Annotated in this window: 37 protein-coding genes (1 of these 37 cut by a window edge); 10 read left to right on the top strand and 27 right to left on the bottom strand. The window is 60.2% G+C overall.

The window, feature by feature from the left end:
- The 3 genes from WG78_RS17085 to WG78_RS17075 all read right to left on the bottom strand — a co-directional run.
- The coding region (locus tag WG78_RS17085) for a beta strand repeat-containing protein (RefSeq protein WP_053939050.1) at positions 1–3,640 on the bottom strand (3,640 nt) is incomplete at its 3' end.
- A 380-nt stretch (positions 3,641–4,020) separates the two neighbouring features.
- A complete protein-coding gene (locus WG78_RS17080) occupies positions 4,021–5,178 on the bottom strand; it encodes a hypothetical protein (protein WP_053939049.1) in 1,158 nt (385 codons plus the stop codon).
- Positions 5,179–5,236: 58 nt separating this feature from the next.
- Entirely contained in the window at positions 5,237–8,224 is a 2,988-nt protein-coding gene (locus tag WG78_RS17075) for a hybrid sensor histidine kinase/response regulator (protein WP_053939048.1), read from the bottom strand.
- A gap of 343 nt (positions 8,225–8,567) precedes the next feature.
- Between WG78_RS17075 and WG78_RS17070 the strand changes: the two genes are divergently transcribed.
- Positions 8,568–9,443: a GNAT family N-acetyltransferase gene (locus WG78_RS17070; protein ID WP_053939047.1), complete on the top strand. Its 876-nt coding sequence runs from the start codon at positions 8,568–8,570 to the stop codon at positions 9,441–9,443.
- Here WG78_RS17070 and WG78_RS17065 read toward each other — a convergent pair.
- The 9 genes from WG78_RS17065 to WG78_RS17025 form a co-directional block, all read right to left on the bottom strand.
- Complete coding sequence (locus tag WG78_RS17065) at positions 9,413–9,658, bottom strand: hypothetical protein (RefSeq protein WP_053939046.1); 246 nt, start codon at positions 9,656–9,658, stop codon at positions 9,413–9,415. The two genes, WG78_RS17070 and WG78_RS17065, sit on opposite strands and share 31 nt — an antisense overlap.
- Before the next feature lie 149 nt (positions 9,659–9,807).
- Positions 9,808–12,138 carry an extracellular solute-binding protein gene (locus WG78_RS17060; protein ID WP_053939045.1) on the bottom strand — a complete coding sequence of 777 codons (2,331 nt, stop codon included), beginning with the start codon at positions 12,136–12,138 and terminating at the stop codon, positions 9,808–9,810.
- 221 nt (positions 12,139–12,359) lie between these two features.
- Positions 12,360–13,475, bottom strand: coding sequence for a HupE/UreJ family protein (locus WG78_RS17055; protein WP_053939044.1), 1,116 nt, complete (start codon positions 13,473–13,475; stop codon positions 12,360–12,362).
- Positions 13,472–14,620: a tetratricopeptide repeat protein gene (locus tag WG78_RS17050; RefSeq protein WP_053939043.1), complete on the bottom strand. Its 1,149-nt coding sequence runs from the start codon at positions 14,618–14,620 to the stop codon at positions 13,472–13,474. Before WG78_RS17050 ends, WG78_RS17055 begins: the two co-directional genes overlap by 4 nt.
- Complete coding sequence (locus tag WG78_RS17045) at positions 14,617–15,207, bottom strand: HupE/UreJ family protein (protein WP_053939042.1); 591 nt, start codon at positions 15,205–15,207, stop codon at positions 14,617–14,619. The genes WG78_RS17050 and WG78_RS17045 overlap by 4 nt, the downstream gene beginning before the upstream one ends.
- A gap of 2 nt (positions 15,208–15,209) precedes the next feature.
- Positions 15,210–15,803, bottom strand: a complete 594-nt coding sequence (locus tag WG78_RS17040; RefSeq protein ID WP_053939041.1) for a HupE/UreJ family protein — start codon at positions 15,801–15,803, stop codon at positions 15,210–15,212.
- A gap of 17 nt (positions 15,804–15,820) precedes the next feature.
- A complete protein-coding gene (locus tag WG78_RS17035) occupies positions 15,821–16,327 on the bottom strand; it encodes a hypothetical protein (protein ID WP_053939040.1) in 507 nt (168 codons plus the stop codon).
- Between the two features lie 64 nt (positions 16,328–16,391).
- Positions 16,392–16,658, bottom strand: a complete 267-nt coding sequence (locus WG78_RS17030) for a hypothetical protein (RefSeq protein WP_053939039.1) — start codon at positions 16,656–16,658, stop codon at positions 16,392–16,394.
- Positions 16,659–16,671: 13 nt separating this feature from the next.
- Entirely contained in the window at positions 16,672–18,156 is a 1,485-nt protein-coding gene (locus tag WG78_RS17025) for a DUF4331 domain-containing protein (RefSeq protein ID WP_053939038.1), read from the bottom strand.
- Positions 18,157–18,494: 338 nt separating this feature from the next.
- Here WG78_RS17025 and prfB point away from each other — a divergent pair, with 338 nt between their 5' ends.
- The 6 genes from prfB to WG78_RS16995 all read left to right on the top strand — a co-directional run bounded on the left by prfB (position 18,495) and on the right by WG78_RS16995 (position 25,452).
- Positions 18,495–19,598, top strand: a complete 1,104-nt coding sequence (prfB, locus tag WG78_RS17020; protein ID WP_053939037.1) for a peptide chain release factor 2 — start codon at positions 18,495–18,497, stop codon at positions 19,596–19,598.
- An 81-nt stretch (positions 19,599–19,679) separates the two neighbouring features.
- Positions 19,680–21,197 (top strand): lysine--tRNA ligase, encoded by a 1,518-nt coding sequence (gene lysS / locus WG78_RS17015; RefSeq protein ID WP_053939036.1) that lies wholly within the window; start codon positions 19,680–19,682, stop codon positions 21,195–21,197.
- 150 nt (positions 21,198–21,347) lie between these two features.
- Positions 21,348–22,571, top strand: a complete 1,224-nt coding sequence (locus tag WG78_RS17010) for an MFS transporter (protein ID WP_053939035.1) — start codon at positions 21,348–21,350, stop codon at positions 22,569–22,571.
- A 22-nt stretch (positions 22,572–22,593) separates the two neighbouring features.
- Positions 22,594–24,474: a bifunctional tRNA (5-methylaminomethyl-2-thiouridine)(34)-methyltransferase MnmC2/FAD-dependent 5-carboxymethylaminomethyl-2-thiouridine(34) oxidoreductase MnmC1 gene (gene mnmC, locus WG78_RS17005; RefSeq protein ID WP_053939034.1), complete on the top strand. Its 1,881-nt coding sequence runs from the start codon at positions 22,594–22,596 to the stop codon at positions 24,472–24,474.
- Positions 24,475–24,786: 312 nt separating this feature from the next.
- On the top strand, positions 24,787–25,056 hold the full coding sequence (locus tag WG78_RS17000; protein ID WP_053939033.1) for a DUF2917 domain-containing protein: 270 nt from the start codon (positions 24,787–24,789) through the stop codon (positions 25,054–25,056).
- Positions 25,057–25,188: 132 nt separating this feature from the next.
- Positions 25,189–25,452 carry a hypothetical protein gene (locus WG78_RS16995; RefSeq protein ID WP_053939032.1) on the top strand — a complete coding sequence of 88 codons (264 nt, stop codon included), beginning with the start codon at positions 25,189–25,191 and terminating at the stop codon, positions 25,450–25,452.
- A 35-nt stretch (positions 25,453–25,487) separates the two neighbouring features.
- Here WG78_RS16995 and WG78_RS16990 read toward each other — a convergent pair whose 3' ends face one another.
- The 5 genes from WG78_RS16990 to pyrG form a co-directional block, all read right to left on the bottom strand.
- Positions 25,488–26,987 (bottom strand): aminotransferase-like domain-containing protein, encoded by a 1,500-nt coding sequence (locus WG78_RS16990; protein WP_083459287.1) that lies wholly within the window; start codon positions 26,985–26,987, stop codon positions 25,488–25,490.
- A gap of 111 nt (positions 26,988–27,098) precedes the next feature.
- Positions 27,099–27,470: a cell division protein FtsB gene (ftsB, locus tag WG78_RS16985; RefSeq protein WP_053939031.1), complete on the bottom strand. Its 372-nt coding sequence runs from the start codon at positions 27,468–27,470 to the stop codon at positions 27,099–27,101.
- 114 nt (positions 27,471–27,584) lie between these two features.
- Positions 27,585–28,880: a phosphopyruvate hydratase gene (gene eno / locus WG78_RS16980; protein ID WP_053939030.1), complete on the bottom strand. Its 1,296-nt coding sequence runs from the start codon at positions 28,878–28,880 to the stop codon at positions 27,585–27,587.
- A 71-nt stretch (positions 28,881–28,951) separates the two neighbouring features.
- Complete coding sequence (kdsA, locus tag WG78_RS16975; RefSeq protein ID WP_053939029.1) at positions 28,952–29,803, bottom strand: 3-deoxy-8-phosphooctulonate synthase; 852 nt, start codon at positions 29,801–29,803, stop codon at positions 28,952–28,954.
- 71 nt (positions 29,804–29,874) lie between these two features.
- Complete coding sequence (pyrG, locus tag WG78_RS16970) at positions 29,875–31,527, bottom strand: CTP synthase (RefSeq protein ID WP_053939028.1); 1,653 nt, start codon at positions 31,525–31,527, stop codon at positions 29,875–29,877.
- Positions 31,528–31,865: 338 nt separating this feature from the next.
- On the opposite strand from pyrG, the gene phbB reads away from it, so the two are divergent.
- Positions 31,866–32,600 (top strand): acetoacetyl-CoA reductase, encoded by a 735-nt coding sequence (gene phbB / locus WG78_RS16965; protein ID WP_053939027.1) that lies wholly within the window; start codon positions 31,866–31,868, stop codon positions 32,598–32,600.
- A 25-nt stretch (positions 32,601–32,625) separates the two neighbouring features.
- On the opposite strand, the gene WG78_RS16960 is transcribed toward phbB, so the two are convergent.
- Positions 32,626–33,219: a TetR/AcrR family transcriptional regulator gene (locus tag WG78_RS16960; RefSeq protein ID WP_053939026.1), complete on the bottom strand. Its 594-nt coding sequence runs from the start codon at positions 33,217–33,219 to the stop codon at positions 32,626–32,628.
- Between the two features lie 96 nt (positions 33,220–33,315).
- Here WG78_RS16960 and WG78_RS16955 point away from each other — a divergent pair, with 96 nt between their 5' ends.
- Positions 33,316–34,611 carry a tetratricopeptide repeat protein gene (locus tag WG78_RS16955; protein ID WP_053939025.1) on the top strand — a complete coding sequence of 432 codons (1,296 nt, stop codon included), beginning with the start codon at positions 33,316–33,318 and terminating at the stop codon, positions 34,609–34,611.
- On the opposite strand, the gene WG78_RS16950 is transcribed toward WG78_RS16955, so the two are convergent.
- Together WG78_RS16950 and WG78_RS16945 are read right to left on the bottom strand one after the other, a co-directional pair.
- Entirely contained in the window at positions 34,583–36,376 is a 1,794-nt protein-coding gene (locus WG78_RS16950; protein ID WP_053939024.1) for an ABCB family ABC transporter ATP-binding protein/permease, read from the bottom strand. The genes WG78_RS16955 and WG78_RS16950 overlap by 29 nt on opposite strands.
- 128 nt (positions 36,377–36,504) lie before the next feature.
- Positions 36,505–36,930, bottom strand: coding sequence for a DUF4124 domain-containing protein (locus WG78_RS16945; protein ID WP_053939023.1), 426 nt, complete (start codon positions 36,928–36,930; stop codon positions 36,505–36,507).
- Positions 36,931–37,176: 246 nt separating this feature from the next.
- Between WG78_RS16945 and WG78_RS16940 the strand changes: the two genes are divergently transcribed.
- Positions 37,177–38,361: an AGE family epimerase/isomerase gene (locus WG78_RS16940; protein WP_152969267.1), complete on the top strand. Its 1,185-nt coding sequence runs from the start codon at positions 37,177–37,179 to the stop codon at positions 38,359–38,361.
- A gap of 70 nt (positions 38,362–38,431) precedes the next feature.
- On the opposite strand, the gene WG78_RS16935 is transcribed toward WG78_RS16940, so the two are convergent.
- The 7 genes from WG78_RS16935 to mutS all read right to left on the bottom strand — a co-directional run.
- A complete protein-coding gene (locus WG78_RS16935) occupies positions 38,432–39,457 on the bottom strand; it encodes an adenosine deaminase (protein WP_053939021.1) in 1,026 nt (341 codons plus the stop codon).
- Between the two features lie 132 nt (positions 39,458–39,589).
- Positions 39,590–40,576, bottom strand: a complete 987-nt coding sequence (locus tag WG78_RS16930) for a thymidylate synthase (RefSeq protein ID WP_053939020.1) — start codon at positions 40,574–40,576, stop codon at positions 39,590–39,592.
- Positions 40,577–40,679: 103 nt separating this feature from the next.
- On the bottom strand, positions 40,680–42,752 hold the full coding sequence (locus WG78_RS16925; protein WP_053939019.1) for an ATP-binding response regulator: 2,073 nt from the start codon (positions 42,750–42,752) through the stop codon (positions 40,680–40,682).
- Between the two features lie 45 nt (positions 42,753–42,797).
- Positions 42,798–43,379, bottom strand: a complete 582-nt coding sequence (gene greB / locus WG78_RS16920) for a transcription elongation factor GreB (protein WP_053939018.1) — start codon at positions 43,377–43,379, stop codon at positions 42,798–42,800.
- A gap of 29 nt (positions 43,380–43,408) precedes the next feature.
- Positions 43,409–44,710 (bottom strand): 23S rRNA pseudouridine(2605) synthase RluB, encoded by a 1,302-nt coding sequence (rluB, locus tag WG78_RS16915; RefSeq protein WP_152969266.1) that lies wholly within the window; start codon positions 44,708–44,710, stop codon positions 43,409–43,411.
- A 179-nt stretch (positions 44,711–44,889) separates the two neighbouring features.
- Positions 44,890–45,333, bottom strand: coding sequence for a hypothetical protein (locus WG78_RS16910; RefSeq protein WP_053939017.1), 444 nt, complete (start codon positions 45,331–45,333; stop codon positions 44,890–44,892).
- Between the two features lie 164 nt (positions 45,334–45,497).
- On the bottom strand, positions 45,498–46,173 hold the final stretch of the coding sequence (gene mutS / locus WG78_RS16905; protein WP_053939016.1) for a DNA mismatch repair protein MutS. Its footprint extends 1,844 nt past the window's final position; only the last 676 of its 2,520 coding nucleotides appear in the window; its start codon lies off the right edge, out of view; its stop codon occupies positions 45,498–45,500.

Raw genomic sequence — 46,173 nt, 5'->3', positions numbered from 1 at the left:
CCAGGCGGTTGAAGGTCTGGTTGCTGCTGCCCAGCGCCACCGTCGCGCCAGCGGCCACCGTCACTGCGCTGCTCTGCAGGATGCTGTCGGCCATGGCCAGTTGCAGCTCGCCCGCGTTGACGACGGTGGCGCCACTGTAGCTGTTGAGCGCCGACAAGGTCAGCGTGCCCGCCCCGGCCTTGGTCAGCGTCTGGCCATCCCAGCCGGTGTTGGGGTTGGCGGCCTGGTTGGCCAGCACCACGTCGACTTCAAACGCATCGGTGGGCTGGGTCAGGGTAAAACTGCCGTTGGCGGATGCGCCATTGGAGGTCCACGCCAGCGTGGTGCCCACGCTGTAGCTGTTGTTGTCAGTCGACTTCGCGCCTTCCACCACCAGATAATCGCCCCCGGCCGACGCACCACCCAGGTTGACGCTGGCAAAGTCGCCGCTGATGCCACCCGTGGTCTGCAGCACGGTGGTGCGGCTGTCGCCGAGGTCGCTGGCCTTGTTGGAGGTGTCGGCGGCAAAGCCCGCCACATTCAGCACCGAATTCGCGCCCAGGGTGGCCGTCGCGGCGGTGACCAAAGGCGCGCCGGTGGACACGCTCACGCCCAGCGTGCCGTCGATATTGACCGCGCCGGTGGCATTCAGAACCGCCGCGCCCCCGATCGTGGCGGTGGCGCCGGTGGCCACATTGAGGCTGGTGGCATTGAAGACGCCGGTCTGCCCGAACGTCAGCCCGCCCGCATTGACGTTGACCGCGCCCTGCGAACCGGCCTGCGCCAGCGTGGTGGTGCCGCTGCCGTTCTGGTTGAACACCCCCGTGCCGGACAACGCCCCGGCCAGCGTATAGGCATCGCTGCGGTTGAGGGCCAGCGTCGCGGCGTTGTTGATCGCCCCGGCCACGCTGCCCGACGTGCCGCCGTTGCCGATCTGCAAAGTGCCGGCGCTGACCGTGGTCTGGCCGCTGTAGGTATTGTTGCCGCTGAGCAATAGCGTGCCGGCACCCGCTTTGCTGAGGCCACCCGCGCCGCTGATTACCCCGCCAAATTCATCCGCCGCACCGTTATTGATGCTCAGCGTGGCATTGCCGAGCGTGACATTGCCGCTGCCGGTTAGCGCCTGCGCGCTCTGGTTAAAGCCGTTGAGATTAAAGCTCGCGCCACTGGCTACATTCACCGCGCTGCTGCTGGCGATACTGTTGGCGACGCCCGTGGTTAGCGTGCCTGCGTTGATCTGCGTCGCTCCGGTATAACTGTTGACCACCGATAAAGTCAGCGTGCCCGCACCGCCTTTGGTGAGCGTCTGACCATCCCAGCCGGTATTGGCGTTGGCGGACTGGTTGGCCAATGCGACATCGACTTCAAACGCATCGGTGGCGTCCGGCAAAGTAAATGTGCCGTAGCCGGACGGATCACCTGCGGTCCAGGCCAATGCCGTGCCGACGCTGTAGCTTTTGCTGTCGCTCGAAAGCTCGCCGCGCGCCACCAGGTAATCATGATTGGCGGTGGCCCCGTTGAAGTTGACCACGCCAAAGTTGCCGCTGATGCCGTTAGTGGTTTGCAGCACCACGATGCGGTCGTTCGACAGCTCGCTGGCCTTGGCGGGCGAACTGGCCGCAAAGCCGCTGATGTCCAGGATGGACGATGCACCCAACGTGGCGCTATCGGCCGTCACCAAGGGCAGCGTGTAATTGGTGCCCACGGTCAGTGTGCCTTGCAGATCAAGCGCGTCGCTCAACGCCAACTGCCCCGCGCTACCCAATACCGCGTGGCCCCCGGTCGCCACATTCAGACTGGCCCCACTGAAAACGCCGCTCTGGCCAAACACCAGCGTGCCGTTATTGACGTTGACTGCGCCGGCGCCGGCCGCGCGAGTGAGCGTGGTGGTGCCGCTGCCATTCTGGTTAAGCGTGCCAGTGCCGGTGAGCGTGCCTTCCAGCACAAAGGCGTCACTGCGATTGATTGCCAGCGTGCCGCCGTTGCGGATATTGCCGGCCACCGAGCCCGAAGTGCCGCCCGCCCCCAGTTGCAGTGTGCCTTGCAGGATGTTGGTCTGGCCGGTGAGCGTGTTGTCGCCGGTCAGAATCAAGGTGCGACTGCCGGTTTTGATCAGCCCGCCCGTCCCCGAAATCACGCCATCAAACGAGCCATTTACGCTGACGTTGTCGGTGAGCGTGCCCAGGCCCAGCGCCACGCTGCCCCCGCCCGACAGGTTATTGACGAGTTGCGCCTTGTTGGTCAGATCCAGCGCCGCCCCCGCGGCAACCTGCACCCCGCTGCTGCTGGAGATCGCGTTGAGCGCGTTGAGCGCCATGGTGCCCGCTGCCACAGTGGTCGCGCCGGTATAGTCTTGCGGATTGAGCAACACCAGCGTACCGGACCCGGACTGGATCAGGTCGCCGCTGCCATTGATCACGGTCTGCAAACCCAGCGCGATGCTGCGGTTGAAGTTGATGGTGCCGTTATTAACGATGCTGGCATGCAGGGTGCCGCCTGATCCGCCGTCGGCCAGGGTGAGCATCCCCCCTCCCGCGATGGTGACGCCGCCGCCGTTGGTTTGGGTGACCGCGCCACCCAAGGTGAGGTTACCTTGCACATCCAGACTATCGACGGCGGTGCCCGCCAGCGTGATATCGCCGGTCAGGGTCCAGTTGCTGCCCGCGGTCGAAATGAGACTGGTCAGACCATTGGCTGCGGTATCGCTGGTGAAGTTGCCCGCCTGAGTGTTGGTGCCGGTCAGCATGAGGGTGTTGCCCGTGCCCTGGCTAAGTATGTTGATGCCGGATGTGCTGACCAGCATCGATCCGCTGCCCAGGGTGACGCTGTTGTTGGAGCCGCGCAGCAAGATGACCGCGCTGCCGGAGCCCGATGTTGAAATCGTGCCGGAATTGTTGATCTGGCTACCGCTAACCACCGAGACCGCGCTGCGGTTAGTCGAGCTGATGCTGCCCGTTGCGCTGTTGGTCAGTTGCGTGATGCCCGCGCTGAGGTAGACCCCTTCGTTAAACGCCGTAATAACGCCGTCGTTCTGAATAATCGAGGTGCCCGCGCTCTGCTGGAACCCCGGCGCGTAATTGGGGCCCGCGCCAGACCGCGCCGATGCGCCCACATGGTTGTTAAAGGTGAAAAGTCCGGTTGACTGGTCCCATAGCGCATCGGCGCTTCCCCCGACACTGCTGGAGCCGTTTAACGTCCCGTAATTATCAAAGGTCCCGGTGGCGGAGGGACCATAAAGCACTGCGTGGGAAAAGCGCGCCGAGATATCGCCATAATTGACCAGATTGGCGTTGGCGCTTTGCATCGACACACCCTGCGTCGCGCCAATAATCGTGCCGGTTGATTGATTGGTAACCGTCCCGGCTGCGTTGATCAACAGGCCACTGGTAGAGCCGCCCGAAGCACTGATCGCGCCGGCATTGGAAAAAGTGAACGGCGCAATGCCGTTCACCACCACGGCATTGCCTGACACAACGATGGTGGTTCCTGCCAATACTTGATAGTCGTTGTCCGAGTTAACGGTCTGGTTGGTGGTGGCGCTGGGCAAGGTGGTCAACGCCAGCGCATGGCCACTGAAGGCGGCCAGCAAGGCGTTCGAAATAGCGCGTAATGCAAAACGACGCAGGGTATGGCGTGACGTGCGGCGGCTGGTTTGTTTCATGGTCGTCCCGGAGCGATGTGTCGCTGTCGATGTGCGAGCACGACTTTCGGCCCGCCAGTCATGATCCACTTACGATTGCTTTTGACTGCACGTAAGCTTTGTCGGATTGACTGCTTTATAGCGGCAAATCGATTGATTTCCAGCGCAATCGCCGGAACACCGGGCAGCAACTGCCGGGCCATTACGGACGCAATACTTACATTCGAAACGGCTGCAGCGCGATTGTTTTGCGGGCAATGGACGTAAAAAACGGGGCCAGTCGCAAAACTGGCCCCGTCTGATCAAATTGGGGATTTCCGGGCATCAACGGCCGTTTGCTGCCTTGCACAGCACGGCCGCCTGAATATCGAACCACCCTCAACCTGAATGCGCCCCTGCGCTTATTGGCAGGCCGCTTCGGCTTGCGCCTTGGTGTCGTTGCGGATCGACATAAAGAACGCCACGCACGCCTGGGTTTGCTGGTTCCCCCATTGCGCCGTGCAATTGTTCAGCGTGGCGGTCGGGTCTGCCGAAGGGGTCTGGCCCATATTGGCTTGCCAGCATGCCACGGTCAGATCCTGCAGCATCACTTGCTTGCCAGCGGCATTGGCTTTGTTGATGTCGCCACCATAGGCTTTGGGATCGGACGCGTACCAGATCAGGCTGGGGTGGTTGCCGCCCAGCACGGGCACCGTCTGGCCCGCGGCCGGCGTGATGCTGGTCAGCGTCAGCACATTGACCGGCGGCAGCTTGTAATAGCTGGACAACCACGCGCGGGCAGGCCCACCCATGGCCACCATCGCACGCGGTGCGGTGGTGCCCGGCGCGGGTGCGGTCCATGCCTGGATCAAACCCGTGCTAGCGTTATCAAAATAGTCGTACACGCCTTCCAGCTTGGCGCCCGCACTGGCTGGCGCGGCAATCGGCGCGATATCCATAATGCGTTGATAGCTGTCGGTGGCGGTCGAGGCCACGCCATTCATCACCAACAGGCTGGCCCAGCGCTGCGTGGTGGCGGCCTGCATGTAATCCTGGGTGGTGGTTTTAACGGTATCGGGCGGGAAATGCAGCAGTTGCACTGTCTTCTGATTACGCAGCGGCATGCCCAGCACTTCAAAGAAGGACCAGTCGCTCTGCCACTTGCCTGCGGCTTGCACGGCCGGTACATCCGATGCCGCCACGGCAGATTGCTGCATAAAGGTTTTGACGTATTGGCCGTAATCTGCGGGCACGCCACTCAGGGTGAGGATTTCTTCGCCGTTCTGGTTGGTGGCCACCACTTTGGCATTGCTGTAGCCGTCACGCGTAACGCTGGCGGTCATCCAGTGTTCGATGGTTTGTTCCAGCGTCCACGGCGGCACCGGGCAGTTCTGCACGCAGTTGGGAAACGAGAACAGCGTCGACACTTGCGCGGTAGGGCCCAGGTCGACCACCACCGGATTGTCAGTGGACGCCGGGCTGGCTTGCGTGGTGGGCGGCGCGGCGCAGGCGGCCAGCAAGGCGGGGAACAGTGCGCTGAGCGCGAGTGCGGCAGGTTTTGACCATGTTGAGCGTTGCATCGGTGTTTTCCTTGTTATGAGATTTGCACAAACGGGGAAACCAGCTGGCCCGCGCGCCTTATGTCGCCGGTGCGCGCGCCGCCAGCAACTGGCTGAGCGACCCCAGCACTTCAACCAGCGCTTCATTAAAACTGACCACGTCATGTTCATGCTCGGCCGGGTCGGTGCGGTCAGCCGATTGCTCCAGCTGGTCGGCCGCATCCGCCAGCCGATGCGCGCACAAATAGCGCGCCACCGAACGCAACGAATGCGCGGTGCGTTTGACCTCTTCCAGCCGCCCTTCATGCAAGGCTTCGATCACCTTGGCGGGCGTGGCGCCGTGGTTTTTGCGGAAATTTTCGATCAGCGCCAGAAAGCGTTCTTCGCGCAGGCCGATTTGTTCAAAGGCCTGGGCCAGATCAATGCCGGGTAAGGCGGGCCAATGCATCTCGGGTGTGGCGTCGCGTGCGGCATCCTGCATCACTGACGGCGTGGCCGCTAATGACGGCTCGGCCGGTTGCGTCTCTGCGGCGACGGTGACGGTGTTGACCACCGCCACGCGCCGTTCCGGATGCAGCCAGCGCGCCAGCACGTTGTATAGCTGCTGCGGTTTGAAGGGCTTGGCGATATGGTCATTCATGCCCGCCGCCAGACAACGGTCACGATCCCCGGCCAGCGCGTGCGCCGTCACTGCGATGATGGGCAACTGGCGATACCCCAGATGGCGAATCTCGCGGCTGGTGGCAAAGCCGTCCAGCTCGGGCATATGGATGTCCATCAGCACCGCTTCGTACGGGCCGTCCGCCATTTTGGCGATGGCCTCGCGGCCGTCCTCGGCCACTTCGACCACTACACCGACGTTCTCCAGCCATTCTTTGGCGATCTGCCGGTTGATGGCGTTGTCTTCCACCAGCAGGATGCGCGCGCCTGCCAGGATGTGCGCGGTGGGGCTGGCGGCTGCGGGCGCCGGCGGCAGCGTGGTTTCGCCGTCGGGGTTAAACACCTGAGCCAGGCTCGACAACAGGCCGGCTTCCAGCACCGGCTTGGTCAGAAACGCCTGCAGATCGGCCTCTCGACTGAGCATGCGCATTTCTTCGGGGTCATGCGTGGTGGCCATCAGCACGATGGGCATATACGGCAGCGACGGATCCTGGCGGATTTGCCGCGCCAGCGTGGTGCCCGCCACGCCGCTCAGATTCTGGTCGATCATGATCAGGCTGTAGGGCCGCAATACATTGGCGGCTACGCGTAATTCGGCATTGGCGCTGGCCGCGCTGGCAGCCACTTCCACCGCAAATCCCTGGCGGCGCAACAAACGCAGCAATACCTCGGCGGCCGAGGCGTTGTCGTCCACCACCAGCACGCGCATGCCGTTGCCGGGCACTTGCACTGGCAATTGCGGCGCGGGCCCTTGCAGCGGCACGCAGAACGAAAACACGCTGCCCTGGCCCGGCTGGCTGTCCACCCAGATGCGCCCGCCCATGGCGTCGATCAGTTGCTGGCAAATGGCCAGGCCCAGACCACTGCCGCCGTAGCGGCGCGTAATGGATTCATCCGCCTGAGTAAACGCCTGGAACAACGCGCCCACATGCGCCGGATCGATGCCGATGCCGGTGTCTTCCACGCGAAACAACACCTGCGGGTGATTGGGGCTGTCATGGCTGACGCGCACGCGGATCGCCACTTCGCCTGACTCGGTAAACTTGATGGCGTTATTGGCCAGATTCAGCAACACCTGGTTTAGCCGCAGCGGGTCGCCTTGCAACAGCATCGGCACATCGGCCGCCAGATCAATCACCAGTTCCAGCTGTTTGCCCGCCGCGCGCACCATCACCACATTGGCCAGATTGCCCATCAGCTCGTCGAGGCGGAACTCGACGTTTTCGATGCGCAGTTTGCCGGCTTCGCCGCGGCTGAAATCAAGGATGTCGTTGATCAGGTCCAGCAGCACATCGGCCGACAGATTGATCTTGTCCAGATAGTCGCGTTGCTTGGCCGTCAGCGGGGTTTGCAACGCCAGCCCGGTCATGCCCACGATGGCGTTCATCGGCGTGCGGATTTCGTGGCTCATGCGCGCCAGAAATGCGGATTTGGCGCGCGCTGCTTCTTCGGCATCCCATACCGCTTGTTGCAGCGCATGCAACCAGGCAATCACAAAACGATAACCAAGGAAGGCCATCGCAAAAAACATGATGGCCAATACCCAGTACACGGCCGAGGCCGAGGCTTCCATCAAGCGGGCGGCGCGCCGCCAGGCATCGGCATCACCACCACCACTGATGGCGTCGGCGGCGCTGTGGCTTAGATAGAACGACACGGACAAAAACAGATAAACGCCGCAAATGATGGTCAGCGCTGCCAGCAGCAGCGTCTTGCCCACCGGCTGCGCGTTAACGCCGGGTGGGGTAAACCAGCGATTGCGCCACGCCGCCACGGGCGCGGCGAGCAAGAACATCAGCGCGCCGCCAATCACCGAAATCTGGATAAAGTTGCCGACCCACCAGCCCTGCCAGATGGCAAACGCTTCGTGCACGCCCAGCGCGTTGGTATAAGTCCAGACAAACGAACCACTGGCGCTGAAGACGGCGTTAAAGAACGCCAGCACCATAAAAAACACCCAGTCGTTGATGGAGCGCATGTCGTACGACACCGGCAAGGCGCGATAAGACAACGACCAGACCGCCAGCCCCAAGGGGTTGGACAGCGCAAACAGCGCCGCCCACAGCAAAGGCATGCCGGAATAGACCGATAAACAGAAGGTGGCCAGCCAGGCCGGTATCGCGCCCCACCAATAGCCAAACCACAGCACCCACAAGCCGCAGATCACCACCGGCGGATACAGCGAAAAGAAGATATCGACGCCGCCAAAATGCATGGGAATGGCGGACCACGATTGCTGGATGACCACAAAGCCGAAGGCGACACAGACCAGCGTGCTGAGCAGCCACAAGCCCAGCAACAGCATATTGGAGCGGCGGCCCGCTTCGGCCAGAACCTGCCGCAACGACACCGCTTGATAATGCGCGCGGCCCGTCGCCAGAAATTGTTGGGATACGGCTGATTCCACTACCGCGCTCCAGCCATACCAATCAATAACGCCATAAAAAGTCGCCTGCCAGCATTCGCTTGTTCAAGGGTGATGAGATGGCGTCAGCAAAGTCTTGTCGACCTCTTCGCACGCACGGGTCTCGGCACATCGTGCCCGATTTCAGCATCAGAAGAAACTGATGCTGCCGCTCTGGCACCAATCCGCCACAGCATTGGTTTGCCGCTTGCGTGATTGATGCTTTCCAGTGTTTCAACATAGCCTATATCGGAACATCCTTAGTACTGTTATTAACGATGTCTTACGCCATACTGGCATAACACCTGGCGTTTTGTGCCCCACCCCGTTCTGCAAGGACCCCCGCATGCTGCAAATCACTGGCCTTGACGAAGCCGCCCTGCCCGCATTGCAACAGCTCCGCGCCAGTCAGCAAGCGCCGTGGCCGGTGGCCGATCTGCGCATCGAGTTCTTTAATCCGATCCGGCAGCGTGGCCGCAATGTGCGCATCGTGTGGCGCGATCGCGTGCCGGTGGGCTGCCTGGGTTGGGTGGAAAGCGTGGTGGCCACGCAAGGTGATTTTTTTATCTCGCCGATGGTGGCGGCGGATGAATTGGCGGCCGCCACCTTGCTGCATGACACCGTGCAGTACGCGCGTGAACTGGGCGCGCAGCGTATCCGCGTTGGCGCAGCGCCCGGCGAGGAAGCCAAGATGGCGGCGCTGGAACGCATTGGTTTTATCCCGTCACTGCAGTGGATTAGTCTGGCACGGCCCGTGGTGGCGTGCGCCGCGCCCGACTTCGCCGCGCTGGGGTTGCGCCGGGTTGAGACCGCAGCCATAGACTGGAGCATGCTGGCGCGACTGCACAACCACACCTTCCGCGACGTGCCGCATGCCGCGATGCAAAGCGCCGAATCGATGCGTGCGGACTGGCTGGAACTGGATCAGGACGCCAGCAGCGTGCTGGCGGATCAGGATGGCGAGCTGGCGGCGTTTTGCTTGTTGCAAAGTGATGGCACGGTAGATGCGATTGGCATCGAGCCGCATTGGCGGCGGCAAGGGGTAGCGGACGCCCTGTATCAGTGGGCGCAATCGCGGTTGGCGCTGCGGCAGATTGCGCAAATGACCACCGTCGTGGCCAATACCAATTTTGTGTCGGAACGCTTCCATCTACGCGCGGGCTTTGTCGAAAACAAACCGCGCGCGACCGCTTATTTGCTGACGTTAACGGTCGCGGGCTGAGGCGGATTCTGGCAGGCGGCGGCGCTGGCGGTCTGGCCATTGCTGCGCGCTTCGGTATCCGGGTCGGGCCCGGTCAGCATAAACGCCAGTGCGGCCGAGACGATGGCGATAACCAGCATCGACGCGCTGGCACAGGGCGGATCCTGGCTGGGCAAGCGCGGCCAGCCTGCTTGCGCGTCGCGGCTGCGGATCGGGTTAAACAAGCGGATGGGCATGGCGTCACTCCGGACACAAACGAAGTGACGTAGGGTAAAAAACGCCCGCGCCGGCCGGGCTGGGACAATTCCGAATCTGGCCTGATAAAACGATAAACGCCCGTGACCAACGGTCACAGGCGCTTTTAACCTACCGATCCTGCCCTTGCTTAGCGGCGGATAGCCCCTGCCAGACGTCTCGCGCCATCCGCGCCCGACATCGCATCGTTAGCCCAGAACTCGCCCACGGCTTCGATCAGTGCTTTTTTCTGGTCATCCTGCACCGCCATGTTGTGCGCCCACGACGGCACCAACGTGTTGCGGCTGGCGGCATTGTTAAAGTCCTTGGCCGAATCGCGACCATAGGCATCCAGTTTGTTGACGTCGACATCGGTGCGCGCCGGGATGCTGCCTTTGTGCTTGTTGTACGCCAACTGGCCTTCATGGCTCATCAGCAGACGCGCAAAGTCCATCTGCGCCTGATTTCGTGTTGCGTCGTCCTGGCGGAACATGGTCAGCGTATCGGCGGCAAAGCTGTATTCGCCATTCAGCGTCGGGGCGGCCCAGAACATGTAATCCACGCCCGGTTGCTTGCCCGCTTCGTCCAGCTCGCCCTTCACCCAGTCGCCCATCAATTGCATGGCGGCGCGGCCGTTGATGACGTCGGCGGTGGCCAGGTTCCACTCGCGGCCTACCGGGTCCGGCGTGCAATAGCGTTTAAGGCGGCGGAAGGTTTCCAGCGCATGCGCCATCTGGCTGCCGCCCAAGGCATTGGCGTCCAGCCGGCTAAACGCCGACAGATAGAATTCCGCGCCGCACAGGCCCAGCACCACCGCTTCAAACAAGGTGGCCACTTGCCATTTCACTTCGGAATGCGCCAGCGGGGTAATGCCCGCCGACACCAGCTTGTCGCACACGCTAAAGAATTCGTCCCAGGTGGCCGGCGCGCGCGTTACGCCCACGCGCTTGAGCAAATTGGCGTTAACCCACAACACGTTAACGCGCGCCACACCCAGCGGCACCGCCACGTAATGGTTTTCGGCCTGCATCATGCGATCCAGCACGGCGGGCAGGATGCGGCTCCAGCCTTGTTCTTGCGCCACCGGGTCCAGATTGGCCAACACGCCCTTGCCTACCCAGTTTTGTACCTTGACGCCACCAAATGCGGCCGCGGTTGGCAATTTGCCTTCTTCGATGCGCTTTTTCAGCATGCCCGGCACGTCTTTACCGCTGTGCATATCGGCCCAGTGGTGGCCTTGCTGGTTAAGCCGCATCTTGATTTCGGCCACCGCACGCGCGCCGCTGGAGGCAAACCAGCCATGCAGCACTTCGATATCTTCGAGGCGGAAACGACCGACCTGGCGCATCAGTTCGCCCGCGCGTTTTTCCAGACTTTCCAGTGCGCGGCGCGATTGCTGCAGCGCCGAATCGGACGCCTGGCTCATCACATTGATTTGCTCGGACGTGCGCGCCATGGTGGTGCTGGCCGAGGTTTGTTCCATGGTGGCGTCGGCAATGCCGCGCACAATCTGCACCATGTTCTGCATGCGGCCGCTGATTTCCAGCATGCTGGCGCGGGCGGCATCGGCTTTCTCTACGCTGCCCAACACCTGACTGCTGGTGGCGCCCATGGTGCTGACAGCGTTGCGGGTTTCCAATGCCACCGAATCAATCAGTTGCGAGATTTCAACGGTGGCCTTGGCGGTGCGCTCGGCCAGTTTGCGCACTTCATCGGCCACCACAGCAAAGCCACGGCCTTGTTCACCGGCGCGGGCGGCTTCGATGGCGGCGTTCAGCGCCAACAAATTGGTCTGGCCCGCCACGTCTTTAATTACGGTGACGATGCTGCCGATTTTTTGCGAATTGCGTTCCAGCGCATCCATGGTCGTGCCGAGTTCAGTCATCGACTTGGCCATTTGCGACACTTCATCCGAAACGCGCAGCACCGATTCGGCGCTGGCCTCGGACAAGGTTTGCGTGCTGGTGACGGCGTCATCCACATCGCGCGCGTTATCGGCAATGTGGTTGATGCTGACGGTAATTTCTTCCACCGCTGCGGCCGATGCGGCCGAGAAATCACTCTGCGTGTGCGCGTCCTTGACCAACTGGGTGGTCACCACGCCCAGTTCTTTCAGACCCAGGCTTAGCGTTTCCATGTCGCGCTGTACTTCGCGGAACGTGGTTTGCAGCGAGGCGCTAAAGGCATTGAAGGCGCTGGCGATTTCGGACAACTCGGCGCTGCTGCCGCCGTCCAGTCGCACATTCAGATCGCCGCCGCTGGCGGCCAGGCGCGCAAATTCGGCACGCATGCGAAACAGCGGTTTAAGCACCACGCCCAGGCCCGCGGCGATAACGCCGCTGGCGACGATCAGGGCGACGATGACAATCAGCGCGGTGGCGCCACTGCCGGCACCGGTGCTGCTGATCAGCACCCAGGCCAACGCGGCGATGATGACGTTAACCAGTGTGGCTAACAGAATGATCTGATTGCGGATAGACATCTCACTTCCTCTAGCGGCGGCCCTGTACCGGGCCTGAGAACCTCGAATATTAAAATTACCTTATCGAGAATCCGCGCTATGCGCCATCCTTTTTATCAGTAGAAACCCTTAGACTTACAAAACGTCGCGTCAACATGTAGTAGGCACCGAGCAGTAACGAAAATTTGCTTTTCACAAGCAAAAGCACCCCGTAAGTGGAGTGCTGATATTTGCGAAAAATACTACGTTATAGCCCCGATTTGCGCCGCGCGTTGCCATGCCCAGCCGCAGGCAAACAACGCCACTACCAACGAACCGCCGTACAGCACTACACGTTTGAACCAGACTTCGTGCCGATATAAATACAACACTGGCAACAGCAACAACACCAGCGCCGCCTGCCCGGCTTCCACGCCCAGATTGAATGCGCCCAACGCAATCACCATATGCCAGCGCGGCAAAGCCATATCGGCCAGCACGCCAGCAAAGCCAAAGCCGTGGATCAACCCAAAGCCAAACGCCAACAACCACAAGCGTTGTTGTACCAGCGGATACAGGTTATTCAGCGCCGCCAGCAAGATGGTGACGGCAATACCGGTTTCGACCAGGGCCGAGGGCACACTCACCCAGCGCAAGCTGGCCAGCGTTAGCGTGATGGCGTGCGCGGCGGTAAACGCGGTGACGATGCGCAACAGCTCCAGCGCCACCGGCCGCAGTGAGGCCACCGCCTGCCAGCGCCTGCTCTGCGCCTTGTACGCGGCAGGCAATAACAAGGCCAGCAAGAACAAAGCGTGATCAAAACCCAGCCAGATATGGGTAAAGCCCGCCGCAATAAAATCCGAGGCAATTGCCCACGCCGGTTTGCCATGGATATCGAGCGTTTCCTCGGGATGACCGACGCCGAGGATGGCGGTGGCGATGGCGCCTTCGTCGATCACTTGCACCAGGCCTTTATGCAGCGTGTCCAGCTCGGCAAACAGGTGGTAATCAATGCTCAGTTGTTTGGGGGCGGCGGCGCATTGGGCATCAAAGCGCAGCACGGCATACGCGCCATCGCTGTGATGGTCGATCTGCATGCCTTGCGGTTTCAGCGGGCAGTCGCCGTGCTGCAGACGCAAATGGCTAAAGGCATAGGCGCTGATATCGGCGCTGCGCGGCCGCACTTCGCCCCAGGTAAGCTTGCCGTCGCCATCGGCGTCCAACACCAAGGGCACATCCAGATCGCGCAGCGCGATATCCCAACGGCCATGCAATTGCGTGCCGTCCACCACCAACGTCAGATAGCTATCGCTGGGTTTATGCGCGCTGGCCACGGCGCTGCAGCACAGGGCGATCAATAACAGACACAGTCGCATCATGCCGGCAGCCCCGCTTGTTTAAACCACTGCAATGCCGGGCTGGCGGCGGCCGGTTGCCGCGCCGCACGCGCGCTCGCCAGCAGAATGCGCGCATCGGCGGTTTCTTTTTGCACTTGCCAGTTGGCTTGCGCCAGTTTTAGCGCGGCTTCGGGTTGCTTTAATAGATAGAGGCGAAACATGGCTTCCTCGCGCAGATGAACGCGATCGCCGCGCGCGGCGGCTGCGGCAAAGCGCGCATTCAGATCGGCGATATGGCCGGCCAGGGCATCGTCGCGCGTCTGTTGTTCGGCCATGGCCAGGCGCAGCAACAGATTGTCGTTACGCGTGTCATCGGCCAGCAGTTTTTGCACTTCCGCGCCGCGGTGCTGGCTTAACAAATAGTCGGCCCACGCAGTTTTGAGATAAGCATCGTCGGGGCTGACTTTGCGCCCGGCGCGCAAGGCTTGTTCAGCCAGTTGCGTGTTGCCGCGCCAACTGGCGGCCTCGCCCAGACTGGCCCACACCCAGGCGCTCACGCCATGGCTATCGGGCGCTTGCGGCGCCAGTCGCTGCAACAAGGCCACGCCCTGTTGCGGCTGGCCGCTAACCACCAACACATTGGCCAGACACACGCCAGCAATCACCGCATCCTGCATGACCAGACCGCCGCAGCTTTCGCGGGCGTCGGCATAACGCGCCTGTACTTGCAGAATGCTGGCACGCATCAGCAAGGCTTCGGTGTTGCCTGGGCTGGCGCGCATGACGGTGTCCAGATCGGCCAATGCCAGATCAAACTGGTGATTGCTCTGGCGAATGCTGGCGCGCAGCAACAAGGCCAGCGGCGCAATCGGCCGGGTTTGCAGCCACGGCGTGATCAGGGCATCGGCCTGGCCCAGATCGCGCGGGTCGCCATCGCGGCGAAAACGTTCCAGATGCGCTTGCGCCAGTTCGCTGGCGCGGGCAAACACCTGCGGTTGCGCCGCCAGTTGGCCTTGCAGGCGGGCGATGCGCGCATCGAGCGGATTGCTTTTGCGCGCGGGCACGATGTCGAGCACCAGATTATCGCGCGCCGGAATATACGCTTCGGCCAGTGCGGCGGCGCTGGGCCAACTGCACAGCAGTGCGCACAACAGGCTGTGGCCGGCAAACCGGATGATCGGAGTCATAACACCACCTTGCCGCGTGCGGCCAATGCCAACACCATCAGGCCGATGGCGACGGTCCAGCTACCCAATACGCGCACGCCAACCTTTACCCAGCTGACGGGCAGATTCCACAGTCGCTGCGCCGCTTGCAGTAGATAAGCCAGCGCCAGAAACGCCACCAGCACCACGCCTGCGGTAAACGGATACAGCGCCATCTGCCCTTCACGCGCCGCGCCGTTGGCCAGGCCATACAACGCGCCCGCCGCGACGACCAAAGCCCAGAGCGCCAGACGCGGCAGCGGTCTGGCCACCGCCAGCGCCGCACCGCCCAGCAAGGCAAGCAGCAGCACGCCGCTGCCCGCGTCAACGCCCACTCGATCCGCCAGCAATGCGCCCGCCAAAGCCGATAACGCAAACCAGGCCAGCCCGAGACTGGCGCGGCCCTGCTGGCCCAGCAACAGACCGAAAACCAGCAGCAGCAAGAGATGCTCGGGCGAGGTCAGCGGGTGCAATGCGCCTGCATAAAAATCGCCCGCACCCACAAACGCAGCATGTGCCTGCGCCAGGCCCGGGCATAACAACAATGCGATCAGCAAACGGCGGCGCATGGTTATCCCCGAATGGCCAGAGTCAGAAAATACAAGCCACCCAGCGCAATACCGCCGCCGCCCGCGCGCACCAGCGCCCGGCCGCCCTGCCATTGGTACAGCGCACCCAGCGCGATGCCGCACGCGTGCAGCAAGCCGGTGGCGCAGACAAAGCCGATGGCAAAGGTTAATGGATTGGCCGATTGCGGCAGTTCCGCGCCATGCGCGTAGCCATGGCAGATGGCAAACAGCGCGACGATGACGCCCGCCACCGGCAGCGGCGGCCGCGCGGCCAGCACGATCATCGCGCCCAGAATCAGCGCCGACAGCGCGATGCCGATTTCAATGCCCGGCAAATAAATGCCCAGCACGCCGATCACGCCACCGATACACATCACCAGCGGAAAAGTCACCGGCAGCACCCAGATGGCCGGACGTCCCAGTTGCGCGCCCCATAAACCGACCGCCACCATCGCCAGCACATGGTCGAGCCCGGAAATGGGGTGTAGAAAGCCGGTCTTGAGCCCGCCTGACATATCGCCCTGGCCCACATGGGCCATCGCCAGCGTGGGCATTAACAGCAACGTGGCCAGTAGCCACTTTTGAACGGTGCGCATGGGGGATGTCTCCGGACTCAGGCTTTGGGCGCGCTGCGGCGGCTGGCGGCAATTTCGCGGCTAAAGCGGCGCGCCGGGTCCAGCGTACTGTTGAGCGCGGTGGGATAGTTGACGCAGCTGGCTTTGCCTTGCTCGCCCGCGCGTTGCAGCGCGGCTTTGCGCGCGGTGGCGGCCTCGGCGTATTTGCCATCCTGAATCACTTTGTACTGGCGATATTTTTCTTTCTTCGGGCCCGCCAGTTGATGCAGATACGCGTCGTAGCGGCGCGTGTATTCATCCACCAATGCTTTGTTGTTGCTTTGCCATTGCGACCACGCCTTGTTATTGGCGCTGGCGGTGGCTGGGTACAACGCGTTGCAGACATCGCGCTCGGCTTGCGCTTCGCGGATGCCTTGATAAACGCGGCCCATGTTCTGCGCATATTCGGTGTCACCTGCCCTGGCGGCGGGTGCGGCGTGGGCCAGGCTGGCGCCCAGCGCTGCGGCAAAGGCCAGCACGGGTGTGGCTTTCAACAAGATCGACATGTTCGGTTTTCCCCAAAAGTGCCCCAGGCGCGGCGTAGTGCGGTCGCGCCCGGGGCGGTTGCTGCTATTGCACGGCCACCGGCGAGGTGGTTTCGCTGGACGTTGCCGTGATGCCATCGATCGGCACCGGCGTGGTGGTCTCCGACGTCGTCGCCAGCACTTGCTGCACTTGCTGGGTAAAGGCGTCCGCGACGGGGGCCGGCGTGGGTGTTGCCGTCGGCGTTGGGGTTGGCGTGCCCGTCACTGGGCCACCGTCGTTGCCGCTGCCGCACGCGGCCAGTGCCAGCAAGACGGTGGTCGCCAGTGCGACTAGCCCGATACGTTTATCCATGATCTGCCTCCGCTTATTGCGCAACGTTAGCGCCGGGCACCGGGGTCTTCAGGTACGGGAAGGCGTTATCAAAGAAGGTGGCGTCCAGATATGCGCCATCGGTAAAGTCGGTGGCGCCCGACGGGGCGTCGCCCGGTGCGCAGCCGATATTCAGCGTGCACAGGCGCCCTTCCACTACACGCAGCGCGATATCAACCACGTCATCGCCAGGGCGGCGACCGTTGGGGAAGCCTGCGTTATCGCCCGCAATCACACCCAGACGGCTCTGGCTGGCCGGCGCGGTGACCGCGATGCTGGTGTTAAGCCGCAGCATTTCGGAAGGCGTCACCGTGACCAGTTGGTTCACGCCCGTTACACCGGTCAAAAATGCCGCCACCAGATCGTTACGCGGAATATTGGTCGGGGCGACCGCGTTGTTGCCAAACAGGATCTGCAACAGCGCCGGCAACGTGGGGTTGGTGACATATGCGAGGAATTGCGCATCGTCCGACGGCTTGCTGGTATTGAACTTGTCCTTGTCCTTCAGGCCGATGACCAGTTCGTTAACCAGCGGCATGCCGAGGCGCGACACTTGCGACCACGCGCCGCCTTCCTTGCTGGCCTGGCCCAGATTGCTGCCCGGGGCCGGGTTAAGCAGACGCGCCTGACGCAGGCTGGCGGTGGTCCATGCGCCAATCACCGGGCCGCCACTGCCGACCAGGCAAGCGGATGGCACTTCCAGTTCCAGCGCAGTAACGTTTTTTTGCGCCAGCGAATCCAGGCCTTTGTTTTCCGCTTGCGGATCAAACGCGGTGGCCGGCGCGGCGATATTTACCAGATCGAAGGTGCCGCCCAGGTTAACCACAAACGGGTCTTTGCGTTGGCCGACAAACACTTTGCCGGCGGTGCTGCAACCGGGAATGTTGATGTTGTAGACATGCTGGGCCGCATACGCTGCGTAATTGGGCAGCGATTTGTTACCGATATTGTCGACGGGCTTGGCAAAGGTTTTGCTGCCATCCGCCGCATTGGTAATTGCAGTGGCCGTGCCGGTGCGACGATCACCCGTCACCAGCGTCAACGTAAAGCTCTCTTGCACATTCAGCGTGGCCGCTTTGGGCGCGTTGATGGCGCCGGTGTTGGTGAGAGGCACTGAGACATTCTTGCCGCCCACGGGCACGGTCAGATCTTGCAGGTTGTTGCTGAAGCGGAACTGGAATGTGAGATGTTCGTGCGCGTCGCCCACGTTATCGACGTGGATTTCGTACAGCGCATTCGGGTCCATCAGATAAAAGTTGGGGCCACCCGGGCCGTCCTGCAGCGGCTGGTAATTGGCGATCAGCGTGACAAAACTGGAACGACCGGTTTCGTAACTGCGAAACATGTAGAAATCACTGGCATCGACTTTGGGGTTTTGCGTGAGAAAGGGTGATTCGCGGTGACTGGACGCTTGCGCGCCCGCAGCGATCATCAACAAGGTGGCGGCTATCGGCAGGCCCGCCCGTGCAACTTTGCTCATCGTGCTCTCCAGTTCGTAGATAAAAGACGGTGGCTCGCGCTTGCTGTAAGAATCGCGTTACCTTGCCACTGTGAATATTTACGAACCGGGTACAGGAACGGATGCGGTGGCCGTAACCGCATACCAATACAAATAGATAATCCGTTGATTAATTGATGTTTTTATTTATGAAACTGGCTGATGCGCACTACATGTTGGGTAATGCGGCGCGCTGTCGGGCTGACACAGCAACCGCGCCGACGTCGCCGCAGCGACATTGCAAGCGCCCAAAACACGGCCGCCCGCACTGCGGCGTGCTCTGCTAGAATGTCGGGTTTTCCGCATCCAGATGATCAAGCATGGAAGCCGAACAGCTTAACCAGATCGAAAACCAGCTTAAAGAGCTGGGTTCCCGCGCCGACGAACTCAAACGTTATCTCGACTATCCCGCCAAGCAAGACCGGCTGGAGGAAGTCGTGCGCCTGTCCGAAGACCCGGACATCTGGAACGACCAGAAAAAAGCCCAGGAAATCGGCCGCGAACGCAAAGCGCTGGAAGGCGTGGTGCTGGTGCTCGACCAGGTGACCAGCGGCGTTAAAGACGCGCTCGACCTGTTCGAGATGGCGCGCGAAGAAGAAGACTGGACCACGGTGGATGCCGTGGCCGCTGATTACGCCACGCTGGAAGCGCAGATTGCACAGCTGGAATTCCGTCGGATGTTTAACAACCCGATGGACCCGAACGCGTGCTTTGTCGATATCCAGGCCGGCGCTGGCGGTACGGAGGCGCAGGATTGGGCCTCGATGCTACTGCGTATGTATGTGCGCTATGGCGAACGCAAAGGCTTTAATGTCGAAGTGATGGAAGTGTCGGAAGGCGATGTGGCGGGCATCAGCAGCGCCACCGTCAAGTTTACCGGCGACTATGCTTATGGCTTTCTGCGCACCGAAACCGGCGTGCACCGCCTGGTGCGTGTATCGCCGTTTGATAGCAATGCGCGTCGCCACACCTCGTTTTCATCCGTGTTTGTGTACCCGGAAGTCGACGACAGCTTCGAGATTGAAATCAATCCGGCCGATGTGCGCACCGATACCTACCGTGCCTCGGGCGCGGGCGGTCAGCACATTAACAAGACCGATTCCGCCGTCCGTTTGACGCACATCCCCACCAACATCGTGGTGCAGTGCCAGAACGACCGCTCGCAACACCGTAACCGTGACGAAGCATGGGCCATGCTGCGCGCCAAACTGTACGAGCTTGAATTGCGCAAACGCATGGAAGCGCAGCAACAGCTGGAAGCGGGCAAGTCCGACATCGGCTGGGGCCATCAGATTCGCTCGTATGTGTTTGACCAGAGCCGCATCAAGGATCTGCGCACCGGTTACGAAGTGGGCAACCTGAAGGGTGTGATGGATGGCGATATCGACGACTTTATCGAAGCCAGCCTGAAACAAGGCGTGTAACGCGCCCGCCCCCAGCCAAGATCAAAGCAAGACCAAGACCAACATGACGCCACGCCTCGCGTGGCCCCAGGGATGATAGAAATGTCCGACCAGCAACAGCCTGTGACCGCCGCACCCGCGCAAGACGACAACAAACTGATCGCCGAACGCCGCGCCAAACTGGCCGCCATCCGCGAAAAAGGCGTGGCTTTTCCGAACGACTATCGCCGCGAGCACACCAGCGGCCCGCTGCACGCGCAGTACGACGCCGTCGAAAAAGAACCGCTGGAAGCGCAAGCCGTGGCCGTCAGCGTTGCCGGTCGTATGATGCTGAAACGCGTGATGGGCAAGGCCAGCTTTGCCACGCTGCAAGATGTGTCGGGCCAGATTCAGCTGTATGTGTCGCGTGATAGCGTAGGCGAAGAGGTTTACGCCGGCTTCAAGACGTGGGATCTGGGCGATATTGTCGGCGCACGTGGCACGCTGATGAAGACCAATACCGGCGAATTGTCGATCCACGTCACCGAACTGCGCTTGCTGACCAAGGCGCTGCGCCCGCTGCCGGACAAGCACCACGGCCTGGCGGATCAGGAGCAGAAATATCGCCAGCGTTATGTTGATCTGATCACCAACGACGTAGCGCGCACTACCTTCGTTAACCGTTCGCGCATCGTGCAAAAGATTCGCGAATACATGGTGAACGAACAGTACCTGGAAGTGGAAACGCCGATGATGCACCCGATCCCGGGTGGCGCTACGGCCAAGCCGTTTACCACGCACCACAACGCGCTGGATATGCCCTTGTATCTGCGGATTGCGCCGGAGTTGTACCTGAAGCGGCTGGTGGTGGGTGGCATGGAGCGCGTGTTCGAGATCAACCGCAACTTCCGCAACGAAGGCATGAGCACGCGGCACAATCCCGAATTCACCATGATGGAATTCTATGAGGCGTATGCCGATTACCATCGCATGATCGAGATGACCGAGGGCGTCATTCGCTACGCCGCGCAAGAAGTGCTGGGCAAAACCGTCATCGAATACCAGGGCCGCGAAGTTGATCTGTCCAAGCCGTTTGCACGCTTTACTACGGTTGAGGCCATCCAGCATTACAACCCGCAATACACCACCGAACAGCTGAACGATCGCGACTTTCTGAAAGCCGAAATCGCGCGTCTGGGTGGCAAGCCGGTGTTGACTGATGGCGTGGGCGGCTTGCAACTGAGCCTGTTTGAAGAAACCACCGAAGAAAAACTGTGGGAACCGACCTTCATCATCGATTACCCGGCCGAAGTGTCGCCGTTGGCGCGTGCCAACGACAACAATCCGGATCTGACCGAGCGCTTTGAGCTGTTTATGGTCGGCCGCGAACACGCCAACGGTTATTCGGAGTTGAACGATCCAGAAGACCAGGCCGCCCGCTTCCAGGCGCAGGTTGATCTGAAAGACAAGGGCGATGATGAGGCGATGCACTTTGACGCCGATTACATCCGCGCACTGGAATACGGCTTGCCCCCGACGGGCGGCTGCGGCATTGGTATCGACCGTCTGGTGATGCTGTTGACCGACTCCGCGTCGATCCGTGACGTCATCCTGTTCCCGCAGATGCGCCGCGAGGACTGATCAAACCGATCCGTCGAGCTATAACGCTGTAACAAGGCTGCCATCGCAAGGTGGCAGCCTGTAGCCATTAAAATAACCCGCCGCTTCTGCCTGGCGGGTTTTGTCATTACTGGGCCGTCCCCACTGGCGCGGTTTATCTGCTGGAGTCTCATGCGTCATATCCCGATCAACAAACTGCACTGGCGTGCGCTGCTGTTTCCGCTGTGCATGGTGCTGTACGAATTCTCGTGCTACATCGCCAACGACATGATCCTGCCGGGCATGCTGCACGTAACGCAGGAGTTCCACGCCAGCAGCGCCTGGGTGCCGACCTCGATGACCACGTATTTGCTGGGCGGCGCGTCGTTGCAATGGTTGTTGGGGCCGTTGTCGGACCGCATTGGTCGGCGTCCGGTGATGCTGACCGGCGTGGTCTGGTTTGTGTTGATGTGCTGCGCCGCGCTGGTGGCGCAAAGCATTGAATTCTTCCTGGTGTTGCGCGTGCTGCAAGGCATGGGCATGTGCTTTATCGTCGCGGTCGGCTATGCGGCGATTCAGGAAGCGTTTGAAGAAACCACCGCCATCAAGGTGATGGCAATGATGGCCAATGTGGCATTGCTCGCCCCCTTGATCGGCCCACTGACCGGTGCGGCTGTGATGGCCGTCGCGCCGTGGCGCATGGTGTTTGTGGCGATTGCCGGACTGGCCGCCATCGCGGGCGTCGGGCTGTTTTTTACCATGCCCGAAACCGCGCCCAAGGCCAAAGCGGCGTTTTCGTTTAAAGCGGTCGGCCATGATTATCTGGCGGTCTTGCGCAACCGTCGCTTTATGGCGGGCGTGGCGGCCATTTCGCTGGCCAGCCTGCCCTTGCTGGCGTGGATCGGCCAGTCCCCGGTCATCATCATGGAAGGTGCGGGTTTGCCCAGCCTGACTTATGGCCTGTGGCAATTGCCGGTGTTTGGTTGTTTGATCGCAGGCAATATCGTGCTGGCCACGATCGCCGAGCGCTTTCCCATTCACCGCGTGATCGCGGGCGGTGGCGCGGTACTGGGCGTGGGCGTGTTTCTGGCGGCGGCGTTGACGTGGGGATTTGGCTTTCGCGGCATGGCCATCGGGCTGGGGCTGTATTCGTTTGGCCTGGGTCTGGCCAATGCCGGCTTGTACCGTTTGACGCTGTTTGCCAGTGATGTGGGCAAGGGCACCGTCTCCGCCGTATTGGGCCTGGTGATGATGGGCTTTTACGCGATCGGCGTGGAAGTATTCAAAGCCATTTACGTCGCCGCCGGCACCACCTGGTTTGCCGCTGCGTTTATTCCGTTGGGCATTGCGTTCATTTTCACGCTGATGTGGTTTATGAACTGGCTGCCCGGGCAGCGTAAACTGCCGGCTGCCTGAAAAAACGATAAAGCGCGCCGCCATGCCCGAACGTCTGATCCCTGCCCGCCTGCAATTCAACGCCGAAGGGGTGCCTTGGTCGGCCGATTTTGACGATGTTTATCACTCGGCCGATGGCGGCATCGAGCAAGCGCAGGCCGTATTTATGGCGGGCAATCACCTGCCCCAGCGCTGGCAGGGCCGCGAGCAGTTCTGCATTGTGGAAACCGGCTTTGGTCAGGGTCTGAATTTTCTGACGACGTGGCAAGCGTGGCGCGACGATCCACACCGTTGCGCCCGGCTGCATTTTGTCTCGGTGGAAAAGCATCCGTTTGCCGCCGCCGATCTGGCGCAATTGCACGCGCGCTATCCAGCACTGGCCGAGCTATCTGCGCAGCTGCTGGCGCAATGGCCGCTGTTGACGCCGGGTTTGCACCGCCTGCATCTGGACGCCGGCAGCGTTACGTTAACGCTGTTATTTGGCGAAGCCGAGACGCTGCTGCGCCAGCTGGATATGCAAGCCGACGCCATTTATCTCGACGGCTTTTCTCCCGGCAAAAATGAAGATCTGTGGTCGCCCGCTGTGTTCCGCGCGCTCTGGTTATTGGGCAAACCCGACACCACGCTGGCGACCTACACCGTGGCGGGCGCGGTGCGCAATGGCCTGAAAGACGCAGGCTTTATGCCGCGCAAAGTAGAAGGCTTTGGCCGCAAGCGGCAGCGGCTGGAAGGCAGCATGGCGCGCAGTCCGCGTCGGGTAGCGCTGACGCATCCGGCGCATACCGCCATTGTCATCGGCGCGGGACTGGCGGGTTGTGCTGCGGCGGAACGCTTGGCCGCACGCGGCTGGCAAGTGACGGTGATCGAGCGCGACGCCGCGCCCGCGCAACATGCCTCGGGCAACCACGTCGGGCTGATGCATGCCCACTTCTCGCGCGATGACAATCTGTCAGCACGACTGACACGCGCGGGTAGCGAATACACGTTGCGCCATCTTCAAGCCATCGGCGACGCCGCGCGCTGGGGCATGCAAGGCGTGCTGCAGATTGCCCGTACCGATGAGCAAGCGGCCACGCAAGCGGAAATGGGTGCGGACGGCTGGCCCGATGAGTTGATGCGTTATGTTGATGTCGATGCGGCCAGCGCCATGGCGGGCCAGCGCGTGCCACGCAGCGGCCTTTGGTATGCGCGCGGCATCTGGGCCAATCCGGCCAGCGTGTGTCACGCCAATCTGCAGCGACACGGCGCGCACGTGCAGTTGCGCACCGGCATCACCGTGGCGCGGCTGCAGCGCGATGGCGCGTTGTGGCAAGCGCAGACGGCCGAGGGCGAGGTGGTCGCTACCGCTGCCGTGGTCATTCTGGCTCAGGCAACGGCCGCGACGGCATTGGAACAGGCGGCTGAATTGCCGCTGTCATCATCCGCGCGCAGCACCACTTTGTTGCGCGAAGGCGCGTTGCCACTGGCACAGATAGGCTTGTCCGGCGCTGGGTATATCACACCCGCGCTGGATGGCTGGCATTGCATGGGCGCTGCGGGTGCGCATGATGAGGTCGAGGCGGCACGCGGCAATCTGCAATCGCTGCAGGAGTTGTTTCCACAGGCCGCTCTACCGGGCGCTGCCGCGTTGGGCAGCACGCGCTTGTGCCCGCGCCCTACTTCGCCTGATCGCATGCCGCTGGTGGGCGCATTGCCGTTGCCACTGGCACAGCAGACCAAGGCGCATCAATTGCCTCAAGTGCAGCGTTGGCCGGGAGTTTATGGCTTGCTGGGGCTGGGATCGCGCGGGCTGACGTTCTCGCTGCTGTGTGCGGAGCTGCTGGCGAGCCAGCTGAACGCCGAACCGCTGCCTGTGGAAACAGCGCTGGCCGACGCCGTTGACCCGGCCCGCTTTATGCTGCGCACATTGCGCAAGGCGTCATAGCGTAGGACTCGGCGTCCTTTGAGGCCCACCATCCAGAGCCATTGGCACGCTTCTCAACCGCTTGCTATGCATCTCTACGAGAGCTTCCGCTGGCAAAGACCGCGCCACAAGGCGCGTCCAGCTACTTTATTGGCTGGGCCTGGGCGGGCGCGGAATCCTACCGTATGACAGTTGCATGAGCTAGTTAGCAGTACAGTTGACCGAAAACCGCGCGCTGCACGCCTTAGACCAGTACAGTAATGTCGCTACCGGGCATTGCCGCCTGCCCGTACGCTAAGTGCCTGATTAAACAGCACTACGCAGGAGGCTGCCATGCACACCCAGCTTATCGATCGCACTGGCCTTGTTGCCATCCAGCATCAAGGCAACGCCCGCATTATTTGCGAAGCCGGCCGGGTCTGGCTCAGCATCCCGGGGCGTGACATTACATTGGCCGCGGGCGAGCGTTGCGAGGTGTCGTGCACCGGCCTGGTGTTACTGGAAGGCGAACCCGGCAGTCGTTACAGCATTGCCACGCTGCCGAGCATGCGGCGCTGGGCGTGGCCATTCCATTCGTCGCCTAAGCTGGTGGTGAGCCACTAGCCTGCCCTCCGGGCCGAAACTTGACATTGTCATAACGGTCACATTTCCCATGCGTCGCATCCGGGCGACGCCTGGGAGGCTCGCATGCTGCGCCGTTTCTGTATGACAGGAATGCTTTGTGCGGGCCTCGCCATGCCCGCTTATGCCGATCTGGTCGGCGATGTCGCCACGCTGGAGGACATTCTCAATAGCGTGTGCGGGCAGCGATATGACGTCATCTGGGTCGATCAGGACAAAGAAATTCCACCTTGCCTGATGAGCTACTCGCAATACTGCGTCGAAATCCAGAAAGCCGTGCCGGAAAGTTGCCAGAACGTCCTGGGCGACAAGGCCGCCAATCTGGAACCGCCCAATACGGACAACACCATCACCGCCGATGCCAGCCCAGGCAATTGACATCCCCGCGCTGACATCGACGTGCAAGTGAGTGGCTATTTGATCGGCGTAGGGTCAATTACGGCGGGCGCAGTCGCGCCGGCAACTGGCGCTTGCAGCAGCATTTCTGCGGCCAGCTCGCCGATGCGTTGCACGGCTTTCTCATGCCGCGTAGTCCAGGTTTGCACACAGCAGATGCGCAGGCAGTTGCGATAACTGCGGCTGGGCGAGAACAACTCGCCCGGCGAAAACGCAATGCCTTCCTGCAGACAGCGCTGCAACAGCTGCAGCGTATCAATGCCCTCGGGAAGCTCGATCCACAACACAAAGCCACCTTCCGGGACAGTAAAACGCGTATTGGCCGGAAAATAGCGGCGCACTGCTGCCGCGCCATGTTCGACCTGCTCGCACACGGCACGGCGCAATTTGCGCAGATGATGGTCGTAACCGCCGTTCTCCAGAAAGCGTGCAATCGTTTGCTGCAGGATGGCGGGCGTCGAGAAAGTATTGATAAATTTGAGCTTTTCCAGCTCGCGCTGCCAACGTCCCGCCACCACCCAACCCACCCGAAAGCCCGGTGCCAGGGTTTTGGTAAACGACGAGCACAGCATCACATTACCGGTGCGGTCAAACGCTTTGGCCGGGCGCGGACGTTCGCCGTGATGGAAAAACTCGCCGTATAAGTCGTCTTCGATCAACGGGATATTGCGACTATCCAGCAACTCCACCAATCGGCGTTTGGCCTCGTCGGGCATCAAACAGCCAATCGGATTGGAGAAGTTGGGCAGCAGCAAACAGGCCTGTACCTGGCCATTGCGCGTGGCCAGCTCCAGGGCCTCCACCGAAATACCGGTTTGCGGATGCGTGGGGATTTCGAGCGCCTTCAGGTTGAAGCTCTCAAGAATCTGCAGCAAACCAAAATATGCGGGCGACTCGATCGCGACTACGTCGCCGGGCCGCGTTACCGCGCGCAGGCACAGGTTGAGCGCCTCCAGGCAGCCTTGCGTGATGATCACGTCATCCGCTTCAAACTGGCCGCCCCAGGCCAGCGAGCGCCGCGCAATATGGCGGCGCAATTCCGGATCGCCTTGCGGCCGACCGTAGTCAGCCAGAATCTCAGGCGCGTGGCGCGACACTTGCGATAGCAAACGTTGCAATGGTTGAGTTGGATAGTGTTCGGGCGCGAGCACCGCAAAGCTGAAATCCACACGCGCCGACGCGCCGCCCACATGGTAGGGCCAGAATTCAGCCTGGGTAATCACTCGGGATGGCGTTTGCGGCGGTTGCGTCAGCAGTGGAATCTGCATCGCCTGTGCCGGCCGCACATAAAAGCCGCTTTGCGGACGCGCCTCAATCAGGCCGCGGTCTTCCAGCTCGCGATAGGCTTCCATCACGGTGGACAAGCTGAGTTGGCGTTGCGACGACATCTTGCGCACCGAAGGCAGCTTTTCACCCGGCTTGAGCAATCCGGCGGCAATGGCCTGAGCCATTTCTTCGGCAAGCTGGTGGTAGAGCGTATCGGCCTTGCGGCGATGACCAAAGGCGAGGTCGTTCATGATGGCGATCCTGGGGGCGGACGAACCCCACTATATCGCAAAAATTGCAAAACAGAACAGTTGGATGCTGATGACAAAACGTCGAACGGCAACCATTACAGTTGCGCACGCTTACGGTGCTGATGCGGCCCCACTGGCGGGCGCGGCGGCAACATCGCTGGCAATTCCAATACCCACTGCGGCGCTGGCGGGGTTGCTGGATGCGGGTTTGCGGTTATCGAGAATCTGGAAGAAGACTTCATCCTGACGCACCATGCCCAGCTCATTGCGAGCGCGCTCTTCAATGGCGTCAGTCCCGGTTTTAAGGTCGACCACGTCGGCCTCAAGCGCCGTGTTGCGCTCTTTGAGCTTGTCGTTGCGCAGTTTCTGTTCGGCCAGTTGCCGGTCCAGATCCCAGACGCGCAGCCAACTGCCTTTACCGATCCATAGCGGCCATTGCAGGGCAAGTATCAGTACAGCCAGGGCGATCGCCAGAGTGCGCATTGAGAGAGTCAGTGTTGTTCTTGTAAAAGAAAACCGGCGCATTGCGCACCGGTTTTCGATGTTACTACAGGCGCCCGCCAAATCCTAACGCGGGCGCCTGGGCTGTGGCGCAGCTTATTTCTTCAGCTGGTAAAACGCGTCATGGCCCGGGTAGTAGGCAGCATCACCGAGTTCTTCTTCGATGCGCAGCAGTTGGTTGTACTTGGCCATACGGTCCGAACGGCTCAGCGAACCGGTCTTGATCTGCATGCAGTTGGTGGCAACGGCCAGATCAGCGATGGTGCTGTCTTCGGTTTCGCCCGAACGATGGCTCATTACCGAGGTGTAGCCATTGCGCTTGGCCAGATCCACAGCGGCCAGGGTTTCCGACAGCGAACCGATCTGGTTAACCTTGATCAGGATCGAGTTGCAGATGCCCTTCTTGATGCCTTCAGCCAGGATCTTGGTGTTGGTGACGAACAGATCGTCGCCCACCAGTTGCACGCGCTTGCCCAGGCGGTCGGTCAGCACTTTCCAACCGTCCCAGTCACGCTCGCCCATGCCATCTTCAATCGAGATGATCGGGTACTTGTTCACCAGGCTTTCGAGGTAATCCACCATTTGTTCCGACGACAGCTCGCGCTTGTCGCTCTTCTTGAACACGTACTTGCCGGTGGCTTTGTCGTAGAACTCGCTGGCGGCGCAATCCAGGGCAATAGCGATTTGTTCGCCAGCCTTGTAACCGGCTTTTTCGATAGCTTGCAGGATCAGGTCCAGCGCTTCTTCGGCGTTGGCCACGTCCGGTGCGAAACCACCTTCGTCACCGACCTGGGTCGGCAGATGCTTGTCGTGCAGAATCTTCTTCAGGTTATGGAAGATTTCCGCGCCGTAACGCAGCGCTTCACGGAAGGTGGGCGCGCCGACCGGCACAATCATCAGTTCCTGGAAGTCCAGGCTGTTGCTGGCGTGTTCGCCACCGTTCACCACGTTCATCATCGGCACCGGCAGCGCCATGGGGCCGGAGCCACCCACGTAGCGATACAACGGCAGGCCGGCTTCATCAGCGGCAGCTTTGGCAACGGCCATCGACACGGCCAGGATCGCGTTGGCGCCCAGCTTCGATTTGTCTTCGGTGCCATCCAGGTCAAGCATGGTCTTGTCAATGAAGGCTTGTTCAGCGGCGTCGAGGCCGATGATGGCTTCACAGATTTCGGTGTTGATGTTTTCAACCGCCTTCAGTACGCCCTTGCCCAGGTAACGGCTCTTGTCGCCATCACGCAGTTCGAGCGCTTCACGTTCACCCGTGGAGGCGCCGGACGGCACTGCGGCACGACCCATAACGCCCGATTCCAGCAGGACATCGGCTTCAACGGTGGGATTGCCGCGAGAATCAAGGATCTCGCGCGCGATGACTTCAACGATTGCGCTCATTGGCGTTACCTCTGTAGATGTGGTTGGTGTTCAAAACAGCAAAACGGCTATCCCAGGATAGCCGATGCGTATTACAACGTCTGCTCGATGAAAGCGCCGGTCTTCACGGCCTTGTCGATGGTCTGCAGCGTCGTCAACAGCTCTTTCATACGATGCAGCGGCCATGCGTTGGGGCCATCCGATTTGGCGCAAGCCGGATCGGGGTGGGTTTCAGCAAACAGACCGGAAATCCCGACGGCGACGGCAGCGCGCGCCAGGACTGGAACAAACTCGCGTTGACCGCCAGAGCTGGTGCCCTGACCGCCGGGCAACTGCACCGAATGCGTGGCGTCAAACACCACCGGGCAGTTGGTTTCGCGCATGATGGCCAGGCTACGCATGTCACTGACCAGATTGTTGTAACCGAAAGATACGCCGCGCTCGCACGCCATAAACTGATCGGGATCAAGGCCGGCCTCCTGGGCCGCTTCACGCGCCTTGTCCATCACGTTTTTCATATCGCCCGGCGCCAGAAACTGGCCCTTCTTGATATTGACCGGCTTGCCCGACTGGGCACAGGCCTTGATAAAGTCGGTCTGGCGGCACAAAAACGCAGGGGTCTGCAGGACATCAACCACCGCTGCAACCGGCTTGATCTGGTCGATCTCGTGGATGTCGGTCAGTACTGGCACGCCCACTTGCTCGCGCACTTTGGCCAGAATCTTCAGGCCTTCGTCCATGCCGTAGCCGCGAAAGCTTTTGCCCGACGAGCGATTGGCCTTGTCGAAGCTCGACTTGAAAATAAAGTTGATGCCCAGCTCGCTGGTGATCTCTTTCAGCTGGCCGGCCACATCGATCGAAAACTGTTCGCCTTCGATCACGCACGGGCCTGCAATCAGAAAAAACGGCTGGTCGAGGCCAACTTCAAATCCACAAAGTTTCATGCTTGCTCCGTCTGGGGGACACAGCCCACGGCCAGCATCGGCCAGCCGCGGGGGTTGCAACAAGGTAGTGCTTAGCAGCTCAGGCCTTCGCGGCCTTGCTCACGCGCAAACGCAATCGCGGCTTCAATATAAGCCTTGAACAGCGGATGGCCATCGCGCGGGGTCGAGGTGAACTCGGGGTGGAACTGGCAGGCAAAGAACCAGCGATGCTGCGGCAGTTCAACCGTCTCGACCAGTTGCTCGGCGCCCGTCGATTTTCCACTGATCTTCAAACCCGCTTCTTGCAGGCGCGGCAGATAGTGGTTGTTGACTTCATAACGATGACGATGGCGTTCGGTAATCGAGGTCGCGCCGTAAATCCGTGCGGCCAGCGTGCCTTCTTCCAGTTGGCAAGCTTGCGCACCCAGACGCATGGTGCCGCCCAGGTTGCTATTGGCGTCGCGCTTTTCGATCTTGCCGTCGTGATTAACCCACTCGTCAATCAAGGCCACCACCGGAAAGTCGGTTTCCAGATCAAACTCGGTGGAGTTGGCGCCGGTCATGCCCGCCATATCACGCGCATATTCGATCAGTGCAATCTGCATGCCCAGACAGATGCCCAGGTACGGGATGTTCTGTTCACGCGCATATTTAACGGCGCGGATCTTGCCTTCCACACCGCGCTTGCCAAAGCCGCCTGGCACCAGAATGGCGTCGACGTTATGCAGCACGTCCAGGCCCTCGGTTTCCAGCGCTTCGGAATCGACAAAGTTGATCTTCACTTCACAGCCTGTATGAATACCAGCGTGCTTCAGCGCTTCGATCAGCGATTTGTACGATTCGGTCAGGTCGACATACTTGCCCACCATCGCGATATTGACGGTCTGCTGCGGGTTCTGCACGGCGTGGACGATCTTGTCCCACACCGCCAGGTTGGCGGGCGGCAGTTCCAGTTGCAATTGTTTGGCGATGATGGCGTCGATGCCCTGGTCCGACAGTACGCGCGGAATCTGGTAAATCGACGGTACGTCCGGACACGAAATCACGGCGCGCTCAGTCACGTTGGTAAACAACGCGATCTTGCGGCGTTCTTCGTCCGGCACCGGGCGATCAGCGCGGCAGATCAACACATCGGGCTGGATACCGATTTCGCGCAGTTCTTTAACGCTATGCTGAGTGGGCTTGGTCTTGATTTCGCCAGCGGCGGCAATGTACGGCACATACGACAGATGCACGAAGCAGGTGTTTTCTTTACCCAGCGTCACGCCCATCTGGCGAATCGCTTCCAGAAACGGCAGCGATTCGATATCGCCTACGGTGCCGCCCACTTCGATGACTGCGAGTTCAGCATCACCGGCACCCTGTTCGATAAACGAACGGATTTCATCGGTGATATGCGGAATCACCTGTACGGTTTTGCCGAGATAATCGCCACGACGCTCTTTCTTGATCACCGAGTCATAAATCTGACCGGTGGTGAAGTTATTGCGCTTGGCCATGCGTGAGCTGATGAAGCGCTCGTAGTGGCCCAGATCCAGATCGGTTTCAGCGCCGTCATCGGTGACGAACACTTCGCCGTGCTGCAGCGGGCTCATGGTTCCCGGATCCACATTGATGTATGGATCGAGCTTCATCATGGTGACTTTAAGGCCGCGGGATTCGAGGATTGCGGCCAGAGACGCGGCGGCGATGCCTTTCCCCAAAGAGGAAACAACGCCACCGGTAACAAAGATGTACTTGGTCATGGCAGTACGTACAGATTGGAATTGCGTATTCTATACGAACCCCGGGTGGCCCTCAATTCTGGACAAGCGCCCTGCTTTGTGCCCCAAACGGCTTTACGCCCCTTATGCCGCTGGAATAGCGAACGCGCGTTCTCGTAAGCCATTGGCCCAGTAGTGTTTTAATCGGCAACGCTGCAAAAGCTTGTAGTACGCACGGCCGCCAACTATGACAAGAACAGGTCGTCTTACGTAGCAAAAGTACGCTTTACTACGATCAAAATCTGAAAGTAAGATTCGGCCGCATAAATTTGACGAACGCAAACACTGCGCGCGTTGCATACGCTGAAGGATAAACACGCATGACCAGGCTGGCATTGGTAACGGGGGGCATGGGCGGCATCGGCACGGCAATTTGCCGGCAACTGGCCGACGCGGGCTATCAGGTGGCCACCACGTATTCGCGCACGGGCCGGCAAGAACAATGGCTGGCCGATGCCACAGCCGCGGGCTATGCGTTTCATGCGTTTGAATGCAATGTGGCTGACTACGCCAGTTGCAGTGCCATGGCTGCGGCATTGCGCGAAAAGCTGGGCGAAGTGGACATTCTGGTCAATAACGCGGGCATCACGCGCGACGCCACGTTCCGCAAGCTAAGCCAACCCGACTGGGACGCCGTGATGGGCACCAATCTGGATTCGCTATTCAATGTATCCAAGCAATTTGTCGACAGCATGAGCGAGCGTGGTTGGGGCCGCGTCATCAATATCTCATCGATCAATGGGCAGAAAGGCCAGTTTGGTCAGACCAATTATTCGGCGGCCAAAGCCGGGATGCATGGCTTTACCATGGCGCTGGCGCAAGAAGTGGCGCGTAAGGGCGTAACCGTTAATACGATCAGCCCCGGCTACATCGCCACCGAGATGGTGATGGCGGTGCCAGTGGAAATCCGCGAACGCATCGTCGGGCAGATCCCGGTGGGCCGTCTGGGTAAGCCGGAAGAAGTGGCCAGCCTGATTGTGTGGCTGGCGTCCGAGATGGCGGGGTTTGTAACGGGCGCCAATATCGCCATCAACGGCGGTCAGCACACGGGCTGAGTGGCCTGGACCAGCAAGACCCGCGTTACGGCTTCATTGCCCGCAAGAAGAAATCCACCACCTCTTCCACCAGTTGCGCCTCGCCTGCAGGGTCGGGCGCGGCGCCACCAAACAACATACGTGTGCGATCCTGGCTGGCCAACATGTCCAGCAACATCATCGCGGCGCGCTGCGGGTTTTCGCGGCGTAACAGGCCTTGCTGCATGGCGATTTCGAATTGCTCGGCCACATGTCCGGCGCAATGCTGGATGCAATTACGATAAAAATCCTGTGCCAGGCCGGAAAAGCGCGGCGCTTCACTGGTTAGCACGCGATGCAGATTGATGGCATCCGGTGACAGCACCCGCTGGCGGAAATTACCGGCAAACGCCAGCAGCCTTTCCCGCAATGCCACATCGCCCCCACCGAGCGTGCCGAGCATATCGGCCACGGAACCCGCCAGCGTGGATTCAAAAAGCGCTTGCTTGCTGCCAAAGTGGTTGTATATGGTTTGCCGGGCAACGCCCGCGCGCGCCGCAACCAGATCGATGCTGGCGCGATAACCTGATTCGCAAAATACCTGGAAAGCGGCTTCGAGTACGCGATCGGCACGATCGCTATTGAGGGCTTCTGTTGCCATAAAACGTCTGTAACAGCATGTAATAGACTGACAAGTCTACGTGATGCCCCTGGTTGGGGCAATTGCCAGACCACCCTACCCAGCTGGAGTGTTGATTTGACGCTGTCCCTTGATCTTTCCGCGCAGCTGCATCAGGCCGTGGCCGCCCAACTGGCGGGCAACCTCGACGCCGCTGAAGCGCTGTACCAGAGCATCCTGGCGCAAGACCCGCAATACGCGTCCGCCATGCATGGTTTTGGCTTGCTGCGACATCAGCGTGGCGATAGCAACGGCGCGATCGAGTGGCTGGCGCGCGCCTGCCAGACCCGCCCGACGGCCGACTGGTTTAATGACCTCGGCAACATGCTGGCGCTGGCCGGGCATGCCGAAATGGCGGGGCGCGCTTTTCGCCAGGCGCTGGCGCTGCAGCCCACGCCGTTGTTCTGGAACAATCTGGGATCAGTGTTGCTGGCGCAAAACCTGAATGAGGACGCCGCGCAGGCGTTTATCAAGGCACTGCAACTCGATGGCGACTATATCGACGCGCTGGAAAACCTGGGCAACACGCTGGAACGGCTGGGCCAGTCCGAAGAAGGCTCTTTGTTTTTGTGTCGCGCCTATGTGCTGCGCCCCGCCGAGGTCCAGCCGCCGAAAATGCGCGGTATCGCGTTTTATCGACTGGGTCGCATCGACGAAGCCGCCGCAGTCTATCGCGCGTGGCTGCAGCAGGAACCCGACAACCCCACCGCCCGCCACTTGCTGGCTGGCTGTTCGGGCCAGAACGTACCGCATCGCGCCTCGGATGCTTATGTCGCCACCATGTTCGACCAGTTTGCCGCCGAATTTGATGAGCGTTTACGCTCGCTCGACTATCAAGCCCCGCAACAGATCGCCGCCGCGCTGGCGCCATGCTTGATAGCTGACGCCAGCCTGCAGGTGCTGGATGCGGGATGCGGCACCGGCTTGTGTTTGCCGGTATTGCGGCCCTATGCGCAGCGTCTGGTGGGCGTGGACTTATCCAGCGGCATGCTTGCCAAAGCCGCCGCGCGTGGCGGTTACGACGAGCTGGTGCAGGCGGAATTGAACGCCTGGCTGTATAGCCAACCTGGCGTGTTTGACCTGATTTGCGCAGCCGATCTGGTGATTTATTTTGGCGAACTGGCGCCGTTGTTTGCCGCTTTTCGCCAGGCGATGCGCCCAACGGGTTTACTGGCCTTTTCCGCCGAAGCCACCACCGACGTCGAATATCGTTTATTGCCCAGCGGTCGTTACAGCCACAGTGAAGCGGGCTTGCGCGCCAATCTGGCAGCGGCCGGGCTTGGCGTCGTATCGCTCATCCCGGCCGTTATCCGCGTCGAATTTGGCGAACCCGTACACGGCTGGACTATTCTGGCGCGGCTTCCAGCGGCGTAGTTTGTTGTTCGTGTTGCTGCAATTGCCATAGCCGCGCATACGCGCCCTGCGCCGCCAGCAAATCACCATGCGTGCCGCGTTCGACAATACGGCCGTGGTCCATCACCAGAATCTGGTCGGCATCGGCAATGGTCGACAAGCGATGCGCAATCACCAGCGTGGTACGGCTGGCAGCAATGGCGCGCAATTCAGCCTGAATGGCTTTTTCGGTGCGCGAATCCAGCGCCGAAGTCGCCTCATCAAAAATCAATATCGGCGGATTTTTAAGGATGGTGCGTGCAATGGCCACGCGTTGCTTTTCGCCGCCTGATAATTTGAGCCCGCGCTCACCCACCGTCGTTTCAAAGCCTTGCGGCAAGCTCATGATGAAATCGTAAATATGCGCCGAACGCGCGGCTTCAATCACTTGCTCGTGGCTGGCCGTGGGGTCGCCATATGCAATGTTGTAATAAATGGTGTCATTAAACAGCACCGTATCTTGCGGCACGATACCAATATGCTGGCGCAACGAGCTTTGCGTCAGATTACGAATATCGTGACCATTAATGCTGACCTGGCCCGCATTGACATCATAAAACCGGAATAACAAGCGCGATAACGTGGATTTACCCGCGCCCGAACTACCCACCACCGCCACCGTTTTGCCTGCCGGAATTTCAAAACTCACGCCCTGCAAAATATCGCGGTCAGCCTCATAACCAAAATCAACGTTGTTGAACGCCACTGCCGCCTGCTGGGTTTGCAACGGGATGGCATTGGCGTTGTCCTTGATTTCCGCATTGCGGTTCAGCAAGGCAAACATCTTTTCCATATCGGCCAGCGAATGTTTGATTTCGCGGTAGATAAAACCCAGAAAATTAAGCGGCGCATACAATTGCAGCAAAAAGGCATTCACCAACACCAGATCGCCCAGCGTCATTTTGCCGGTCACCACCTCTTGCGCTGCCAGGCCAACCAGCGCCGTCACACCCAGCGCAATAATCCCCGCCTGGCCGGCATTCAGAAACGACAACGACACCTGGTTTTTAACCGAAGCCGATTCCCATTTGCGAAGGCTTTTATCGTAGCGTTCGCTTTCCCAACGCTCGTTGCCGAAGTATTTAACCGTCTCATAATTAAGCAGACTATCCACCGCGCGCGTGCTGGCTTCCGAATCCATATTGTTCATGGTGCGACGATGCACCATGCGCCATTCGGTAATGCCCAGCGTAAACGCGATATAAATCACGATGGTGCCAAAGGTAATGGCGGCAAAATACCAGTCGTATTTTTTAAGCAGAATCAACGCCACCAACACAATTTCCACCAGCGTGGGCAGGATGTTGAATAGCGTAAAATTAAGCAGAAACGCAATGCCTTTGCTGCCGCGATCAATATCGCGCGTCATGCCGCCGGTTTGGCGTTCCAGATGAAAGCGCAATGACAACGCATGCAAATGATCAAACACCTGCAGGGCCACGCGACGGATTGCGCCCTGGGTGACTTTGGCAAATACCGCATCGCGCAATTCGCCAAATACCGAGGCACACAAACGCAAAGCGCCATAAGCCAGCACCAGACCCAAAGGCAATAACACGGCGGTATGCGGCGTAACGCCCAGCGCATCTACAATGCGCTTGAGCACCAGCGGCACGCCGACGTTGGCCACTTTGGCCGCCACCAGCAACAACATCGCGGTAATGACGCGGACTTTGTACTGCCACAGATACGGCAATAACGCGCGCAGCGTTTGCCAGTCATTGCGACGTGCGGGGGTTTCGGACATGGGGTGGGCTTTACGTAAGATAGAGCGCTTAGATCGGTGCGGCGGCTGCATTTACAACTGCCGCCCAACAAAAACGCCCATCGCGACGCGGGCGGACGGGCGTTTTGGGCAAGCAGGCCGCAGCCTGATTATTGGCAATACTTAAGGATATTCTGCTTGGTGGCGGCGGTATCGACGGCGCGTTTGTTGGCGTCCATCATTTCCACGTTGCCTTTCTCGTTAATCGTCTGCAGTTTGGTGACATTCAGCAGATAGTTAAGTCGGTCTGTCGCCTCTTTGCATTTACCCGGATCTTTGGTGTCATCCACTTTAGCCACTGGCGCCGATGCCATCGGGGCCGACGCATTGGCCGCGCCCGAAGCCGCGCGCGCGCCCGTGGAATAACCACTCACCGACTGCGCTTTAACATCCACCACTTTTGATTTGGTTTGCGCATTGGTGGGCGGCTGATCCGAATAATGAATACTGCCGTCCGCGTCTTTCCATTTATAAATCTGCGCCTGCGCCGTTAGCGCCAGGCCACAAAGAACCAACGCCAGAACTGGATATCGCATTGTTGTGCTCCCTGCACGTCCGGCATCGATGCCGGTATTGTGATCGCTGATTGCAAGACGCCGGCGGGTATTTCTGTACTGACGTCTGCGAGCGCGCCCTCTACAGTAGCGCACCAGATTCATTCATGCGGCAGTATAAACGGATGCGCCTGTAGCGGGTTTGCTACATTCCGATAAACGCAACCTTTAGCCTGCCGCCCGTTATCGCAATGCCCGAGTGGCCTTGTAATTGCCATGGAGACTGACATGACCTCCCCCGCGCCTGCCTTTTTTAGCCGCGATTTTCTGCTGGGCCATATCCGCGACACGCTGGCCTTTTATGACCCGCGTTCCGTCGATCCCGCCGGTGGCTTTTTTCATTTTTATAAAGATGACGGCACGATTTATGACCGTTCCACCCGGCATCTGGTGTCGTCCACGCGTTTTGTGTTTAACAACGCAATGGCATGGCTGCAATTTAAAGAGCCGCAATATCTGGAACGCGTCAAACACGGCGTAGCCTTTATCGGCAATGTGCATCGCAATCCGCAAACCGGCGGCTACGCCTGGTTATTGCGTGATCAGCAAGTGGTGGACGCGACCAATCATTGCTATGGCTTGGCGTTTGTGGTGCTGGCGTATTCGTGCGCCGTTAAATCGGGTATCGAAGAAGCGCGTGAGTGGATTGCTGAAACCTTCGAGTTGATGGAACAGCATTTCTGGCTACCCGAACACGGTGTGTACGGCAGCGAAGCCAGCGCCGATTGGGTGCTGACCGATTACCGCGGCCAGAACGACAATATGCACAGCTGCGAAGCCATGCTGGCCGCGTTTGAAGCCACCGGCGAACAACGTTATCTGGACCGCGCCAGCACGCTGGCCAAAAACTTTACCATCCGCCAGGCCGGTTTTACCGGTGGCCAGGTGTGGGAACACTTTAAAGCGGACTGGACGCCGGATCTGGAATACAACAAAGGCGATCGCACCAATATTTTCCGCCCTTGGGGTTTCCAGACGGGCCATCAAACCGAATGGGCCAAATTGCTGCTGATTCTGGATCGGCATCAGCCCGCAGGTTGGCATCTGGATCGCGCGCGCGAATTGTTTGATCGCGCCATGGAATATGGCTGGGATCAAAAACATGGCGGTTTGATTTACGGTTACGACCTGCAGGGCGCGGCGTACGACGAAGACAAATACTTCTGGGTGCAGGCCGAATCGTTTGCCGCCGCGGCATTGCTGTTTGATCGCACCAAAGACGTTAAATACCGCGAATGGTATGACCGCATCTGGGCCTATAGCTGGCAGTATTTTGTCGATCACCAATATGGCGCGTGGTTCCGCATTCTGACACCGGACAATCAGAAAGTGGACGACGAAAAATCGCCCGCAGGCAAAACCGATTACCACACCATGGGCGCCTGCTACGAAGCACTGAATGTGATCAAGTAATCCAGTCTGCTTGCAATAAAAACGGTGCGCGGCGATAGGCCGGGCACCGTTTTTTTATGGGCTCAAACCGTTACTGCGCGGTTTGCCACTGCGCATGCACGGCGTCGATCTCGGCCAAAAGCCGCGCCTTAGCCGCGTCATCCAGCCAACTGGCGGTAAAACTGTTGCGCGCCAGTTGCACGATGTCGGTTTCGCTTAAATCCAGCGCTTTGATGCAGGCAATAAAGTTGTCGTTTACGTAGCCGCCGAAGTACGCCGGATCATCCGAGTTGATCGTAATCACCAGGCCACCGTGCAGCAGGCCCTTTAGATTGTGCTCAGCCAGATCGGGGTAAACCTTCAGCTTGACGTTGGACAGCGGGCACACGGTCAGCGGAATCTGTTCAGCCCGCAATCGCTCCACCAACTTCGGGTCTTCGCTGCAGCGCACGCCATGGTCAATGCGCCTCGCCTGCAGGATATCGAGTGCTTCCCAGATGTACGCGGGCGGACCTTCTTCGCCAGCGTGCGCGACTACGGGCAGACCGTACTCGCGGCACAGCGCAAACACGCGTTCGAATTTGGACGGCGGATGACCGTTTTCGCTGGAATCCAGACCGACGCCATCGATGCGATGCAAAAACGGCTTGGCCGCCTCCAGCGTCGCAATGGCATCCGCTTCGGACAAATGCCGCAAAAAACTCATGATCAGGCGGAAGGTGATGCCATGTTCGGCTTCCGCTTCCAGCAAGGCGCGGCGGATGCCGCCGATGATGTCTTCCATCGGCACGCCGCGTTCGGTATGCGTTTGCGGATCAAAAAAGATTTCAACGTGACGCAGATGGTCGGCGGCGGCGCGTTGCAGATAAGCGCGCGTCAGCGCATGAAAATCATCGGCGTCGCGCAAGACACCCGCGCCGGCGTAATACAAATCGAGAAACGATTGCAGATCGTTAAAATCGTAAGCTGCACGTAGCGCTTCAACATCAGCATACGGCAGCGTTACGCCGTGTTTGGCGGCCAGTTCAAACGCCAGTTCGGGTTCGAGCGAGCCTTCAATATGCAAATGGAGTTCGGCCTTGGGCAGTGCGCAGGCCAGAGCAATCAGATCGGACATAAGAGTGAAAACGCCCGGTGGCAACCGGGCGTGCAAGAGCGGGAGATGTCGGCATCATACCGGATCGGCCTTAGCGCCGACACCAACCATCCGGTCAGGCCGCCGCGTGGGCGTGGCGACGACCGCTTTAAACTACACCGCCATCGGCGCGGTGATATGCGGATGATGCTGATAGCCCTCAAGCATAAAATCGCCCGGCTCCACGCGTTCCAGCCATTCCGGCTCGTATTTGCCAGTGACGGCAAAGTCGGGAATGCGGTCTGACAGCACCAGCGTGGGCGCGGGATACGGCGTGCGCGTCAGCTGTTCGTTCAGCATATCCATGTGGTTTTCATAGATATGCGCATCGCCAATAAAGTAGGTAAACCAACGCGGCTTGTAACCGGTCAGGCGGCCGACCAGATGCAGCAGCGCCGCACCTTCGGTCAGGTTAAACGGCGTACCAAGACCGACATCGTTGGAGCGGATATACAGGCACAGCGAGATCTCGCCACGCGCTTTGTCCACCAGAAACTGATACAGCAGATGGCACGGCGGCAGCGCCATTTCTTCAATCTGCGCCCAGTTCCAGCCGTGGAACAGAATGCGACGGTTGCCGGGGTCGCGCATGATGGTGTCCAGACATTGCCGCAGCTGATCCACCGCCTTGTACAGCACCACGCGCTCGCCGGTATCGCCCTCAGCTTGCGTCACGCCAATCTGCGCGTAGCCGCGCGCCAGGGCGTCGGCAATCTGCGCCGCGCCTTGCGGCTCGGTCGGGTCGATCAGTTTGTACGCGGGCCAATGACGCCACTGCACGCCATACACCGGGCCCAGGTCGTCGGTTTCCAGACGGTACGGATTAGCCAGCCATTGCGCGTTTTCGTTGGCGTTCTGGTCCCACACTTTGCAACCGAGTTCGCGGAACTGCGCCGCATTCCGATAACCGCGCATAAAGCCGCACAGCTCGCCCACCGCCGACTTGAACGCCAGCTTTTTGGTGGTGACGGCTGGAAAGCCCTGTTGCAGATCAAATTTCATCATCGCGCCGGGCATGCTCAGCGTGCGGATGCCAGTGCGGTTTTCCTGCCAGGCGCCTTGATCCATGATCTGGCGCACGAGGTCGAGATATTGCTGCATGGTCCTCCCCTGATGGCCAGACGCGGCGCGCCGCCAGCAAGGCATGTTTATTTCAAAGAGGCGCAGTATACCGCGAGCGGGCCCGCGACGGCGTGCGCGGCGGTCAGGCTTGGGCGCGCGGCAGCGTCACCATAAAGCTGGCACCGTGGCCCAACTGGCTTTGGCAACTGACCTCGCCACCCATGGCTTCGACCAGGCGCTTCACGATGGACAAACCCAGACCCGTGGCGTGTTCGCCGCCGGTGGGCACGGCCGACAAGCGACTGAATTTGCGGAACAATTTATCCATCTCATGCGCGGCAATGCCCGGCCCGCGATCGGTAATCCGGATTTCGACCAGCGCGCCGCGCGGGGCCACCGCAATGCCGATCGCGCTACGTTGTGGCGAATATTTGGATGCATTCGACAGCAGATTATCCAGCACCTGCCACAGCGCTTGTCGGTCCGCCAGCACGCTCAAACCACTGGGAAACCACGCCACCGCTTGTTCTTTGTCGTGCAGTCGCGCATCCCAGCTTTGCACCAGCTCGGCCAGCACGCCATCCAGCGCCACCGCTTCGGTTTGCAAAGCAAACTGGCCCGATTCCAGCGCGTTGCTATCCAGCAGATTGCCGACAATGCGTTGCAACCGGTCGGCCAGTTGCTGGATGCCCAACAAGCGCGTGCGGACGCGCTCTTGCGGCCACACTTCCAGTTTTTCCGCTACCAGCCCCGCCATGCCGCTGATGCTGGCCACCGGGTTTTTCAGATCATGCGCGGCAATGGCCAACATCTCGTTTTTTTCGTCGTTCAGATGCGTCAGCTGTTGATTGGCGTCTTGCAACTCGGCATTACGCTGCGCCAGCTCGGCGGTGCGCTCGGCCACTTCGGCGGCCAAGGCTTGCTGATGCTGACCCACCGTGCTCGACATCACGGCAAAACTGCGCGCCAGATCGCCGATTTCGTCGCCGCGATGGGTGTCGAGCAAATCGGTCTGGCGGTGTTCAGTTAGCGCATGGATCGCCAGCTTCAGCCGCGCCAACGGCCGTGCGACATCGACTTTCAGCACCCATGCCAGCAGGCCCAGTTCGATAAACAACGCGATCATGCCCAGCGCCAACACCATGCTGGCCGCCACCGCCGCTTTGGCCTCAAGCAAGGCCTTGGGGTAGACCACGATAAACATCCAGTCCGCGCCGGCAATGCCCGACACACCCAGCCACGCTTTGCCATCGGGCGACTGCACAAACGGCTGCGTGGGCGTGGCGCGCAATGCCGCGTAATACAAGGCGCGTAATTGCGGGTCGTTCACGGTCTTCAGATCGTATTGGCCTTGTGCCTGGTGGATCTGCTTCATCCGGTCAGCATGCGCAATCAACATGCCGGAGCGCGCCACCATAAAGTTGTACGTGCCCGGAATGGTGACGTTGTTGGTGCGCTGGATCAGCTGTGATAACAGCACATCCTGGCCCGAACCCCCGATATAGCGGCCCTGGAAATCAATCGGCGTCACCACCGACACCATCCACTCCATGGCCTGTTTGTCGTAATAGATGCCGGACCAGAAGGTTTTGCGTTCGGGATTGCGCGCTGGCGTGGCGCCCAGTTCGGTTTCGAGATCCGCCGCAAAATCAGCCACCGAACCATTACGCGCGTAGTTAAGATCGGGCAGAAACATCAGGCTGCCATCCGACACATTCAAATCCACAAACGTATCGTAATAGCGGTTGCGATTGGCCTGCCCAAACTGGCCGCACAACTCGTAGCCCAGCAACACCTGGCGCATAAAGTCGGGGGTCAGCTTTACGCGCGGCAGGATGGCGACGGTGGCTTTATATTCAAAATCATCCAGTTGCGGCCGCACGCGATACATGCCATCACGATCCTGTCCGATCAGCCGATGGAATTCGGGCGCGGGGTCCACGCTTTGCAGGAGCGCATAACGCCGCACAAATTCATTACGCAACAAACGGGTATTGGTTTCGGCCTGCAGAAACAGGTCGCTTTCCAGCTGGCTGCGTGCCTCCAGATACTTGCCGAGGTTGGCCAGCGCCTCTTCTTGATAGCGCGTGTAGCTGTAGTAGTAGCTCAGCGCCGACAGGATCAGCGAGGCCAGCGCAATGCGCACCGCCATATTGCGCAATACGCGGCGGAACAGGCTGGAGGTACGTGGCGTCGGATCGGGGGTTTTTGACATGCCGTCAGCATACAGGGCGACGGTAAGGCGGCCAAACCGCACTTGTCAGGATGCAACACCCTCGTCACCGCCTGCATCGATTGCCTTATAGACGACCTCGATAATCTCGAGCTCTTCGATGCCGGACGGTGTGCGCAATTGCACCACATCGCCTTCACGCGCTTTCAGCAAGGCGCGCGCCACCGGACTGGTCCAGCTGATGTGGTTCAGTTTGAAGTTGGTTTCATCGACGCCCACGATGCTAACAGTTTCTTCACGACCATCTTCGCGCGCGTAGGTAACGGTGGCGGCAAAGAAAATCTGGTCGGTGGCTTCGCGGGTTTCCGGGTCGACCACTTCAGCGTTTTCCAGCCGCTTGCTGATGAAACGGATGCGGCGGTCGATCTCGCGCAGGCGGCGTTTGCCGTATTGGTAATCCGCGTTCTCAGAACGGTCGCCATTACTGGCGGCCCAGTTGATCACTTGCGTCAGCTCGGGGCGTTCTTTATTGACCAGATTGTGCAATTCCAGGCGCATGCGGTTCCAGCCACCGGGCGTCATGTAGTTCTTGCTGCCAACCGGAACCTTCAGTTCGGGTGGCAGTTCGTCATCATCGCAGTCCTGCTCTTTGGTAAATGCCTTGTTCATGCCGCTGCGCCCGTTATGCTGATTACGCCTTAGAAGTCTTTGGCCACACCGTTCAGGCGCAGATCGGCCCACTTCAGCACGCCCAGCACTTCGGTTTCGTTCAGCTCATAAAACTGGCCGCGCTTTAGACGCGCCGGCAAACCGAACATGCCAAAGCGCACGCGAATCAGACGGCTGACGGTCAGCTCAAAATGCTCGAACATGCGGCGCACTTCGCGGTTACGGCCTTCACGCAGGATGACGCGATACCAGTGGTTCACGCCCTCGCCGCCCTGGTCTTCAATAAAGTCGAAATGCGCCTGGCCATCTTCCAGCTCGATGCCCTTGGTCATTTCTTTCATCTGCTCGGGCGTGATCTGGCCCATCACGCGCACGGCATATTCGCGTTCGATTTCAAAGCTGGGGTGGGTCATGTAGTTGGCCAGATCGCCCGACGTGGTCAGCAACAGCAAGCCGCTGGTATTAAAGTCGAGACGGCCAATCGCCACCCATTTGCTCGATGCCAGTTTAGGCAGACGATCAAACACGGTGGTACGCCCTTGCGGATCATCGCGCGTCACCAGCTCGCCTTCCTGCTTGTGATACATCACGATGCGCGGCAGACGATCGGCCCAACGCAGGTTGACGCGTTTGTCATCCACACGCACATCGTCGCCCTGCTTGATGCGCGCACCGAGCTCGGCTTTTTTGCCGTTGACGGTCACGCGCCCTTCTTCAATCCAGGTTTCGGCCTCGCGGCGCGAACCCCAGCCGCTGAAGGCCAGCACTTTTTGCAGACGCTCTTCGCCCACCTGATCGGAGGTAAGACGCTTGGCGCGCAACTGCTTTTGCACCGCCACTTCTTTTTGCGAACCATGGCGCACCGACAACTTCTTGGCCTTGGTCACTGGCGCATTGGGGCGCGAACCGGCCGGGCGTGCTGCGGTTTCTGCCGCGCCAGCACCCGGGGCGCCCGGTTTCTGTTGCAGCGATTTGACGCCCTGCCCCCCCTGGCGGGTGAGCCCTGCGCCCGAAGCCACCGCGCGCGGTTTGCGTGCTGCCGCAGGTTTGCCCGCTACGCCGGTCTTGTCACCGGTCACGCCGGTGCCAGCGCGCGTACCCGCCGTGGCAGCGCGAGGACGATCGCCGGTGGCGCCGCCCTTGGCCGCGCCCACTGCCGGCGTACCGCGACCACGGCCGCCCGCTGCGGGCTTGCCGCCCGTGCCCGTTTGCCATTCGTTGCCCGCATCGCGCGTGCGCGTACGTGCACCGGGGGTGGCGGCTTTTAGATTGGAGCCGGCCTTTTGTTCACGGATTGCGGGTTGCGGGCGACGCGCGCGGGTGGTTTTCATCGGGTGTTTCCATTCAGTAATCGGCGATTATAGCGTGAGCTGGCCTCGCCTCGGTAACGTGCTGTGCGGCGCGGCAGACGGGCTCCCTCTGCAACGCGCTGGCGCCCCACTGTAAAGGGTAAGCCGTAAATGCAAAAACCGCCCGAAGGCGGCTGGATGGTCGGCCAACGCAAATCGCGTCAGACCGAGAAAAAAGCGATGCTCCCCAGACTGGTCAGCCCCAGATTGAAATGCTGACTGTTCGACAGCTCTTCGGAGTCGCGTAGTTCGGCGCGGCGCAGGATTTCGTGCAGCACCTCGATCTCCTTGAACCACTTCAGCAAACGCGTATCGCCATTGATCAAAGCCTCGATCTGCTCCCGCGCGGCATGTTCGCCCACCACTTCAATCCCATTGTGGGTGCCACTGCGTATCTGTACTGCGGGCGGGATTGTAATGTCGGCTTGCGCCAGCGTTGCAATCACATCGTCGCCATAGCGTTTAAGTTCACTGGCGGCCTTGGCGCGGATATCGGCGATACGCACGCCGGCATCGGTGTCGCCCAGCCCGAGAAACCGTGCCACGCCCTCGTCGAGCGCTTCACTGGACGCCGCCTCTTGCACGCCCACTGCTTCACTTGCCATGTTCACAATCTTTCCTTTCAACCCAAAGTTAATGAATGTTTCAAACCAGATTTTGAAACCATCCTGGCAAACAGGTTTTTGCCGCGATAGGTCAAAAAGACGGGCGGTCGATTACAGCGACGGGCTGACGAGGCGTCAGTGAGACGCCTCACAATGCAGTTAGCTTACAAGAGCCCCTTCAATGTATACAAGACCTCAAGTGCCTGGCGCGGCGTCAACTGGTCCGGGTCCACCTCAGCCAAAGCGTCCACGGCTGCGTGCGCAACCGTTTCCGGCTCCGCCACAATAGGCGCGGCAAACAGATCCGCCTGCAAGCCATTGCTTATACTGCCTTGTTCCAGTTCAACAAGTTTGCGGCGTGCCTGGCGCACCACATCACGCGGCACGCCCGCCAGACTGGCCACAGCCACGCCGTAACTCTGCGAAGCAGGCCCTTCCTGCACGGCATGCAGGAACACAATCTTGTCTTTATGCTCGACCGCGTCCAGATGCACGTTGGCCACTTGCGGATAATCCTGAGCCAGCCTCGTCAGTTCAAAGTAATGGGTTGCGAACAATGTATAGGCCCGATTTTTCTCAATAAGCGCCCGTGCAATCGCCCACGCCAACGCCAGGCCATCGAAGGTGGACGTGCCGCGACCCACCTCATCCATCAGCACCAAAGAGTGCTCGCTGGCGTTATTCAGGATGTTGGCGGTCTCGGTCATTTCCACCATAAAGGTGGAGCGGCCGCCCGCCAGATCGTCCGATGCGCCGATGCGGGTAAAGATGCGGTCCACGCGGCCGATGATGGCCTCGGTGGCGGGCACCCACGCGCCGACATGCGCCATTAATACAATC

The sequence above is a fragment of the Amantichitinum ursilacus genome, assembly GCF_001294205.1.
Classification (GTDB): domain Bacteria; phylum Pseudomonadota; class Gammaproteobacteria; order Burkholderiales; family Chitinibacteraceae; genus Amantichitinum; species Amantichitinum ursilacus.
The sequence above is the reverse complement of the archived record's forward strand: the minus strand, read 5'-3'. Positions and strand labels throughout refer to the sequence as shown.

What these genes read in the sequence shown, in the direction of transcription:
- WG78_RS17080 (WP_053939049.1), bottom strand. Translation starts at nt 5,178, where the DNA reads ATGCAACGCTCAACATGGTCAAAACCTGCCGCACTCGCGCTCAGCGCA.
- WG78_RS17070 (WP_053939047.1), top strand. Translation starts at nt 8,568, where the DNA reads ATGCTGCAAATCACTGGCCTTGACGAAGCCGCCCTGCCCGCATTGCAA.
- WG78_RS17065 (WP_053939046.1), bottom strand. Translation starts at nt 9,658, where the DNA reads ATGCCCATCCGCTTGTTTAACCCGATCCGCAGCCGCGACGCGCAAGCA.
- WG78_RS17060 (WP_053939045.1), bottom strand. Translation starts at nt 12,138, where the DNA reads ATGTCTATCCGCAATCAGATCATTCTGTTAGCCACACTGGTTAACGTC.
- WG78_RS17055 (WP_053939044.1), bottom strand. Translation starts at nt 13,475, where the DNA reads ATGATGCGACTGTGTCTGTTATTGATCGCCCTGTGCTGCAGCGCCGTG.
- WG78_RS17050 (WP_053939043.1), bottom strand. Translation starts at nt 14,620, where the DNA reads ATGACTCCGATCATCCGGTTTGCCGGCCACAGCCTGTTGTGCGCACTG.
- WG78_RS17045 (WP_053939042.1), bottom strand. Translation starts at nt 15,207, where the DNA reads ATGCGCCGCCGTTTGCTGATCGCATTGTTGTTATGCCCGGGCCTGGCG.
- WG78_RS17040 (WP_053939041.1), bottom strand. Translation starts at nt 15,803, where the DNA reads ATGCGCACCGTTCAAAAGTGGCTACTGGCCACGTTGCTGTTAATGCCC.
- WG78_RS17035 (WP_053939040.1), bottom strand. Translation starts at nt 16,327, where the DNA reads ATGTCGATCTTGTTGAAAGCCACACCCGTGCTGGCCTTTGCCGCAGCG.
- WG78_RS17030 (WP_053939039.1), bottom strand. Translation starts at nt 16,658, where the DNA reads ATGGATAAACGTATCGGGCTAGTCGCACTGGCGACCACCGTCTTGCTG.
- WG78_RS17025 (WP_053939038.1), bottom strand. Translation starts at nt 18,156, where the DNA reads ATGAGCAAAGTTGCACGGGCGGGCCTGCCGATAGCCGCCACCTTGTTG.
- prfB (WP_053939037.1), top strand. Translation starts at nt 18,495, where the DNA reads ATGGAAGCCGAACAGCTTAACCAGATCGAAAACCAGCTTAAAGAGCTG.
- lysS (WP_053939036.1), top strand. Translation starts at nt 19,680, where the DNA reads ATGTCCGACCAGCAACAGCCTGTGACCGCCGCACCCGCGCAAGACGAC.
- WG78_RS17010 (WP_053939035.1), top strand. Translation starts at nt 21,348, where the DNA reads ATGCGTCATATCCCGATCAACAAACTGCACTGGCGTGCGCTGCTGTTT.
- mnmC (WP_053939034.1), top strand. Translation starts at nt 22,594, where the DNA reads ATGCCCGAACGTCTGATCCCTGCCCGCCTGCAATTCAACGCCGAAGGG.
- WG78_RS17000 (WP_053939033.1), top strand. Translation starts at nt 24,787, where the DNA reads ATGCACACCCAGCTTATCGATCGCACTGGCCTTGTTGCCATCCAGCAT.
- WG78_RS16995 (WP_053939032.1), top strand. Translation starts at nt 25,189, where the DNA reads ATGCCCGCTTATGCCGATCTGGTCGGCGATGTCGCCACGCTGGAGGAC.
- WG78_RS16990 (WP_083459287.1), bottom strand. Translation starts at nt 26,987, where the DNA reads ATGAACGACCTCGCCTTTGGTCATCGCCGCAAGGCCGATACGCTCTAC.
- ftsB (WP_053939031.1), bottom strand. Translation starts at nt 27,470, where the DNA reads ATGCGCACTCTGGCGATCGCCCTGGCTGTACTGATACTTGCCCTGCAA.
- eno (WP_053939030.1), bottom strand. Translation starts at nt 28,880, where the DNA reads ATGAGCGCAATCGTTGAAGTCATCGCGCGCGAGATCCTTGATTCTCGC.
- kdsA (WP_053939029.1), bottom strand. Translation starts at nt 29,803, where the DNA reads ATGAAACTTTGTGGATTTGAAGTTGGCCTCGACCAGCCGTTTTTTCTG.
- pyrG (WP_053939028.1), bottom strand. Translation starts at nt 31,527, where the DNA reads ATGACCAAGTACATCTTTGTTACCGGTGGCGTTGTTTCCTCTTTGGGG.
- phbB (WP_053939027.1), top strand. Translation starts at nt 31,866, where the DNA reads ATGACCAGGCTGGCATTGGTAACGGGGGGCATGGGCGGCATCGGCACG.
- WG78_RS16960 (WP_053939026.1), bottom strand. Translation starts at nt 33,219, where the DNA reads ATGGCAACAGAAGCCCTCAATAGCGATCGTGCCGATCGCGTACTCGAA.
- WG78_RS16950 (WP_053939024.1), bottom strand. Translation starts at nt 36,376, where the DNA reads ATGTCCGAAACCCCCGCACGTCGCAATGACTGGCAAACGCTGCGCGCG.
- WG78_RS16945 (WP_053939023.1), bottom strand. Translation starts at nt 36,930, where the DNA reads ATGCGATATCCAGTTCTGGCGTTGGTTCTTTGTGGCCTGGCGCTAACG.
- WG78_RS16940 (WP_152969267.1), top strand. Translation starts at nt 37,177, where the DNA reads ATGACCTCCCCCGCGCCTGCCTTTTTTAGCCGCGATTTTCTGCTGGGC.
- WG78_RS16935 (WP_053939021.1), bottom strand. Translation starts at nt 39,457, where the DNA reads ATGTCCGATCTGATTGCTCTGGCCTGCGCACTGCCCAAGGCCGAACTC.
- WG78_RS16930 (WP_053939020.1), bottom strand. Translation starts at nt 40,576, where the DNA reads ATGCAGCAATATCTCGACCTCGTGCGCCAGATCATGGATCAAGGCGCC.
- WG78_RS16925 (WP_053939019.1), bottom strand. Translation starts at nt 42,752, where the DNA reads ATGTCAAAAACCCCCGATCCGACGCCACGTACCTCCAGCCTGTTCCGC.
- greB (WP_053939018.1), bottom strand. Translation starts at nt 43,379, where the DNA reads ATGAACAAGGCATTTACCAAAGAGCAGGACTGCGATGATGACGAACTG.
- rluB (WP_152969266.1), bottom strand. Translation starts at nt 44,710, where the DNA reads ATGAAAACCACCCGCGCGCGTCGCCCGCAACCCGCAATCCGTGAACAA.
- WG78_RS16910 (WP_053939017.1), bottom strand. Translation starts at nt 45,333, where the DNA reads ATGGCAAGTGAAGCAGTGGGCGTGCAAGAGGCGGCGTCCAGTGAAGCG.